Annotated in this window: 59 protein-coding genes, 1 tRNA gene and 1 pseudogene (1 of these 61 only partly in view); 36 read left to right on the forward strand and 25 right to left on the reverse strand. The window is 72.2% G+C overall.

The genetic code is table 11. The features are described 5' to 3' along the window. Nucleotides 1–25: 25 nt before the first annotated feature. Nucleotides 26–667 (reverse strand): dihydrofolate reductase family protein, encoded by a 642-nt coding sequence (locus J5Y04_RS16210; RefSeq protein ID WP_209412729.1) that lies wholly within the window; start codon nt 665–667, stop codon nt 26–28. A 199-nt stretch (nt 668–866) separates the two neighbouring features. Further along, complete coding sequence (locus J5Y04_RS16215; protein ID WP_209412880.1) at nt 867–1,394, reverse strand: MepB family protein; 528 nt, start codon at nt 1,392–1,394, stop codon at nt 867–869. 268 nt (nt 1,395–1,662) lie between these two features. Between J5Y04_RS16215 and J5Y04_RS16220 the strand changes: the two genes are divergently transcribed. Then, a complete protein-coding gene (locus tag J5Y04_RS16220; protein WP_209412730.1) occupies nt 1,663–2,145 on the forward strand; it encodes a DUF6882 domain-containing protein in 483 nt (160 codons plus the stop codon). A gap of 52 nt (nt 2,146–2,197) precedes the next feature. On the opposite strand, the gene fabG is transcribed toward J5Y04_RS16220, so the two are convergent. The 3 genes from fabG to J5Y04_RS16235 form a co-directional block, all read right to left on the reverse strand. Beyond that, nucleotides 2,198–2,980 carry a 3-oxoacyl-ACP reductase FabG gene (gene fabG / locus J5Y04_RS16225; protein ID WP_209412731.1) on the reverse strand — a complete coding sequence of 261 codons (783 nt, stop codon included), beginning with the start codon at nt 2,978–2,980 and terminating at the stop codon, nt 2,198–2,200. 221 nt (nt 2,981–3,201) lie between these two features. Next, entirely contained in the window at nt 3,202–4,170 is a 969-nt protein-coding gene (locus J5Y04_RS16230) for a hypothetical protein (RefSeq protein ID WP_209412732.1), read from the reverse strand. Beyond that, a complete protein-coding gene (locus J5Y04_RS16235) occupies nt 4,167–4,499 on the reverse strand; it encodes a PadR family transcriptional regulator (protein ID WP_209412733.1) in 333 nt (110 codons plus the stop codon). The genes J5Y04_RS16230 and J5Y04_RS16235 overlap by 4 nt, the downstream gene beginning before the upstream one ends. A 391-nt stretch (nt 4,500–4,890) precedes the next feature. Here J5Y04_RS16235 and J5Y04_RS16240 point away from each other — a divergent pair, with 391 nt between their 5' ends. Then, nucleotides 4,891–5,586: a hypothetical protein gene (locus J5Y04_RS16240; protein WP_209412734.1), complete on the forward strand. Its 696-nt coding sequence runs from the start codon at nt 4,891–4,893 to the stop codon at nt 5,584–5,586. Nucleotides 5,587–5,726: 140 nt separating this feature from the next. Here the strand turns inward: J5Y04_RS16240 and J5Y04_RS16245 are convergent, their stop codons facing one another. Next, entirely contained in the window at nt 5,727–6,371 is a 645-nt protein-coding gene (locus tag J5Y04_RS16245; RefSeq protein WP_209412735.1) for a hypothetical protein, read from the reverse strand. 223 nt (nt 6,372–6,594) lie between these two features. Next, complete coding sequence (locus tag J5Y04_RS16250; protein WP_209412736.1) at nt 6,595–7,998, reverse strand: DUF2079 domain-containing protein; 1,404 nt, start codon at nt 7,996–7,998, stop codon at nt 6,595–6,597. Nucleotides 7,999–8,158: 160 nt separating this feature from the next. On the opposite strand from J5Y04_RS16250, the gene J5Y04_RS16255 reads away from it, so the two are divergent. From J5Y04_RS16255 to J5Y04_RS16270, 4 genes are all read left to right on the forward strand, one after another. Then, entirely contained in the window at nt 8,159–8,836 is a 678-nt protein-coding gene (locus J5Y04_RS16255; protein ID WP_209412737.1) for a response regulator transcription factor, read from the forward strand. Then, nucleotides 8,826–10,379, forward strand: coding sequence for a HAMP domain-containing sensor histidine kinase (locus J5Y04_RS43215; protein ID WP_209412738.1), 1,554 nt, complete (start codon nt 8,826–8,828; stop codon nt 10,377–10,379). The genes J5Y04_RS16255 and J5Y04_RS43215 overlap by 11 nt, the downstream gene beginning before the upstream one ends. Nucleotides 10,380–10,653: 274 nt before the next feature. Further along, nucleotides 10,654–11,220, forward strand: a complete 567-nt coding sequence (locus tag J5Y04_RS16265; protein ID WP_209412739.1) for an EF-Tu/IF-2/RF-3 family GTPase — start codon at nt 10,654–10,656, stop codon at nt 11,218–11,220. Nucleotides 11,221–11,493: 273 nt separating this feature from the next. Then, nucleotides 11,494–12,165, forward strand: coding sequence for a hypothetical protein (locus J5Y04_RS16270; RefSeq protein ID WP_209412740.1), 672 nt, complete (start codon nt 11,494–11,496; stop codon nt 12,163–12,165). 25 nt (nt 12,166–12,190) lie between these two features. Here J5Y04_RS16270 and J5Y04_RS16275 read toward each other — a convergent pair whose 3' ends face one another. Continuing rightward, a complete protein-coding gene (locus tag J5Y04_RS16275) occupies nt 12,191–13,324 on the reverse strand; it encodes an NAD(P)/FAD-dependent oxidoreductase (RefSeq protein WP_209412741.1) in 1,134 nt (377 codons plus the stop codon). 123 nt (nt 13,325–13,447) lie between these two features. On the opposite strand from J5Y04_RS16275, the gene J5Y04_RS16280 reads away from it, so the two are divergent. After that, nucleotides 13,448–14,041, forward strand: coding sequence for a helix-turn-helix domain-containing protein (locus J5Y04_RS16280; protein WP_307853144.1), 594 nt, complete (start codon nt 13,448–13,450; stop codon nt 14,039–14,041). Between the two features lie 273 nt (nt 14,042–14,314). On the opposite strand, the gene J5Y04_RS16285 is transcribed toward J5Y04_RS16280, so the two are convergent. From J5Y04_RS16285 to J5Y04_RS16295, 3 genes and pseudogenes are all read right to left on the reverse strand, one after another. Next, a complete protein-coding gene (locus J5Y04_RS16285) occupies nt 14,315–14,857 on the reverse strand; it encodes a hypothetical protein (RefSeq protein ID WP_245204899.1) in 543 nt (180 codons plus the stop codon). Between the two features lie 369 nt (nt 14,858–15,226). Next, nucleotides 15,227–15,751, reverse strand: a complete 525-nt coding sequence (locus tag J5Y04_RS16290) for a hypothetical protein (protein ID WP_209412743.1) — start codon at nt 15,749–15,751, stop codon at nt 15,227–15,229. A 121-nt stretch (nt 15,752–15,872) separates the two neighbouring features. Then, a pseudogene (locus tag J5Y04_RS16295) lies at nt 15,873–16,010 on the reverse strand (VOC family protein); the annotation flags it as partial. Nucleotides 16,011–16,180: 170 nt separating this feature from the next. Between J5Y04_RS16295 and J5Y04_RS16300 the strand changes: the two are divergent. Both J5Y04_RS16300 and J5Y04_RS43530 read left to right on the forward strand, forming a co-directional pair. Then, entirely contained in the window at nt 16,181–16,450 is a 270-nt protein-coding gene (locus J5Y04_RS16300) for a hypothetical protein (protein WP_209412894.1), read from the forward strand. A gap of 243 nt (nt 16,451–16,693) precedes the next feature. Beyond that, nucleotides 16,694–17,896, forward strand: coding sequence for an Ig-like domain repeat protein (locus J5Y04_RS43530; RefSeq protein ID WP_307853145.1), 1,203 nt, complete (start codon nt 16,694–16,696; stop codon nt 17,894–17,896). 369 nt (nt 17,897–18,265) lie between these two features. On the opposite strand, the gene J5Y04_RS16310 is transcribed toward J5Y04_RS43530, so the two are convergent. Both J5Y04_RS16310 and J5Y04_RS16315 read right to left on the reverse strand, forming a co-directional pair. Beyond that, nucleotides 18,266–19,204 (reverse strand): hypothetical protein, encoded by a 939-nt coding sequence (locus tag J5Y04_RS16310; RefSeq protein WP_209412745.1) that lies wholly within the window; start codon nt 19,202–19,204, stop codon nt 18,266–18,268. Nucleotides 19,205–19,472: 268 nt separating this feature from the next. Continuing rightward, complete coding sequence (locus tag J5Y04_RS16315; protein ID WP_209412746.1) at nt 19,473–19,850, reverse strand: hypothetical protein; 378 nt, start codon at nt 19,848–19,850, stop codon at nt 19,473–19,475. 429 nt (nt 19,851–20,279) lie between these two features. Here J5Y04_RS16315 and J5Y04_RS16320 point away from each other — a divergent pair, with 429 nt between their 5' ends. From J5Y04_RS16320 to J5Y04_RS16330, 3 genes are all read left to right on the forward strand, one after another. Beyond that, a complete protein-coding gene (locus J5Y04_RS16320; protein WP_209412747.1) occupies nt 20,280–20,906 on the forward strand; it encodes a hypothetical protein in 627 nt (208 codons plus the stop codon). A 267-nt stretch (nt 20,907–21,173) separates the two neighbouring features. Beyond that, nucleotides 21,174–21,518: a hypothetical protein gene (locus tag J5Y04_RS16325; protein WP_209412748.1), complete on the forward strand. Its 345-nt coding sequence runs from the start codon at nt 21,174–21,176 to the stop codon at nt 21,516–21,518. Nucleotides 21,519–21,963: 445 nt separating this feature from the next. After that, nucleotides 21,964–22,245, forward strand: coding sequence for a hypothetical protein (locus J5Y04_RS16330; RefSeq protein WP_209412749.1), 282 nt, complete (start codon nt 21,964–21,966; stop codon nt 22,243–22,245). Nucleotides 22,246–22,513: 268 nt separating this feature from the next. On the opposite strand, the gene J5Y04_RS16335 is transcribed toward J5Y04_RS16330, so the two are convergent. After that, nucleotides 22,514–23,230, reverse strand: coding sequence for a DUF4232 domain-containing protein (locus tag J5Y04_RS16335; RefSeq protein WP_209412750.1), 717 nt, complete (start codon nt 23,228–23,230; stop codon nt 22,514–22,516). Nucleotides 23,231–23,936: 706 nt separating this feature from the next. Here J5Y04_RS16335 and J5Y04_RS16340 point away from each other — a divergent pair. The 6 genes from J5Y04_RS16340 to J5Y04_RS16365 all read left to right on the forward strand — a co-directional run bounded on the left by J5Y04_RS16340 (nt 23,937) and on the right by J5Y04_RS16365 (nt 28,271). Further along, complete coding sequence (locus tag J5Y04_RS16340) at nt 23,937–24,266, forward strand: hypothetical protein (protein ID WP_209412751.1); 330 nt, start codon at nt 23,937–23,939, stop codon at nt 24,264–24,266. Between the two features lie 423 nt (nt 24,267–24,689). Then, the gene (locus J5Y04_RS16345) at nt 24,690–25,439 is read left to right on the forward strand and encodes a hypothetical protein (RefSeq protein ID WP_209412752.1); all 750 of its coding nucleotides are present in this window, start codon (nt 24,690–24,692) and stop codon (nt 25,437–25,439) included. Between the two features lie 264 nt (nt 25,440–25,703). Next, nucleotides 25,704–26,114, forward strand: a complete 411-nt coding sequence (locus J5Y04_RS16350) for a VOC family protein (RefSeq protein WP_209412753.1) — start codon at nt 25,704–25,706, stop codon at nt 26,112–26,114. 358 nt (nt 26,115–26,472) lie between these two features. Then, nucleotides 26,473–27,024, forward strand: a complete 552-nt coding sequence (locus J5Y04_RS16355; RefSeq protein ID WP_209412882.1) for a helix-turn-helix transcriptional regulator — start codon at nt 26,473–26,475, stop codon at nt 27,022–27,024. Continuing rightward, nucleotides 27,024–27,689, forward strand: coding sequence for a glyoxalase (locus tag J5Y04_RS16360; RefSeq protein ID WP_209412754.1), 666 nt, complete (start codon nt 27,024–27,026; stop codon nt 27,687–27,689). The genes J5Y04_RS16355 and J5Y04_RS16360 overlap by 1 nt, the downstream gene beginning before the upstream one ends. Before the next feature lie 96 nt (nt 27,690–27,785). Continuing rightward, the gene (locus J5Y04_RS16365; protein ID WP_209412755.1) at nt 27,786–28,271 is read left to right on the forward strand and encodes an iron chaperone; all 486 of its coding nucleotides are present in this window, start codon (nt 27,786–27,788) and stop codon (nt 28,269–28,271) included. 426 nt (nt 28,272–28,697) lie between these two features. Here the strand turns inward: J5Y04_RS16365 and J5Y04_RS16370 are convergent, their stop codons facing one another. Next, nucleotides 28,698–29,057, reverse strand: a complete 360-nt coding sequence (locus tag J5Y04_RS16370; RefSeq protein ID WP_209412756.1) for a DoxX family protein — start codon at nt 29,055–29,057, stop codon at nt 28,698–28,700. Nucleotides 29,058–29,238: 181 nt separating this feature from the next. Next, entirely contained in the window at nt 29,239–29,754 is a 516-nt protein-coding gene (locus tag J5Y04_RS16375) for a cupin domain-containing protein (RefSeq protein ID WP_209412757.1), read from the reverse strand. An 81-nt stretch (nt 29,755–29,835) separates the two neighbouring features. Between J5Y04_RS16375 and J5Y04_RS16380 the strand changes: the two genes are divergently transcribed. Beyond that, nucleotides 29,836–30,687: a LysR substrate-binding domain-containing protein gene (locus tag J5Y04_RS16380; RefSeq protein WP_307853146.1), complete on the forward strand. Its 852-nt coding sequence runs from the start codon at nt 29,836–29,838 to the stop codon at nt 30,685–30,687. A gap of 94 nt (nt 30,688–30,781) precedes the next feature. Here the strand turns inward: J5Y04_RS16380 and J5Y04_RS16385 are convergent, their stop codons facing one another. Further along, on the reverse strand, nt 30,782–30,922 hold the full coding sequence (locus J5Y04_RS16385; RefSeq protein WP_209412758.1) for a hypothetical protein: 141 nt from the start codon (nt 30,920–30,922) through the stop codon (nt 30,782–30,784). 339 nt (nt 30,923–31,261) lie between these two features. On the opposite strand from J5Y04_RS16385, the gene J5Y04_RS16390 reads away from it, so the two are divergent. After that, the gene (locus J5Y04_RS16390) at nt 31,262–33,139 is read left to right on the forward strand and encodes a hypothetical protein (protein ID WP_209412759.1); all 1,878 of its coding nucleotides are present in this window, start codon (nt 31,262–31,264) and stop codon (nt 33,137–33,139) included. A 15-nt stretch (nt 33,140–33,154) separates the two neighbouring features. Here J5Y04_RS16390 and J5Y04_RS16395 read toward each other — a convergent pair whose 3' ends face one another. The 6 genes from J5Y04_RS16395 to J5Y04_RS16420 form a co-directional block, all read right to left on the reverse strand. Further along, nucleotides 33,155–33,466 carry a hypothetical protein gene (locus J5Y04_RS16395; RefSeq protein ID WP_209412760.1) on the reverse strand — a complete coding sequence of 104 codons (312 nt, stop codon included), beginning with the start codon at nt 33,464–33,466 and terminating at the stop codon, nt 33,155–33,157. After that, nucleotides 33,463–34,047 (reverse strand): type VII secretion system-associated protein, encoded by a 585-nt coding sequence (locus J5Y04_RS16400; protein ID WP_209412761.1) that lies wholly within the window; start codon nt 34,045–34,047, stop codon nt 33,463–33,465. The genes J5Y04_RS16395 and J5Y04_RS16400 overlap by 4 nt, the downstream gene beginning before the upstream one ends. Before the next feature lie 30 nt (nt 34,048–34,077). Further along, nucleotides 34,078–35,889, reverse strand: coding sequence for a putative T7SS-secreted protein (locus J5Y04_RS16405; RefSeq protein ID WP_209412762.1), 1,812 nt, complete (start codon nt 35,887–35,889; stop codon nt 34,078–34,080). 146 nt (nt 35,890–36,035) lie between these two features. Beyond that, nucleotides 36,036–36,449 carry a hypothetical protein gene (locus J5Y04_RS16410; protein ID WP_209412763.1) on the reverse strand — a complete coding sequence of 138 codons (414 nt, stop codon included), beginning with the start codon at nt 36,447–36,449 and terminating at the stop codon, nt 36,036–36,038. Between the two features lies 1 nt (nt 36,450). After that, the gene (locus tag J5Y04_RS16415; protein ID WP_307853147.1) at nt 36,451–36,720 is read right to left on the reverse strand and encodes an SseB family protein; all 270 of its coding nucleotides are present in this window, start codon (nt 36,718–36,720) and stop codon (nt 36,451–36,453) included. Between the two features lie 273 nt (nt 36,721–36,993). Continuing rightward, the gene (locus J5Y04_RS16420) at nt 36,994–38,130 is read right to left on the reverse strand and encodes an FUSC family protein (RefSeq protein ID WP_209412764.1); all 1,137 of its coding nucleotides are present in this window, start codon (nt 38,128–38,130) and stop codon (nt 36,994–36,996) included. A gap of 612 nt (nt 38,131–38,742) precedes the next feature. Between J5Y04_RS16420 and J5Y04_RS16425 the strand changes: the two genes are divergently transcribed. The 5 genes from J5Y04_RS16425 (at nt 38,743) to J5Y04_RS16445 (ending at nt 42,910) form a co-directional block, all read left to right on the forward strand. Next, nucleotides 38,743–40,107 (forward strand): glutamate decarboxylase, encoded by a 1,365-nt coding sequence (locus tag J5Y04_RS16425; RefSeq protein ID WP_209412765.1) that lies wholly within the window; start codon nt 38,743–38,745, stop codon nt 40,105–40,107. 199 nt (nt 40,108–40,306) lie between these two features. Then, on the forward strand, nt 40,307–40,684 hold the full coding sequence (locus tag J5Y04_RS16430) for a hypothetical protein (RefSeq protein ID WP_209412766.1): 378 nt from the start codon (nt 40,307–40,309) through the stop codon (nt 40,682–40,684). 165 nt (nt 40,685–40,849) lie between these two features. After that, a complete protein-coding gene (locus J5Y04_RS16435; protein ID WP_307853148.1) occupies nt 40,850–41,485 on the forward strand; it encodes an RNA polymerase sigma factor in 636 nt (211 codons plus the stop codon). Continuing rightward, nucleotides 41,482–42,537, forward strand: a complete 1,056-nt coding sequence (locus tag J5Y04_RS16440; RefSeq protein ID WP_209412768.1) for a CU044_5270 family protein — start codon at nt 41,482–41,484, stop codon at nt 42,535–42,537. Before J5Y04_RS16435 ends, J5Y04_RS16440 begins: the two co-directional genes overlap by 4 nt. A 299-nt stretch (nt 42,538–42,836) precedes the next feature. After that, nucleotides 42,837–42,910: transfer RNA gene (locus tag J5Y04_RS16445), tRNA-Met, on the forward strand. A gap of 152 nt (nt 42,911–43,062) precedes the next feature. Here the strand turns inward: J5Y04_RS16445 and J5Y04_RS16450 are convergent. Further along, nucleotides 43,063–43,488, reverse strand: a complete 426-nt coding sequence (locus J5Y04_RS16450; RefSeq protein ID WP_209412769.1) for a BrxA/BrxB family bacilliredoxin — start codon at nt 43,486–43,488, stop codon at nt 43,063–43,065. Nucleotides 43,489–43,898: 410 nt separating this feature from the next. Here J5Y04_RS16450 and J5Y04_RS16455 point away from each other — a divergent pair, with 410 nt between their 5' ends. Then, nucleotides 43,899–44,165 (forward strand): hypothetical protein, encoded by a 267-nt coding sequence (locus J5Y04_RS16455; protein ID WP_209412770.1) that lies wholly within the window; start codon nt 43,899–43,901, stop codon nt 44,163–44,165. A 794-nt stretch (nt 44,166–44,959) separates the two neighbouring features. Here the strand turns inward: J5Y04_RS16455 and J5Y04_RS16460 are convergent. Further along, the gene (locus tag J5Y04_RS16460; RefSeq protein ID WP_209412771.1) at nt 44,960–45,238 is read right to left on the reverse strand and encodes a hypothetical protein; all 279 of its coding nucleotides are present in this window, start codon (nt 45,236–45,238) and stop codon (nt 44,960–44,962) included. Between the two features lie 913 nt (nt 45,239–46,151). Here J5Y04_RS16460 and J5Y04_RS16465 point away from each other — a divergent pair. The 10 genes from J5Y04_RS16465 to J5Y04_RS16510 form a co-directional block, all read left to right on the forward strand. Further along, the gene (locus tag J5Y04_RS16465; protein ID WP_209412772.1) at nt 46,152–47,360 is read left to right on the forward strand and encodes a hypothetical protein; all 1,209 of its coding nucleotides are present in this window, start codon (nt 46,152–46,154) and stop codon (nt 47,358–47,360) included. Further along, nucleotides 47,357–48,322 carry an ABC transporter ATP-binding protein gene (locus J5Y04_RS16470; RefSeq protein ID WP_307853149.1) on the forward strand — a complete coding sequence of 322 codons (966 nt, stop codon included), beginning with the start codon at nt 47,357–47,359 and terminating at the stop codon, nt 48,320–48,322. The genes J5Y04_RS16465 and J5Y04_RS16470 overlap by 4 nt, the downstream gene beginning before the upstream one ends. After that, nucleotides 48,319–49,086, forward strand: a complete 768-nt coding sequence (locus J5Y04_RS16475; RefSeq protein WP_209412773.1) for an ABC transporter permease — start codon at nt 48,319–48,321, stop codon at nt 49,084–49,086. Before J5Y04_RS16470 ends, J5Y04_RS16475 begins: the two co-directional genes overlap by 4 nt. Then, entirely contained in the window at nt 49,083–49,886 is an 804-nt protein-coding gene (locus J5Y04_RS16480; protein WP_209412774.1) for an ABC transporter permease, read from the forward strand. The genes J5Y04_RS16475 and J5Y04_RS16480 overlap by 4 nt, the downstream gene beginning before the upstream one ends. Nucleotides 49,887–50,081: 195 nt before the next feature. Then, the gene (locus J5Y04_RS16485) at nt 50,082–50,234 is read left to right on the forward strand and encodes a hypothetical protein (RefSeq protein WP_209412775.1); all 153 of its coding nucleotides are present in this window, start codon (nt 50,082–50,084) and stop codon (nt 50,232–50,234) included. A gap of 136 nt (nt 50,235–50,370) precedes the next feature. Next, nucleotides 50,371–51,624, forward strand: a complete 1,254-nt coding sequence (locus tag J5Y04_RS43535) for a pitrilysin family protein (protein ID WP_209412776.1) — start codon at nt 50,371–50,373, stop codon at nt 51,622–51,624. Then, entirely contained in the window at nt 51,621–52,481 is an 861-nt protein-coding gene (locus tag J5Y04_RS16495) for a hypothetical protein (protein ID WP_209412777.1), read from the forward strand. The genes J5Y04_RS43535 and J5Y04_RS16495 overlap by 4 nt, the downstream gene beginning before the upstream one ends. Next, on the forward strand, nt 52,478–53,629 hold the full coding sequence (locus J5Y04_RS16500) for a hypothetical protein (protein ID WP_209412778.1): 1,152 nt from the start codon (nt 52,478–52,480) through the stop codon (nt 53,627–53,629). The genes J5Y04_RS16495 and J5Y04_RS16500 overlap by 4 nt, the downstream gene beginning before the upstream one ends. Next, nucleotides 53,623–54,492 (forward strand): hypothetical protein, encoded by an 870-nt coding sequence (locus tag J5Y04_RS16505; protein ID WP_209412779.1) that lies wholly within the window; start codon nt 53,623–53,625, stop codon nt 54,490–54,492. Before J5Y04_RS16500 ends, J5Y04_RS16505 begins: the two co-directional genes overlap by 7 nt. Then, on the forward strand, nt 54,489–54,985 hold the 5' portion of the coding sequence (locus J5Y04_RS16510; protein ID WP_209412780.1) for a hypothetical protein. The gene runs 430 nt beyond the window's last position; the window shows 497 of its 927 coding nt (coding positions 1–497); the start codon lies at nt 54,489–54,491; the stop codon falls past the right edge of the window. Before J5Y04_RS16505 ends, J5Y04_RS16510 begins: the two co-directional genes overlap by 4 nt.

The raw sequence follows: 54,985 nt of genomic DNA on the forward strand, positions 1-54,985 counted from the left end.
CACCGGCAGTCATCGGGTCACCGGGTCACCGGTGGTCGTCGTGTCCGAGGCCGCGGTCGGGTGCGCTCATGTCGCCCGTGCCGGGGATGCCGTCGGCGAGCCCGTAGCGCAGGTAGACGGTGCCGTTCGGGCCGGCCGCCGGTGGTTCGAGGAGTGTGAGGTTCGTGGGCACGGCGCCGCCGTCGAACACCTTCTTCCCGACGCCGAGCACGATCGGGTGGACCCAGAGGTCGAGACGGTCGAAGAGCTTCTCCCGCAGGAGGGTCTGCACCAGGTCCAGGCTCCCGACGACCTTCACGTTCTCGTGCCGGTCGCGGATCCCGCGCACCGCGGCGGCCAGGTCCGGGCCGAGCAGCGTGGACCCGGCCCACGGGAGGTCGGGCGTGCCGCGGGAGGCCACGTACTTGGGGACGCGGTTGAAGAGCTCGGCGATCTCGCCGTCCTTCTGGTGCGGCCAGTAGGCGGCGAAGATGTCGTACGTCCGCCGGCCGAGCAGGAGGGCGTCCGTGCCCTCGTACGCGGAGAGGATCTGTGCCCCGGTGACCTCGTTCAGCAGGGGCGCCTGCCAGCCGCCGAACGGGAACCCCGCCGGGTCCTCGTCGGGTCCGCCGGGCGCCTGCCCGACGAGGTCGAGGGTCGCGAACAGCTCGATGTGGATGAGGCCCATGTCTGTACTCCCGATGAGTTGGTCGTCCCGATCGAGATGTAGACCCGCCGGGGCCGGAAAACTCATCGCCACGCCGGTACCCGGTTTCCGTACCCGCCGACTGCCGCGTCCGGCACCCCGCCCGCCCCGGCGTCGCCCGCCGCCCGGGGCGTCGCCCTCCCGGGCGGGTCAGGGGGAGTCGTGGGACCGGAGGGGGCGCCTACGGGTGGTAGAGGGCGTGGGCGCGGGTCACATCGGTGGGCCCGTCCTGGCCGATGTGGAGGAAGTAGTCGACCTGCCATGCCTGTGTGCTGCGGGCCTGCCGGTTCGTCGTGGCCACCCACGGTGGGTAGACGCGGAAGCCTCGTTTCCCGCCGGAGCCGTTGCGGGAAACGATGTCGCGCTCGCAGAGCACCTCACGCGGGAACACGAACTGCCCGAAGCCGTTCTCGTCGCGGCTGCTGATGACGAGGAGGTCCACCTCGTCGGCGGCGTCGAAGGGCCGGATCGGCCCCTCCTCGGACCGCTGCCACGCGGTGACGAACTGGCCCACCTTCGTCGGGGTGGTTCTGGCCACGCGGAACCGGACCGAGCGGCCGTCGATCGTGAATCCGCAGGCCGCGTATTCGGCGCTCTCCGGTTCGGCCACCGGCAGCGAACATGTGAAACAGCCCGGGTCGTACACCAATGCCTTCGCCGCCAGCAGGTCGCCGTGCAGCCCCGCCGCCCATGGCTGATTCATCACCATCCCGTCATCCTGCCATCGCCACGTCCTGCCGTGTCCGCCCGCCCGTCCCGGCAGCACGCCTGCGGTCCGGGGCGACTACGAGATCGAGACCGGCGCACCCGTCGCCGACCGGGTCGTTCCGGCGGCGACGTCGTTCACCGTGGCCGGTACGAGCAGCCCGGGATTGTCTGACCTGGTCGGCTTCCACCACCTGGGCCACGAGCCCGCAGCCTCTTGCCACCTGCGCGAATGGGATGATCTTGCCGACAGTTCTGTGCGAGGAGGCAAAGTGGACGACCGCTCGAAGCATGACCACTCCGGGTGGGAGGACGTCGTGCTCGCGGCCCGCGAACGCGCCCGCACCCGGCAGGCCCTCATGGTCGAACGCTTCGGACTGTCGGGTGACGTGCAGTACCAATGGTCGATGGACGATGCGCACATCACGTGGTCGCGCGAGGGGAAGGTGTTCCTCACCGGCCGACTCACGATGATCGGCAGCGTCAGCCTCGCTCAGCAGTCCTGGCTGTGGTCATGGGCCAACGAGTCGCTTCCGCCCGCAGTCGTGGGCGACATCGAGCAGGTCCGGCAGTTCGGCGAGGAGAACGACTACCCCGTCCTGCCGTGGCCGGGCTTCGCCTACCATCCCGAACTCGTCGCCGAGGCGCGGATGGTCGCAGCATCCGTGCTCGACGCCGAGGGGCTGTGGGCGGAGTCCACAGACGACATGCAACTCCACTTCCTGGTCCATGACTTGGCGCTCGCCGCTGGATGACAGCGACCGGCGCCCGCGCCCCGACGGTGGGCGCAACGGCTGCCGCCGGCAGTCAGTAGACCGATCCGCCGGTGACGTAGATGATCTGGCCGGTGACGAATCCCGCGCCGGGGCTGGCCAGGTAGGACGCGGTGTGCGCGATGTCCTCCGGTCGGCCGACCCGGCCGACCGGGATGGTCTGCGCCACGATGCGCTGGTGCTCCTCGAAGCCGCGGCCTCGCCGCTGGGCCGCGACCCTGGTCATGTCGCTGACGATGAAGCCCGGGCCGATGGCGTTGGCGGTGATGCCGTGTCCGCCGAGCTGGAAGGCGAGCGACTTGGTGAAGCCGATGAGGCCGGCCTTGGCGCTGGCGTAGTCGACGCGGCCGGCGTCGCCGAGCGCGGAGATGCTCGACATGTTGACGATCCGTCCCCAGCCGGCGGCGATCATGTACGGGGTCACGGCCCGGGTGAGGAAGAACGCCCCGCGCAGGCTGACTCCCACGACCGCGTCCCACTGCCGGGTGCTGGTCTCCTCGACGCCGAGGTTGGGGCCGCCGATGCCGGCGTTGTTGACCAGTACGGTCGGTGGTCCCAGCTCGGCGGCGATCCGGGCGACGGCGGAGGCCACGGCCGTCTCGTCGTCGACGTCGGAGCCGAACGCCGCCGCCGCTCCGCCGCCGTCCTTGATGGCGTCAACGGTGTCGGCGCAGTCGGCCTCGTGGAGGTCGACCACCGCGACCGCCATGCCGTCGTGCGCGAGTCGCTCGGCGACGGCGGCGCCGATGCCGCGGGCCGCTCCGGTGACGATCGCCACGCGCTGTGGGTGGGCTGCGTGTTGGGCTGCATGTGTCATGGGGGAGAGTCGACCCCACACGCTTCCCGCCGCCAATCGATGTAGCCCGCGGCTTAATGATCACCCTTCAACGCCGCAGCGGTGTCCACCCGCGAGGAGGCCGCCTCCCGCAGGGCGGCGGCCTCCCCGCGCCCGGAAGGGGACTGGGAACACCGTTGTCCGGCTCACCGTCAGGCAGGGTGCAGGGTGCAGGGTGCCGGGTGCGGCGTGCCGGGTGGCGGTCAGGGGCGTGAAAGGCGGGCCCGGTGGGAGAGCCGGGCGGTGAGTCGTACGACGCCGAAGGCGATCACGTAGCCGAAGGCGTACAGGACGGTCACCCGCTGCAGCTGCGGCACCAACAGGTGGCTGCCCAGCAGCGCAGGGGTGAGCAGGAGAGGCGCTGCCAGGAGAGCGGTGGCCAGTGCCGCGTGGCCTGCGGTGCGAGCGGTGCAGGCGATGGCGGCGCCGGCGGCGGCCGGTGCGAGGAGGTCGAACCCGGTCAGGGCGTTGTTCTCCCCGAACGGGACCGTGAGGGCCAGGGTGACGTGAGCGGTCACGATGGCGATGGCGACCGCCCAGGGCGCGGTGGAGCGCGGGTGGGTGCGGTCCGGCGGTGCCGGCAGGAGCAGGGCGGCGTTGAGGACGAGCAGCGCGAGGTCGCTCTGCCTCAGGCCGAAGGAGAGCTCGACGTTGGCCGACATGCCGAGCAGGCCGGGGCGGGCAAGGAGGTGGATCAGCGGTGTTGCCACCACGGTGGCCACAGCGAGGGTCCTCGCGGCGGACCAGCGGCCGGCCAGCACCGCGCCGGCCATCAGCACCGGCCCGGCGACCAGCGCGGCCGTCGCCACCAGGGGGCCGTTCTTCTGGGCTCCGGTGACGGCTAAGGCGAAGAACTCGGGGTCGGAGGCGAGCTGGACGGCCTGCCAGGCAAGGAGCAGCGCATAGGTCCCGGCCAGCACTGCGGCGAACGGGGCGACGGTGGCGAACGCCCGGCCCAGGGGGCGGTGGGACGTCAGACCGAGCCGGACGCGGGCCCCGTGACCGGCGACGTCGGCCACCTCGCGCAGCCCGGAGAGCCGGCCCGCGTGGGCGATGTGGCGCTCGGCGTGGTCGGCGACCTCCGCCCGCGCGCCGGCGCCGTACGAGGCGGGGTAGAGGGTGACGGCCCACCGCAGCAGCCGGTTGTTCAGGGGGTGGTGGTCCATGGTCATGCCGTGCCTCCTGCAGGAAGGGTCCAGGCCGTGGCCAGGCGTCGGTCCGCCTCGCGCAGGGCGGCCCGCATGCGCTCGCTCTCGGCCTTGAGCGCATCGGCGCCGCCGGGAGTGAGGGCGAACACCCGACGGGGGCGGCCGTTCACCGTCTCCTCCCGCTCGACGCGGATCAGCCCCTCGGCCAGCAGGCGGTCGAGGGTGCCGTACAGGGTGCCGGCGCCGAGCCGGACGCGGCCGCCGGAGATCTCGGCGACCTCGTCACCGAGCGTGTAGCCGTGCCGGGGCTGATCGGCAAGTGCGGTGAGGAGAAGGAAGGTTGGCTCCTGCATGGAGCGTTTGTTCTTCACGTCCCCCACCATAGTACGGTCACCGTAGTGTTGGGCAAGGAGTTGCTGAACATCCGTCACTCCGCCCGAACCGCAGCCCGGTTGCCGCGAGAGGCGCACGGCACCGCCGCCACCCGGCACGCTGGGGCAGGCCCGACTCCCAGCGCCCTCCGGGCCCGCTGGTACCCGCCGTCCTCCCGGGCCGGGGTGCTTCTCCTCGGCCGGCTGCTCCTGACGCCGCCGCGGCGGGCCCCTCGTCCGGTCCGCACCGGCGCCAGGCCCGAGTTCCACAACTTCGCTACAAGACAACCGCGTTACCCATCGGTGGTCCACGTCCTTGGAATCATCCTGCTGGGCGCCGGGGAGGTGTCCGGACGCGAACGAGGGGGCTGCGATGAACGCACGGATCGAGGACGCGAGGCCGCCCGGCCGCACCCGGGCCTCCGGAGCCGCCGTCCGCGCACTGGCCCGGGGCCTGCTCCTGCTGGCGGGCCTGGCCACCGTCGTCCTCGGCTTCAGCCGGTTCGTGGACGCCTACGACTCGGTGGACGCCTACCGCTCGGCCCCGCGCTGCGGCACCGCGGCGGCCGCGCCCGGCGCGCCCTGCGTACGCCACGAGACCGGCAAGGTGACGGCGCGGACGATCGACCACACCGGCGACAGCGACAGCTACGACCTGACCGTGGCACGCGAGAGCGGGCCCGGCCACACCTTCAGCGTCGGCAAGGCCTTCTACGACGGGGCGAAGGTCGGCACCGACGTGGACCTGAAGATCTGGAACGGCCGACTCGTCGAGGTCTCCTGGCACGGGCACCGCGCCTCGCCGCCCGACATCCCCTGGCTGAGCTCCTTCAAGCTGGCTCTCCTGGTCGGGGCGGGGTCGGCCCTGGTCGTGTGCGGCTTGGCCTGGCCGCGCGGGAGCGCCCAGGCGGTGCCGGTGATCGCCGCCTTCTGGATCGCCCTCTTCTCCTTCCTCGGCAGCTTCTTCCTCTGCCTCGCCCAGTGGCCCTTCGCCGTCACCCTGGCCGTCCCCGTCCTCGGCTGGCTGTTCGTGACCACCATCAGCACGTCGGTCGCCCGTGAGATCTGACCCCTCCGCACCGGCCGGACCGCCGGTGCGGCGCCGGGGGAGGTCGCCGGCGGGCCCTGGCCGGGCAGGTGCGGGCCGGCCGGCGGGGTGTCGGGGCTGCTGGAGGCCGCCCGGGCGGGCGGTGCGGGGTACCGGCCCGGTCAGCGGACCAGCAGGGCGGCGACCTCGTTGCCGTCGGCGTCCATGCAGGGTCCCAGCGAGTAGCCGTCCGGGTCGACGAGGCAGCCCAGCGCCGCACCACCCGGGCCGTTGTCCAGCAGCAGCCAGCCGTCGGCGAAGTCACCGGGTGCCGCGTCGCAAGGGATGCCCGCGGGGTCGACGCCGGCCTCGGCGAAGCTGTCGGCGAGGTGGGCGGCGCGGTCCCAGTGGCCCTCCTCGGGCGTGCGCTGCCGCAGCGCGGCCAGCGCACGGGCGGCCACCGACACGGCGACGTCCGTTCCCGCGTGGACGTCGCGGCCGTGCAGTACCAGCAGGCCGGAGCCGGCGATCACCCCGTCGGTGTCCCAGCTCGCCTCCACCGGGCGGGTGTCGCCGTACTGCACCAGGATCGCCCGCACTTCGCGGTCCCCGGCCGGGCCGTCGAGCACCAGGTACACCGGACGCGGCCCCTTGCCGGCCGGGCAGCCCGCGGTCTCGCCCTCGAACGCGCCCTCGAACCAGGCGGTGCCGGTACCGAAGTTCATCTCGATCCGGCGGAACGGCGTGTCGTCGGGCAGCTCCCCGCCGGCGTCGAGCACGGGGAGCGCGGCGAACAGGGCGTCAAGGGTCTTGTCGAAGTCGTCCATGGCCGGTGAGGCTAACGCGCACCCCTGACACGACGCCTGCCGGGGGCGACGGTGCCGAGGCGCCCACCGTGCCGGGGTTGAACGATCAAGCGCCAACTGCACGGACGCGCCGGCTTCGGGTTACTGCGCAAGCGCGTTCTGCCGGCCCCGTGACCGCGCCTCGGCCGGTCACGGCGCCGACCGCCGGGGGTGTGTGCTTCGGCCGCCGCGTCACCCCGCCGCGTCACCCCGCCGGGCGCCCGGCCCACCGGTACACCGTGACCCCGCCGCCGGCCGCCGCCACCTCGTAACCGGCCGCCGGCAGGGCGGCCTGCGCCGCCAGCTGCTCGTGCTCGGACACCGGGAAGTCGCCCGGCCGGTCCGTCACCGCCACCCACCGGGCCTGCGGGCGCCGGACCGACGGCCCGGCCGACACATCGGCGTCCGGCGTGCTGAGGTAGGGGAACAGCGAGACCGTGCACCGGCCGGTGAGCTGGGCGGCGAGTCGGTTGGCGGCGGCCACCGTCGCGCCGTCCGGGATCACCGCGAGCACCTGCCGGGCGGTCCGCACGTCCGGCCCCGGCCCGGAGAGGGACGGAACCGGCGCGACGGCCAGGGCGAGGGCCAGCGCCGCCACAGGCACACCCCGGGCCGCGTACCACAGCACCCGCGCGGCTCCGGGCGGCCCGTCCTGCCCGCCCGCAACGCGGTTGCGCCCGCCCGCCAGCCGGTGCAGGCCGTCCGCCAGGGCCACGAAGAGCACCGGCATCAGCACCGCGTTGTAGTGGTACCCGGTGTCCCAGTACGTGGGGTTCGGCGTCCAGAACCGGCCCGCCAGCGGCAGCACCAGCAGCAGGCTCAGCGGCGAGCACAGCGCCACGAAGACCGTCGGCGCGAGCAGCGCGGCGACGGTGTGCCACTTGACCGCGGGCAGCAGCAGCCGGGTCACCGCATTGCCGTGCCAGGCACCGTTCGCGCCGTAGGCGTACACCCCGTCGGGGTTCATGGCCGGGACCACCACCAGCACCGCCAGCAGCGTCGCCGCGACGGCCGCCAGCACCGTCGCCGCGCCCAGCCGGCGCCGGCCGCGCCACCAGAGGTACAGGCCGATCCCGGCCACGACCAGCCCCTGGTCCTCCTTCACCAGCAGCAGCGGCAGCGCCCAGCCGGCCGCCGCCCGGTACCGGCCGCGGGCCAGCGCCGCCACCGCGCCCGCGACCAACGGAACGGCCAGCGCCACCTCGTGGAAGTCGAACGTGCTCGCCCGCCAGAGCCCCCAGGACAGTCCGTAGGCCGCCCCGACGGCCAACCCGCCCATCCGTCCGAGCAGTTCCACGGCCAGCCCGGTGACCGGAACGCAGGAGAGCGCGAACAGCACGGCCTGGACCACCAGCAGCGTGGTGGCGCCGGGGAACATCCGGTAGAACGGCGCCAGCACCACCAGCAGCGGACTGAAATGGTCGCCGAGCAGCGGAAATCCGCTCCCTTTCAGCGTGGCCACCGGGGCCGCCTGCAGCGCGGCGTAACCGCGCACCCCCTGCTCGAATATCCCCAGGTCGAAACCGGTCGACTCCATCCGCCAGTGCCGGGGCACCGACAGCAGCAGGGCGTACCCGCCGACCGGCAGCACGGGAATCCAGGAAAGCACGCGAGGGGAAAGTCGGAAGCGTTCACTCATCACCCGGTGGACGCTAGGAAAACCCCGCTGAAGGAATTCTGAACGAACCTGAGGATCCATTCAGGAAGGACGTTCCCGGCACATCGGTCAACTGATTTGTGGACAACGGTAATTGACTTATCATGAGCCGATGCGCCTTTTGATGGTCGAAGACGAGGAACGGCTCGCCCAGTCGCTGAGCCAGGGCCTGCGGGCGGAGGGCTACGCCGTCGACGTGGTCGGCGACGGCCTGCTCGGCCTCGAACAGGCCCGCACCGGCGACTACGCCGCCATCGTGCTCGACCTGATGCTCCCCGGTCTCAACGGCTTCCGGGTCTGCGAGGCACTGCGCCGCGACGCCAACCCCGTCCCGATCCTGATGCTCACCGCCAAGAACGGCGAGTACGACGAGGCCGAGGCACTCGACTGCGGAGCGGACGACTTCCTCAGCAAGCCCTTCTCCTACGTGGTCCTCACCGCCCGGCTGCGCGCCCTGCTGCGCCGCAGCGGCACGGCCCGCCCGCCCGTGCTGGCCCTCGCCGACCTGCGGATCGACCCGGCCGCCCGCCGCTGCACCGTCGGCGACGGTGAACTGCGGCTGACCGCCAAGGAGTTCGGCGTCCTCGAATGCCTGCTCCGGCGCCCCGACCAGGCGGTGCCCAAGACCGAGATCCTGGACGCCGTCTGGGATTCGGCCTTCCGCGGCGACGTCAACATCGTCGAGGTCTACATCGCGGCGCTGCGCCGCAAGCTGGACCGGGCCGGGGCGCACTGCCTCATCGAGACCGTCCGCGGCATCGGCTACCGGCTGGCGCCCGGTGCGCACTGACCCGCTCGCGCAGCCGTTCGGCGGATACCGCTCCTGGTGCTCGTGGCGCCCCGGTGTCCGGCTGCGGTCGGCTCTGGCGGCACTGCTCGCCTCGGCGGTGGCCTTCGGCATCGCCACGGTCTGGGCCGGCCGCACCGTACAGGAGGAGCTGGAGTACGCGGCCACAGCCCGCGCCGGGCTCATGGTGCAGAACTTCGCGCACAAGATCCCGGACGGCCCCGACGAGCCCTTCCAGGACGTCTCCTACGCCGTGATGGCCGAGGACGGCCACTGGCTGCGCTCCTCCCTTCTGTCCGCCCAACTCCAGCGCGAGGCCCCGCGCCTGGGCCTGCTGCCGATCGACCCGGGGGCCAGACGGAGCCGGATCGAGGGCGAGCCGACGTCGCCGCGCTGCTGCGAATCCGTCGACGAGGTCGCGGTCCGCCTCCCGTCCGACGTCCTCCCGAGCCTGGGAACCTGGCGGCTCAGGGGCCGGACGGTCCGCTTCTACCGCACCCTCGCCGGCCCGTTCACCAGTGACCAGCTGGCCAAGTACTCCGGCATCACCAACCTGCCACCGCAGTGGCTCACCGTCTACGTGCTGATCGACACGCAGGAGGCCGAGCAGGCCGCCGCCACCGTCACCCACCTCCTCGGCTCCCTCCTGGCCCCCGGCGCCTCGCTCTTCGTCGCACTCACCGCCTGGCTGGTCACCGGCTTCGCGCTGCGCCCGGTCGAGTCGGTCCGGCGCGGGATGGCCCGGATCGGCGCCGGTGCGTTCCACGAACGCGTCCCGGTGCCGCCCTCCCGGGACACCGTCGCCCGGCTCGCCATCACCACCAACACCACGCTCGACCGGCTGGAACGCGCGCTGGCCGAGCAACGCCGGCTGGTCGCCGACGCCTCGCACGAGCTGCGCAGCCCGCTGGCCGCGCTGCGCAGCACCCTGGAGGTCCCGCTCGCCCACCCGGCGCAGGCCGACTGGCCCGCGGTGGTGGCCGGGGCGCTGACCGACACCGAACGCCTGCAGGGCCTCGCCGACGACCTGCTGCTGCTCGCCCGCACCCAGGAGGCCGGGGCCGACGGCAGGGCGGAGGGCACCGTCGAGCTGTACGGCCTGATCACCGAACAGCTCGCCGAGCGCGGCCACACCGACCCCGGCCTCACCTTCCGCTTCGAACCCCTGGAGGGCCTGGGGGAGCAGGCCGAGGTGCTGGTGCCCGGCCGGGAGGTCCTGGTCGGCCGGATCCTGCGCAACCTGTTGGACAACGCCGCCCGCCACGCCGACGAAACCGTCACCGTCCGGCTCGGCGCCACCGGCGGCTGGGCCCGGCTGGAGGTGGACGATGACGGCCTCGGCATCCCCGTCGGCGACCGCGAGCGCGTCTTCGACCGCTTCGTCCGCCTCGACACCGCCCGCAACCGCGCCACCGGCGGCGCGGGTCTCGGCCTCGCCCTGGTCCGCACCATCGCCACGTCCCTCGGCGGCACCGCGACCGCCGGGCCCCCGCCGTGCGGGTTCGGCGGCCACCTGGTGGTCCGCCTGCCGCTGGCCGATGGCTGACGCCGGAGGCCGGGGCGGGCGAGGCGGCCGGCAGCAGCCGGCCAAAGCCCTGTGCGTCGCGGCGGGGTCGGTGGGCACGGATGTCGCCGTGCGGGCCGCCCGGCGACGGCGCGGTCTGCCGCGCCGCCTGGGCAACAGGGAGGCCCGGCGTCCTCGCAGCTCCTCGCGGCAGCTCTTCCCGGCAGCTCTTCCCGGCACCGGGCCGGGCCCGGCTGCTACAAAGGCGTTCGAACACTCCGACACCCCTTGCGAATCGACCGCCCGGGAGCGCGACATGCCCGAGACCGAACCGCCCTTCCTGATGACCGTCGAGGACGTCTTCGGTGCCCACCCTGCCGGAACGGCCCTCTGCGGCGAGGTCCGGCAGGGCGTGGTGCGCATCGGGGACGAACTGGAGGTCGTCGGCCTGCTGCCCACGCGGCGCTTCACGGTCAGCGCCCTCGAGGAGTTCCGCAAGCCGCTGGCCGAGGCCCGGGCCGGTGCGAACATCGCCGTCCTGGTCCCCGGCGTCAACCGCGAGCAGGTCTCGGCCGGCCAGGTCCTCGCCACCCCGGGCACCATCCGGCCGCACACCCGGCTGCGGGTCACGCTGCGCGCTGCAACGGAGCCCGGCGCAGCCCTCCAGCTGCTTTTCTCCCCGCGCTCGCCGGCGGTGGACGCGACGGTGGACCTGCCGCCGGGCGCCGGCGCGATCGCACCCGACGTCGCCGTCGACGTCACCCTGGGCCGGCCGGTCGTCTGCGAGGAGGGGGCGGAGTTCAGTGTGGTGATCGACACCGGCCACCCCGTCCGCTCCACCCGCCACATCGGCGGCGGCCGGATCACCGCGACGCTCGACTGACCCTGCCCGACGGCAACACCGCCGCCCGGCACCGGACGTGGCGACTCGAAGGAACGGCCGGCTCGGCCGGGAGCCGGGCAGGTGTCCGGGACGGTCCGCCCGGTGGCGGGGCGGGTTCGGCACCCCCCGGAGGGGCACCCCCGGGAGAGACCGGGAGTTGGAACCGGGCATGCGGGGGCGGGAACGGGCTCTGAGCGGTGGCCGGGCGCCGCGGATTGTCGGTCCCGGTCGGCAGGATGGGGGGCACTGCAGCAGCCCGCGCCGAGGAGTACCGTGACCGCCGCCACCGAGCCGACCTTCCGCCCCGTCTTCCAGGCCCTCTGGTGCGCCACCGACCTCGGCCCGCACCGCCGGTGCGGCGGCACGTACGAGTGGTACGACCCCGACGTGCTGCCGCCGCTGGACCCGGCGCGTTTCGACGGCGGGTTCGGGTGGCTCGGCGGCACGGGCCCGGTGGTGCCGGAGCTCGCCGGGCACCTCGATGCCGTCGCCGCCGAGCTGGCGTGCGCCGGGGTCGTGCTGCCCGCCGACTTCACCGCTTTCCAGACCGGCGCCGGCAGCCACCTGGCCCTGGACGCGGTGTCGGCCACGGCCTGCTGGACGGATGTCTCCTCACCGATACCGAGCCCGGTGGAGCCCGGTGCCTTCCTGGTCCGCTTCCTGCGCGACCAGCAGGACTGCGTGCACTGGTACCTCTACCTCCGTCCCACCGGTGAGGCCTTCGTGGTGGCCTCCCCGCTGGACCTCGCGCACGCGCCCGAGTGGGACGAACCGGGCGTGCCGGTGGACTGGTTCGGGGCGGTCGCCCGGTGCGCTTCCTCGTTCGAGGAGTTCGCGTACCGCTTCTGGGTGGAGAACCGCCTGTGGTTCGTGCTGCACGGCTACGGCGAGGAGGGCATGGACGACGAGCTCGCGGGATACCTCGCACACTACGCGCGGGTTTGACGCCGGGTAGGGCGGTGGAGCCGGCTCAGGAGGCCGCTGCGGGGACGAGGTGGTCGAGTCCCTGCGCGCTGCCCGTCGCGGCCTCGGCCGAGCGCGGCAGCATGATGCCTTCGTAGGCGCGGACGGCGTCGTCGACACCGGGTTCGGTGACGAGGGCGTGGGCGAGGTCGGAGCCGTCGAGCATGGCGAGATTGGCGCCCAGCCCGACCGGGGGCATCAGGTGCGCGGCGTCGCCGAGCAGTGTGACGCCGGGAACGTGCTCCCAGGTGTGCGGTGCGGGCAGGACGAACAGGGGCCGGTTGACGAACCCGCTGTCGTTGTTGCGCAGGACGTAGCGCAGGCTCTCGTCCCAGCCGTCGAACATCTCCAGCAGGTGCGTCCGCACGGCCCGCCGGTCGTCGAGGTCGATGCCGGCGGCCAGGTGCCAGTCCTGCGGCGCGCGGAACGCGATGTAGGCGCGGATGTGGCCGTTGCTGTTGCGCTGGGCGACCAGGGACCTGCCGGCGCCCTTCACCAGCATCGATCCGTTGCCGACCAGCCGCGCGAGGTCGGGATGGCGGGTGTCGCAGTGGTCGAATCCGGTCTCGACGAAGGTGACACCGGTGTAGCCGGGTCCGGCGTGCGACAGGGCCGGGCGGACGCGCGACCAGGCGCCGTCGGCGCCGACCACCAGGTCGAAGTCCTGGGTGGTGCCGTCGCCGAAGAGCAGCCGGCAGGTGCCGTCCGTCAGCGGGGTGACCCCGGTGACGGCGCGGTCCCACCGCACCGTGCCCTCGGTGAGCGAGTCCAGGAGCAGGCCGCGCAGTTGGCCCCGGTCGATCTCCGGCCGGCCGCCGTCGGCGGAAGGCCCCTGATGTGTCAGGAGGGCGGCGTCGGCGAAGTCGAGCACGCGCCACTCCTCGCCTTCGGGGCGGGCGAGGGCATGGAACCGGTCGAGGAGCCCCGCCGCGCGCAGGGCGGCCTGGCCGGTGTCGGCGTGCAGGTCGAGGGTGCCGCCCTGCGGGCGGGCGTCGGCGGAGGCCTCGCGTTCGAAGACGGTGACGGAGCGGCCGTGTTGCTGCAGGACCCGGGCGCAGGTGAGGCCGCCGAGGCCGGCACCGACGATCGCGACGCGGGGACCACGGGCAGGGTTCGGGGCAGGGTTCGGATCAGGGGTCATGGGGTGTCCCTCAGGGGGTGGGTGAGCCGCCGGGAGGTCCGGCCCCACCAAGAAAGCACACTCGTTAAATAAGTGCAACGACTCAACTTTTGCAGTGGATTCACCCTGAGGTACGGTATGCGGGTGACCGAACCGACCGGGCGCCGCGAGCGCAAGAAGGCCCAGACCCGCCAGTCCCTGGCCGACGCCGCACTCGAGCTCTTCCTCGACCGCGGCTACGACCAGGTCGGCGTCAAGGACATCGCCGACGCCGCCGACGTCTCGGTGACCACCCTGTTCAAGCACTTCTCCGGCAAGGAAGCCCTGGTCTTCGACCAGGACGACGACCTGGAGCGGGCGCTCGTCGCCGCCGTGCGCGACCGCACCCCCGGCACGTCGATCCCCCAGGCCCTGCGCGAGCACATCCTGCGGGGGCAGACCCAGTTCGCCGTGCACGCCACGGATCCGCGGTTCGCCGACTTCACGCGCATGGTGCAGGAGACCCCTGCACTGCGTGACTACGCCCACCGCATGTGGACGCGCCACGAAGCGGCCCTGGCACGGGCCATCGCCGAGGCCGCAGGCGCCCCCGAGGACGACGTCAGCTGCGCCGCCCTGGCTCATTTCGCCCTGGAGGCCCGCGGCCTCATCCTGCGGCACGCCGAGCCGCACCGCGCCGCCGACGAGGCCTTCGCCCTGCTCGAACACGGCTGGGCGGCCTCCCACCCGGGCAGCTGACCCGGGCAGTTGACCCGGTCTGCGCCGGCCGCGCCCGAGCCGGGCGAGGCCGGACGAGGCCGGGCGAGGCCGGGCGAGGCCGTGAGCGGCCGCCGCTGCCGGCCGCTCAACCTCCAGCCCGACCTCCACCCGGGCCCGGGTGCCCTGCGCCACCCCGCCGGGAGATGGAGCGGGCCCGGCAGTGGCGGGAGGCCCTCCTGCCCGAGTTCCCGCAGTCGGCGACCGGCGCGCGCCGCCCGCGGGTCTCGTGGCGTTCGGCGGCTGCTGACGGTCTCAGTCGTTGTCGATCTTGTTCCCGGCGGGGTTGAGCACGTACCAGCCCGCACCGAACGCCTGGGACCCCTGGCCGTTGGTGTCGCCGGGGTTGTGGTCACCCGAGAAGTAGTAGAGCGGGTGGCCGTGGTAGGTCACCTCGACGCTGTGGTCGGCGCGGGTGACGGTGCCGAGCTCGGACGCGGTGACACCGGTGCCCGGCTGCGGGGCGCCGCTGGTGGTCAGCGGCGGCCAGGCCGAGGCGCAGGTGCCGGCGCAGTTCGACATGGTGGGGGAGTCCTTCTCGAACAGGTACACCGTGCGGCCCTGGTTGTCGGTCAGGATCATCCCCAGGTTCGAGGTGTGCACTGCGACGACGGTCCCGCCCGAGCCGGCCGCGGCCGCCGGCGGGGACGAGGGCGGGGACGAGGGCGCGCCGGGTGACACCGCCGCCGGTGCGGACGAGGCGGGCGAGGAGGACGGGGTGCTGCTACCGCTGCTGCACGCAGCGACCCCCAGGGCGATTGCGGGCAGCGCCATGGTTGCCCAGACGAGACGGCGCATGATCGATGCTCCTTCCGCGGACCGCCGGCCCCGGAGCGGGGCCCGTGCGAGCGTGCCACCCTCCGGTACGTGGCCCGACCCGCCGGCGTTCACCCGTCTGTCACTGTTCCCGCCCGTCGGTCCTCGCCTCGATGACCGGCGCCACCGTCCGCGGCCGGGGCCTCTCCCGGCAGGGGCGTCGCCCGGCCGGGCCTTGCTCGGCCGCGGACGGCCGGGGGCACGTGCCTCTGCCGCCCCGGGGGGAACTCCTTCCACCTGCACGAGAGTTCGCTCCGCCGGCCGGTGAGGGCGAGCAGCCGGCGCCGGCCCCTGTCCCGCAAGGAGTCCGGGACGTGCTGCGGCGGCGGCCCGCCCCGCTCGCGCCGACCGTCACGGCCGGACTGCGGCTGGCGGGATGCGGGCGAGGAGTTCGTGGGCGGCCCGGGTCAGGTAGGTGACGGCTTCGTCCGGGGGCGTCTGCGGCCCGCGGTCCCAGAGCACTCCCAGCACGTCGACCAGGGGCGCCAACTCCTCGGACGGCCCGTAAGCCTCCGCGACGTTCTCGATGATGAGTTCGGCGCCCTCGAAGGGGTCGAGCCATCCGCCGACGATCTCGGCGGCCCACCAGCGGGCGAGCGCCAGCCGGCCCTCCCAGTAGTCCTCGGGCGGGTGGAAGCCGAACCCGAGCTCGTCCATCACCCGGTCGAACAGCTCCGAGGCCTGGTCCTCCTCACCGCCCAACAGCCAGGCGAGGAGCCACAGCGACGGTGTGTCGACCCCGGCGACCAGGGCGCGGAGTGCGGCCTGGATCAGAACGCCCGGGTCCGCGCGCCGGCCGTCGACCCACTCGTGGGCGAGCCCCCGGAGCTCACGCACTGCCTCGTCCACCGTTGCGGGGGCTTCGCTCGTCGCCATGGCGGCATGCTGCCACGCGCCGCCGGCGTTCGCGAAGCCGATATCGCGTCGCCGGACGCCGCCTGCGCCGCCGCCTGCGCCGTCGCCGGGCCCGGCCTCGCGGGCCGGCCGTGAAGGGCCGTCAGCCGATCTGTTCGGCCAGGGCGAGGATGATGCCTGAGGGGCCGCGGAGGTAGCAGAGGCGGTAGACGTCCTTGTACTGCGCTACCTCGCCGAGGAGTTCGGCGCCGTGGGGGCGCAGGCGGGCGATGGTGTCGTCGCCCCGGGTCGCCGCGGAGTCCACCGGACGCGACTTGCCCGCAGGCCGCCATTCGAGCGGCCCGCCCGCACCCCCGCCCGGGTGAGCCCTGGCCTCCTGGGGCGGCCGGTCTCCCGCCCGCCCGGGGCCGGGCTGCGCGGTGGCCGGCGTGGTCGGGCGGGGGAGCGTACGTGACGGAGATCGTGGCGGAGGGTCTACGGCGGCGCCCGGGTGTGCCCGGCCGGTTTGTGACCCGTCGTCGCCGCGCCACCGGAGACAGCGAGTCCACCGACATCGACGCACACCAGGCCGCGGCTCAGCGAGTTCGTGTGCCGCCCGGTGTGATGGTGTGTGGCATGCCGCTGTTGGAGCAATCGGGGCACAAGGGCCGTCCGGTCGTCACGCTGTGCCTGTTGATCGCGCTCCGGACCAGGGACACCACCGCTGCACCGGTCGCGTGATCCAGCACCCCGAAGCACCTCAAGCCATCACATCGGGAGACACCAGTGATCAGACACCACGCCCCAGGACATCCCGTCGCCGAAGGAGAGGCAGGCGTCCGCGCTCGTGCGCGGTGGCGGCAGGCCGGGGTCGTGGCGGGGGTGTGCGTGGCGCTGGCCGGTACCGGGCCGATCCCCGCGACCGCCGCGGCAGCGGGGTCGGCGTCGGCCACCACCCCGGTGCGGACCCGAGGAAGTGACCCGGTGTTCACCTTCGGCTTCACCGGCGCCCCGCAGAGCCTCACCATCCCGGCCCAGGCGGTGGTCACGATCACCGCCGACGGCGCGGGCGGCGCCGACAGCACCGGCACCTCCTGTTCCGTCACGGGGACGGGCGGAACGGGGGCGCGGGTCGTCACCACTCTCCCGCAGACCACCGCCCCGACGACGGTCACCGTCAACGTCGGCGGCACGGGCGGCAAGGGCTGCAACGGCACGGGTACGGGGGGTGCCGGCGGGTTCAACGGCGGCGCTTCGGGTGGGGGCATCTCGGCCACCGGTTTCCGGGCGGAAGGGCCGGGTGGGGGCGGGGCTTCCAGCGTCAGCGTGGGCTCCTTCCTGGTGGTCGCCGGGGGCGGCGGTGCCGCCGGGGGTACCGGAGGCGGCCTGGCGGGTGGCAACGGGGGCAACGGCGGGACAACGCCCGATGCCACCGCCGGTACTGCGGGAAGCGCCACCGGCCCTGGGGCCGCGGCAGGGCACGGTGGGGGCGGCGGCAGCACCAGCACGACCACGGGTGGTGCGGGCGGGACGGCCGGCACCGTCCCGTTCTGTATCGCCACGCCGGGTGGGCCGGGAGGCGGGTTCGCCGGTACCACGATCGGCACCGGCGGCACCGGCGGAGCGATCGACGGCGGCTGTGCCGCCACTGCCACCGGTGCGGGCGGGGGCGGGGGCGGCGGGTACTTCGCCGGCGGGGGCGGCGGCAGCGGTGCCGTCAACAACACCGGCACCGCGGCAAGCGGCGGCGGTGGCGGTGGCGGGAGCAGCTTCGCGACCCCGTCGGGCACCGGGACGTCCTATGCGCTGTCCACGATCGGGACGGCGAACCACAACGGCCAGGTGATCATCAGCTACACCGTGGGCGAGCCCATCACCACGACCATGACCGCGATGCCCCAGCGCACCCGGATCGGCTCGCCGGTCGTGCTCAACGACATCGTCTGCCCCAGCGGGAGCTCCACGACCAGGCCCACCGGAACCGTCACGTTCACCGACACCACCACCGGGACGACCCTCGGCACGGGACGCCTGTTCCTCTCCCTCGGCAGGTGCGCCGCCGGCGGGACGGTCACCGCCTTCCGCACGGCCGGCATCCACACCATCACCGCCGTCTACAGCGGCGACTCGGTGTACCAGGACAACAGTGCCAACCCCGAGACCATCACCGTGGCGGTGAACCCCTGATCAGAGCGCCGCAGCAGCACCGAGGGGCACACCCTCATCAACTGTGACAAGCACTGCTGCCGGCGCAGGTAACAGCGTGATGCCAGGCGGGGCCCGCGAGGACGCATCGCGGGCTCCGCCTCCATTGCGCCCGAGGCCGGCCCCGGGCTCACCGACACGGAGCGCACCCGTCCTCCTCCCCAGGGCGGGGTCATCCGCACCCTGCGCCATGGCGGCACCCCCCTGCACCACGGCGCCGGTGTCCGCTGTTCGCGTACTCGTTGCGGTGCGCTGCCCGGTACGGACGGACGTGCCCGGTTCATGCCCGTCCGGCCGCTCGGCGTGGGACTCGCCGGGCTCGCCGGACGGCGGGGCGGCTTCCCGGCTCGCTCAGGAGGCGCTGCCCACTGCCGCGCGCACGGCCGTGTGCAGCCGGGCATAGGTGGGGGCGAGGTCCCGCAGGTGCGCTGCCGCGGTCTGGTCGTCGCCGTGCACCAGCGGATACTGCAGGCCGCCCAGGATCCGGGCCTGGCGTTGCGCGATGGAGGCCGCGTGCGACAGTCCCAGCTCTCCGAGGCAGGTCGCCGCGTCGTTCAGACGGCGTGCTCCCACGCGGAGGCCGAACGCGGTGAGCAGCGTGCGGATGCCGGGGGGCGTGCCCTGGGCGACCAGGTCGGCGAGCGCCTCGACGGCGGCGGCTCCGCCCAGCGAGCCGGGCGGCATGGGCAGGTCGGCACGGCCGGCCAGCCACCGTTCGGCTTCCGGCAGCGACTGCCTGAGCGCGTCGGCAGGAGCGACCCGGCGTTGGCGCACGAAGCCGGTCCGCAGCACGAACGGCGCGTCGATGTAGCTGATCTCCTTGGCCTCCCAGGCGGCGAGGAAGGCCTGCGTGGGCATGGTCGCGTACGGGTGGCCGTGGGGGTCGTGGAGTTCGACGGTGTCCTGGTCGGCGGCGAGCACCACGACGTAGTGGTCACCGCCGTCGGCGGTCGGCGTGCCGGGCTGGTACAGCAGCAGCCCCATGTCCACCGGCCCGACCAGGACCGGGCCCTGCGAGCAGGCGGTCCGCAACCGCTCCAGGGCCTGCGCCGGTGTTCCGCCGTCGCTGCGCTCGCAACTCCAGCCCAACAGTGCGACCGCGGCGTCGAGGCCGGTCTCGGGATGCCAGCCGTAGGGGTCGAACAACGGCAGGGAACCGGCGATGAGCTGGGCGCCGAACGGTGAGCCGGTCAGCGTCTCGATGACTGCGGTGGAGGGGGACTCCGCTCCCAGCATCATGGCCAGCGAGTTGGTGAAGCAGTAAGGACCGGAGCCGACGTAGCCGAACACGGCGAACCTCTCGTAGGAGATGGAGGTGATCTCCGCCGGCGAGCGCCGGGCGGGTGGAAGCAGTCAACTCCCTCACACCGTGTCAGGGTCAACTGCTCGTCGAACCCGCCGCCGGCCTCTACAGCCCGACCCGCCCGGCCCGAAGGCACCGGGCGCCCATGCCGACCGGTGTCTTCATGCTGTCGGTCTCCTCCAGGAGAAGTTCTGCCCGTCGTGGAGGCGCTGAGGGCCGGCCCCACAGGGCCGGCCCTCAGGTGTTCGCCAGTTGTCAGTCCTGGTTGCGCAGCGAGCCGATGATGACGCCGTCCCGGCTCCGGCGCCACGCGGTCCAGCCGTCGGCGGCGGTGTGGGCGGCGGCTACGGCCGCGCCGGAGGGGGTCCGGTACGCCTTTCCGTCGAACTGCAGCCAGCCGTTGGGCAGGACGGTGGCCAGGTGCTTCACGCCCAGGCGCGGGCGTGACCAGTAGAGCTCCTCGCCGGCGACGAGGTCGCCGCTCTGCAGCATCGGCGCCAGCCCGCCGGGTGTGGTGCTGGTGGCGCTGTCGGAGCCGGTTTCGGCAGCCCGGATGTCGATGTGGATGTCGTCGCCCACGGTTCGGGTTTCGACGGTGGCGTTCGGCAGCGAGACGCGGATGACTACGGCCATTAGGCCCCCCTAATCTAGGTCTTTCACTTCTCAGAAGAGTACCACCTTCGGGCTGGCGCCCTCGTATGTGCTCTCTCCGGGGCCTGTGGCTGGCGGGTTGCGCTGGTGAGTTGGGGGTGATGCCCGGGCGTTGCCGAATCAGGCCGTAGCCGCCGTACGGGAGATGGGCGAGCTGGGTCCGGCTCGTGCCCGGCCGGGTGCGTGGAGGCCCGTGCAGCGGGGGCTCGGGTCCGTTGGTGTTGCCCGGCCCGGGGTGCCGTCACGCCGAGGTGACCCGGCGGGCCGGGGCCGGGGTGTGCGACACCTGGCGGACCGGGCCGCCGGCCAGGTCCCGCACAGCCCCGCGAGGCCCCGCCGCGTCCGATCGAAGTTCCATCACGTCCTGCCCGGGCCGCGGGCGGTGGTCCCGGGAGTGGCATGCTGCCGTGCATGACCGACACTCCCGACACCGGGGCCCCGGGAGGGGCCTGGTCGTTCGCGACTGCGCGCGAGCCGGCCGGGTTCCCCGCGGCCGAGGTCGAGGGCGTGCCCGGTGTCGAGCATGCCGGGGACAGGAACCGTACCCTCTGCGGGATCCGCGGGCGGTACCTGAAGCTCTTCCTTCACCACTTCCAGCCCCGGGGCCTGGCCTCCTGCCGCACGTGCCGCGTGCTGGCCGAGGCGGCGCCGTCCCGCCTGTGCGGGCAGGAACGCCTGCACGACCTGCTCCTTCAGGAAGCCGACGACGGGCCGCTGCGCACGGACCTGCTCGCCGCGCTGCGCCGGGGCGGACGGATCGCGCTCTGGATCACCGGCCCGGCGAAGGACCTCACCCGCTTCCACTCGCGGATCGACCGGATGACGCAGGGAGCCGGCCCGGCCGCCGAGGCGCTCACGGCGGCCGCGGTGGCCGGCGCCTCCGTCACGCTGGCCCGCGTCGAGGACACCGGCCGGCAGTACCTCGTCGTCCTGTCGCACGACGGCCGCGCCCGTATCGCGCGCGGGGCTGCCGATGCCGCTCCCGCGGCTTCGCCCGGTCCTTCTCCCACTGCGCCGGACCGCGAAGCCCGCCCCTGACCCGGGCCGGGCAATTCGCTGCCCCTGACCCGGGCCGGGCGGTTGGCCGCCGCAGGCCTGCCCGCGGTCCGGACGGAGTAAGGACATCGGCGGCCTGGACGGCTGGGGCCCCGGCCTCCTGCGGCCGCCAGGCCGCCCACCTGCCCTGCCCCCGCACTCCAGCGGATTCCGCCGCGTGGGACGGACGGGCCCGTGGTCGACGAGGGGATCTCACAGCGGACCTGAGGATCAGCGTCAATGTCAGTGGTGATCGCCATCATGGGGGACATGACCAACGCGAACCTGGCCACCGGCAGTGTCTGGCGGCTCCACCACCGCGACCAGGAGGTTGCCCGGCTGACCGTGACCGGCGCCGACATGCCCTGGACTCACGCCGACGTCGAGACACTTCCCGGCTTCGAAGAGTTCCGTCCGCTGTTCGCGGAGCAGGAGCGGGCCGTCGACGAAGAGGACTGGGAGCAGATCGACGCGTGCGACTTCCGGATCCGCAGTGCGCTCACCATGACTTTTCCCGACGGAAGTCCCGTCGCCGAGTTCATGCTGCACATCCACGACGACGGCACCGCCGGCTGGCGCTGGCACGACGAGCCCTTCGACACGGCGAACCAGTGACGCGCCGGCTTCGCCGCATCGGGGGCGCGGAAGCCGTCCGCTCCTACGGCGAGCCGGACACCGCCGGGCCCGTGATCCGGCACGTCGAGTTGCAGGAGCCCCGGAAGCAAGGCAGTGGCCGCCGCGGCGCCGGCCGAGTGGCAAGAAGCCCAAGGTGCCGGTCAGTTGGCTGAATGCGTGAGCGCCTACGGTCCGACTGCGGGACCGCCCGTCTCCGAGGGGGAGGGGCGCGGCCCGCAGTGGTTGTCGGCCGATGAGTGAGTTCGAGGCCGTTCGGCCGACCCCCCGCCGGCGGCTCTGCCCCGAGTAGGGCGGTCCCGGAGGCCCTTGCGTCTAGCCAGGTACGCCACCTCCACGTAGCGTGGTGGACCGGTGACTGAGGGGAGTCCGCGGTGCAGCAATGGGGATGGTTGTGGGGCGACACTCTGTCGAACATGCGGCCCCGGTGACGAACACCCTCCACTACTCCGGTGTCAGCGCCCGGGACGAGCTCGCCTCGGTGATCCGCGCCGAGGTCGATGAGCCCGAATACAGAAGAGTCGCCGACATGATCGAGGCGGCGACCCCTCCTCTGGCGGCCGTGGCCGGAGCCGACGTGTTCTTCGTCGTCCAGCTCGATGCGAACTTCAAGCCCGTCATGGACCGCTCCTTCACCCGCAAGTACGACGCGGCGTTCGAGTACGCCGTGAAGAAGCGGGGGCGCGGACGCCCGAAGCTCTGGGGCTGAAGCGAGCCGTCGACAGCGGGCGGACACGCTCGCGAGGACACGGTGGTACCACGCCCGCGGGCCCGTGCCCATGAGCGCCTGGCTTCTGCGGACCGGCTGCTGCGCCCGGTCGCCGGGCCGCGCACCTGCTGCGCCCCGCCCCCTCGGGACAGGGGCTGTAGCAGCGGCAACGGCAGTGGCGGGGTGTCCAGGTGACGTGCCGGCAGCCGGTCCGCCGGGCGCGTGGCCGTAGCGGGAGACCGCTGGTTATCAGCGCCGGGGCGCCGGGTCACTCGCCCTGGCCGGCGCTTCCCATCGGGCCGATCTTCACCGAGGATCCGCTGCCGTCCGTGACGGGCAGCGAGCCGGTGCCCGGCCAGGGCAGGGTGACCGACTGGGTCTCGTCCGGCGGGGTCACCACCAGGCCGGTGATCTTGACGCCGGATCCGCCCGAGGTGTTGGCCGGGTAACTGATGCCGAAGTACGTCGACTTGCCGTTCTTCACGACGCCCGCGACGACCGGCTCACCGGAGCGCTTCGCGGGCAGCGTGCCCGCGGAGGTCTTCAGGTCGACGCCCGCGTACCCGGAGAGCGTGCAGTCCTTGCCGCTGTGGTTCTTCAGCTCGACCACGACGGTGTTCTCGGCGTCGCCGGTGATGGTGCGGTCCGCGGCGGTGATGGTCAGATCTGCGGTCCGGCACTTGGCGGTCTTCCCGGCCCCGGTGGAGCCGGCCGGTGCGGCGGTAGCGGGCGTGCTGCCCTTCCCCGAACCACCCGAAGCCGAACCACCCGAGGCCGAACCACCCGAGGCCGGAGCACCCGAAGCCGGAGCACCCGAAGCCGAGCCGCCGGAGGCCGGACCGCCGCTGGGGGAGGCACCGGTGGACGTGGTCGGGGCGGCGGTCGGGGCGCCCTGCGCGGTGCCCGTCTCGTCGTCCTGGCAGGCGGTGAGCGAGAGGGCGGCGGTGACGGCCAGGGCGGCGAAGGCGAGCTTGCGGACGCGCACGGTGTTTCCTCCGGGTGGGGCGGCAGTGCCTGGTGCTCGGTGCGAGCGGGTTTCCGAAGACCAGGACCGCCCTCCCGGACGAACCGTTCCGCCCGGGCCGCCCTCAGGACAGTGCTGTGACATGTACGGCCGGAAGCCACCCGCGCTGTCGCCCGCCGTACCGCGCCGCACCCCGCCCCCGACCTGCCCGGATGCCCGCTTCACACCGCCGCCGCGCACCACCGACGCCGTCGCCGGCCACCGGGACAGACCCGTGACCCGGACGACCTTGACCACAGACCGCGACACACCGCGACCACGACAGCACGACGCGCTCAGTCCCAGTCCCAGCCCAAGTCCTGGCGCAGGCAGAGCAGGCAGAGCAGGCAGAGCGGCAGGCCGCCGGCCACCAGGCGCGTGCAGGGGCGGCCACCTGCGGGTGATGGTCCGTCACGATCCCACCGTGGCAGTACCGGGGGCTCGCGGGGGCCGTGACGGGGCTCGGGGTGGACGCGCCGCAATCACCGACCGCTCCTGCTGCTCCTGGTTGCCGTACGCTCGGCCGCTCCCGCATCACGCGCCCCCCTTGCGCGGACCGAGGCCCGACCGTCCTGGCAGCGATTCCGAGCGGGGACTGGACTTTGGCCGACTCTGTCCCTCTCAAGCGTCGAATGGACCGATAGGTTGACGAGGTCATGGCATGTAATTGCGACGACAGGAGGCTTGAATGTCTGTTCGAAAGCGCGTGGCGCTGACGGCAGCCGCCATTGCCGGTGTGGCTGCTGGGCTGTTGGGCGCGCCTGCCGCTTCGGCCGCCCCGACGTCCCTCTACAACTGCACCACCAACTACGTCGAAGGCAGTCTGGGGCACAAGGGTGCAGCGATAACCTGCCGGGGCGGAACGAACGACTACTTCTTCGGGTCCATCGACTGCAAGAGGTTCGACAACGGATACGTCTACCACCACGAAGGCCCGATCGTCCGAGCCGGGCAGACGTCCACGGTGTGGTGCGACTACAACGCCAAGGTGATAGCGACCTTCTACACGGCGGTCTGAACCGACGCGCCCTGGGAGGACGTTCGGTGGGGGAGCCCCCCGACCGTCCGGCTCTGATCGACGCGGCACGGACTCGGTCCAGGACCTCGTGGCGGCCGGGTCCGTGTCCGCGGTACTGATCAACCCTGAGGAACGACGCCGGTACGAATACCTCGTACAGCAGCCGGCAGCCGGGGATCGTCCTGCACGCCCACGCGCGTGCGGCCGACGGTGTGTGGCCGCGGTGCCGGGGGTCGTCGCGGCGCGTGCACGGTCGCTATGTCCGTCGTCTGGCAGATGCGGCGGCTTGCGCTGCGGTCACGGTCGTCGAGCAGCCGAATTGGCTGACGCCGGACCCCGCGGAGCCGGGAAAATGCGTGATCGCTGACATGCTCCTCGGGCCTCCGCGGACGTGCTGTCAGACGTAGGCCATAGGATCCACCGGTGGTAGAGATATCGAAGCTTCCCGGCCACTTCGCTCCCGATACGCACGGTGTCAGCGATCCTCTTCTGCTCCGACGCCGGGGTGAACGGGCACACTGGCAGAACGTGCAGGCATACAGGCGGGAGCCCCTCGGCGAGCGCGTGAACGCCCGTGAGGTGTTCAAGCACGAGAACGAGTTGAGCCGCTGGGTCTCCACCCACCTGGCTGAGGTCGCTCGACCCGCGGGCATCACGGGAGGTCTGCACCTCGTAGGCACGGAGCACCAGGCCGGCCGGGGACGGATCGACGTCCTGGCAGCCGTGGGCTCGGCAGCGGCAGTCAAGACGCGCACTCCCGCCTACGTGGTGATCGAAAACCAGCTCACGGCGTCGGATGACGACCACCTGGCCAGGCTCATCAAGTATGCCGCGGTCATCGGGGCCAAGCACGCCATCTGGATCACTCCCTCCTTCTCCGACGACCACGTCGACACCATCTGCCGGCTGACCAGCGATACCAGATGTTCGTTCACGGCTTTGCGCCTGGTCGCGGAACGTGTCTGCCGCGGGGAGGCCGAGGTCTTCTTCGAGCCGGTCGCGGACTTCGCCACCCTGCGTGCCGAACGCCATGGCCTCGACGACCTCCCCCACGACGATTCCTGGGCACATCGCCCGGGGTCCAAGCGTCTGCGGCAGGACACCCCGGCTCGGACGCGGGCCGGCAACAGCCCATGGTTCAAGGCTCCGCGCCAGCCACAACAGACGACTTAACCGTCCCCCGGGTGCCATCGTTTCCGACACTCGAACGATGCTGCCCGTGGCGCAAACCGGGGTGGGGGAGGGGGATGCATCGGAACGAAAAGACCGGCGTCAAGCCCCAGTTGCCCCTGGAGGTCTCGGCTGACTGAGCATCACATACGCCGGTCGCGGGAAGCGAGTGCGCTCCGCGTGACACGCCCGTGAACGTTCGGGCGTGTCCGGATCGATCAGGAATAAAGAAGCGCGGTTCACGGAGTCGCCTCTAGCCTGCTCACCATGGAGCTCACCATTCACACGACGTCTCTTCCGCACGACGACCCGGACGCGTCGCTCGCCTTCTACCGCGACGTCCTCGGCTTCGAGGTCCGCAGCGATGTCGGGCAGGGCAGGATGCGCTGGATCACGGTCGGCCCGGCCGGTCAGCCGGGCACGTCGATCCTTCTGGCGCCGCCTGCCGCCGATCCCGGCATCACCGAGGACGAGCGCCGCACGATCACCGAGATGATGGCCAAGGGCACCTACGGCTGGATCCTGCTGGCCACCCCGGACCTCGACGCCACGTTCGAGAAGGTGCAGGCCGGTGACACCGAGGTCGTCCAGGAGCCGACCGAGCAGCCGTACGGCGTCCGCGACTGCGCCTTCCGCGACCCCGCGGGCAACCTGATCCGCATCCAGGAGCTGCGCTGAGCCGTGCGGGTACCGGTGCGGCCGTGCGGGCCGACATCGCAACCCGCGTGACCCCGCCGAGGAACGCGGCGGCGCACCGGAGCGGAAGCACCTGCCCTGCCGGTCGCCGGCCCGGTCCGCGTCCGGGTCCGGGGCCTGGTCCTCGTTGAACCGGTCATGAGCCCGGGCTCCGCCCCGATGCGGTCCGGCAGTTGCCCGACCGGCGGCCGGCCGACCGGCAGTTGCCCGACCGGCAGCCGGTCGGGTCCGGCAGGCCGGTCCACACCACCGAGCGTCCGGGGTGCCCGTCGAGGCGGGCACCCCGGACGCTCGAAGACGTCGATGGAAATGGAAGATGAAAGACGAAGGGGAAGCCCTCATGTGTAAGCCCGAATGGCGGCGTGCACGCGTCCAGGCGCAGCGCCTGGCTGATCTCGCGCGGCTGCGCCGCGTCCGCGACCGGATCGACAGGGAATACGCGCAGCCGCTGAACGTGGAGGCGCTCGCCCACGATGTGAACATGTCCGCCGGGCACCTGAGTCGGCAGTTCCGGGCCGCCTACGGCGAGTCGCCGTACGCGTACCTGATGACGCGTCGTATCGAGCGGGCGGCGGCGCTGCTGCGGCGGGGCGATCTCAGCGTCACCGAGGTCTGCTTCGAGGTCGGCTGTGCGTCGCTGGGCACGTTCACCACCCGTTTCACCGAGCTGGTCGGCATGTCGCCCGGGGTCTTCCGGCGTCAGGCGGCGGATGCGTCGGCCGACCGTGCCGATGCGGCGGATGCGCCGGCCGACCGTGCCGATGCGGTGGGTACGGCCCGCGACGCGGGGACGGCGATCAGGGTGGAGGGGATGCCGGCGTGCGTGGCGAAGCAGGTCTCAAGACCGGTCAGGAATCGAGAAGCCCCGGGCGCCCCGCAGCCCCTAGCGTGATGGTCATGGCAACCACCACTTCCACCGCAGCCCACACGTCCCTCGCGTCCGTCACCCTTGAGGTGGCCGACCTTGAGGCTGCCCGCCGTTTCTACAGCGCCTTCGGCGTGGACGCGCACATCCGTCTGCGGGCGTCCGAGGCGCACTCCACCGGATTCCTCGGTTTCACGCTGGCGCTCACGGTGTCCGGGCCGGCCACCGTCGACGGCTTCGTCGGCGCCGCGGTGGACGCCGGTGCCACGGTGCTGAAGCCCGCAGCGAAGTCGCTGTGGGGCTACGGCGGCGTCGTCCAGGCCCCGGACGGGACGATCTGGAAGATCGCGACCTCGGCGAAGAAGGACACCGGCCCCGCCACCCGTGAGATCGACGAGGTCGTCCTGCTGATCGGGGTCGAGGACGTGAAGGCCACCCGGCAGTTCTACGTCGGCCGGGGCCTGAGCGTGGCCAAGAGCTTCGGTGGCAAGTACACCGAGTTCGCCCCGGGCCGGGCCGGTGAGGTCAAGCTGGCGCTGTACAAGCGTCGTGCCCTGGCCAAGGACCTCGGCGTGCCCGTCGACGGCACCGGCTCGCACCGCATCGTCCTCGGCGGCACCGCCGACGCCTTCACCGACGCGGACGGGTTCGCCTGGGAGGCCGCCGCATCGCCCGCCCCCATGCCGTCCTGACTCCCCAGCCCCGCACTCCCGGCGCTGCACTACCGGCCCCCACTCCTGCCCCGCACTCCCGCCCCGTCTGACCCCCCGTCCGAGAGGAAACCTGCCATGCCGTCCACGAAGTCGCCCACCGAGGTCTCCGGCACGACCACCGAGCAGTACAACGGGTTCACCGCCGAGGAGCGGGCCGCGATGAAGGAGCACGCGCACGAGGAGAAGAAGACGGCGGCGCGGCGCGGTCTGTCCCGGGCGGAGAAGGAGGCGGCGCTGGAGCGGGACGTGCTCGCGAAGATCGCCGAGATGCCGGAGGCGGACCGCGTCCTCGCCGAGCGGATCCACGAGATCGTCAAGACCGCCGCTCCGGACCTCACGCCCAAGCTCTGGTACGGGATGCCCGCGTACGCCAGGGACGGCAAGGTCGTCTGCCACTTCCAGAGCGCGGAGAAGTTCAAGTCGAGGTACGCCACGCTCGGCTTCAGCGACCAGGCGGCACTCGACGACGGCGCCATGTGGCCGACCTCCTACGCCGTGAGGGAGCTGACCGCGGCCGACGAAGAGCGCATCAGCGCGCTCGTCAAGAAGGCGGTGGGCTGAGTCCGGCCGGGGCGGACCGCGACGGCCGGGTCCGGACCGCGACGGCCGGGTTCGGGCCGAGCCGCGTGGACCCGGCCCATGGGGAGACCGGGTGTGCCGCAGGAGGCCGCGTACGTCGGGACGCCGTTGAGGAGCACGGCGATCCGGTTGCCCTGGCCGCCCTCCTGATGCGGCCAGTGGGCGGCGAAGAGGCCGTCCGGCCGCCGGCCGGGCAGGAGGGCGTCCGTGTCCTCGTACGCGGCACCGATCTGCGGGCCGGCCCCGGCGACCTCGTCCACCAGGAGCGCCTGCCGGCGGATTGCCTGCGGTCGGGCGCCGGCCTCGACGGCCCCTGCACCAACGAAAGTTGAGCCGGAACCCGCAATGACAGCGGCGGGAGGGAGGCCGGCCCCGTCGTCGCATCCGCCGGTCGAGGACTGTGCCCGATCACGGCCTGACGGCCAGCCAGATGGTCACGGCCGCGGTGGCGGTAAGTCCGGCGTTGAGCGCGATCCGGCGGTCTTCGCCCGTCAGGTGGACGGCGATCGCGCCGGCCTGCAGGAGTACGAAGCCGATGGCCGCGGCCGGCGCCAGGGAGGGCGCGATGCCGGTCAGCGGCGGCAGGACCAGGCCGGCCGCGCCGAGTATTTCGACCGCCCCCAGGGCCCTGAGGGCGGGCAGGGGGATGCGGTCGACCCAGGCCATCATCGGTCGGAGCTGGTCGCGGCTGCGGATCACCTTCAGCGTGCCTGCGTAGAGGTAGAAGAGCGCGAGCAGTCCCGCGGTGATCCAATAGGCGATGTTCATGGTTCCCGTTCATGGGCCACCGGTTCACGGGGACCCGTCGGTTGCGTCGGTTGCGTCGATTGCCGGAAGAGCTCCGGTGAAGGCCCGGCCCGTCGTCCGGGGGACCGGACGCCCGAAGGCGGCAGCGCCACCGCCCCGCCGGTCGAAAGGCAGGCGGCCGAGCCGTGCCGTGCCGCCGGCTTCAGGTGAGGTCGGTAGCGGGGTCGGCGGGCTCGGTGGCGGGCCCGGTCGCGTAGCGGCTCATGGTGTCGATGTTGGCCTGTGGCGTCAGCAGTCGGCCGCCGGCGAGCAGCTTCTGGAGGTCCCGGAAGTACTGCACGTACAGGTCGGGGGTGAAGGTGCTGAGCATGACGGCGGGCTGGTCGCTCACGTTGGCGAAGGTGTGCGGGGTACCGGGCGGAACCATCACGAGCGTGCCCGCGGTGGCGTCGTGGTCCTCGTCCCCGACGGTGAACCGCACGGTGCCGGAGAGGATGTAGAAGCCCTCGTCGTGTCGGGCATGGCGGTGCTGAGGCGGTCCCTGGGTGTGCGGGGCGAGGACGGACTCGGCGATCGCGAGGCGGTGCCCGGTGTGGCTGCCGTCCTCCAGCACGCGCATGCGCGTGGTGCCCAGAACGATCGTCTCGCCGTCGCCGGGACCCACCACCGATACGGCGGGGTCGATCTGCGGCTGCCCGGTCTTCGATTCTTCGGTCATGCTCACGAGTGCACCGCCGGGGGCCCGCCGGTGTCCAAGACCCATCCCGCGCCGCCGATACCTCGTGGGTATCTTTGCAGCGTGGAGCTACGCACCTTGCGCTACTTCGTGGCGGTCGCCGAGGAACTCCACTTCGGCCGGGCCGCCACCCGCCTGCACATGAGTCAGCCGCCGCTGAGCCGGGCGATCAAGCAGTTGGAGGCCGATGTCGGGGCCCTGCTGTTCGTCCGCTCGCCCGCCGGCATCACGCTCACCCCGGCGGGCGCGGTGCTGCTCGACGAGGCGCGGGCCCTGCTCGACCACGCCGACCGCGTCCGTGTACGCGTGAGCGCGGCAGCCGGCATCGCGACCATTACCATCGGCATCCTGGGCGACGGCACCGACCCGGGAGTGTCCAGGCTGGCCGCCGCCTACCGCCGGACCCACCCCGGCATCGACATCCGCATCCGCAACACCGATCTGACCGACCCGACCTGCGGGCTGCGCGCCGGACTGGTCGACATCGCCCTGACCCGGGCGCCGTTCGACGAGACCGCCTTGACGGTGCGTGCGCTGCGGGCCGATCCGGTCGGCGTGGTCCTGCGGGCCGACGACCCGCTGGCCCGCCGCGACCGGCTGCGGCTGGCCGAGCTGGGCGACCGTCGCTGGTTCCAGTTCCCGCCGGGTACCGACCCCCTCTGGCAGTCCTACTGGAACGGCGGAAGGCCGCGCGAGGGCCCAGTGGTGCGCGCCGTCCAGGAATGCCTCCAGGCCGTACTGTGGAACGCCACGGTCGGCCTGGCCCCGCTCGGACACGACCTGCCCGCGGAGCTGACCCTGGTGCCGCTGATCGACATGCCGCCGAGCCGAGTGGTGGCGGTGTGGAACGAAGGGGACACCAACCCGCTGATCCGGTCCTTCGTCGAGATCGCGACAGCCGCCTACCGTCACTGAGCACCGGCGACCGGTGCTGCCGCAACTCGTGGACTGTGCCGCCGTCGCTGCGACCGTGCCGTCGTGCGCCCGGGGTGGGTGGGCCGTGGACGGGTCAGTGCCAGTAGCTGGGGGTGTCCGCGCCGGGCTGGTTCCAGGCCCAGACGAAGAAGGCGATGACGCCGGCGATGACGAGGACGGCAAGGACGAAGCAGCCGAGGTCGCCGCGCCGCCTCCGGTGGTTGACGTCGTCCACTGGGCCCCCGGGTGTCGAGTCTGACGTGAATCCGAGCGTGGCTGCCGCAAGGGCGGAAGGCAAGAGCGCAGACGGTGCGGGGGCCGTCCCGCCCTTCCCCGGACCCCATTGGGCGCCGGCCGCCCGCGCCCGCCGGCCTCGCCCCGTCGCACGGTTCGTAGAATCGGGTCCACAGGGCAGGGGAGGGCAGGGGGCTTTGTGATGGGGACCGAACGTTGGATGCCTCCCCTGCGAGCCGGGCGCCGTCCGGCCGGGCAGGCCCTGCTGGCATGGCTGGAGGATCCCCGAGCACCCCGCGTGTGTGCGGTGTCCGGCCCCGCGGCGATCGGAAAGACGCACTTGCTGACCTGGCTGGCGACCGCCTGCACCAACCCGGCGGCGCCGTCCCGGCAGCGCCCCGACGCTGCTTTGTCGCTGGCCGGCCTGACCGTCGACAGCGCGACGTGGACGCTCGCGGCCAGGCTGGGTGTCCATGCCCGCACGCCGGCTGAGCTGGTGATGACCTTGCAGGCCCCGGACCGTCCTCGTCTGCTCTTCCTGTGGGACCTGAACCGGTCGGTGGAGGCGAAGGCCATGACCGACCAGCTGATCGCCCCGCTGCTGGCGCTGCCCGGGATCCGCGCCGTCATCGAGTCGGACGGTGATCTGCCCGGGGTGGACCAGCCGGCAGTCCTGGCGTTGGACGATCCGTGCTGGACGGACGCGGAGCGCTTCGCCGCCTGGTACGACCGGCAACGCGGACCGTCTCCCTTCGGCGCCGCACAGGTCTATCCGAACCCCGGGCTGGCACTGCTGGCGGCCAAGGTCCCCGCCACGGCCACCGCCTCGACGGAAGCTGCGGATGTGACCGCTGCCTGGTGGAGCTCGGTACCGACCGGGACGCGCCCGGCCGTGAGCGTGCTGGCAGCCGCAGTCCGGCCACTCACCCTGCAGGAGTGGTCCGCCCTGGGCGATCCCGACGCTGTCGCGCACGCCTCGGGCCTGCTGCCGGCCGACTCGCCCGCGGGCGGCACGTGGTCGCTCCCGCCGGGGCCCTTGCGGCAGACCGTGACAGCGAGCGGCGAACCGGTGGACCCCTTGCTCCTCGCCCGCGCCGTCGCCGCGACGGTTCCCCGCACAGCGGACCGTACCCCGGATCTCGTCCGGTCCGATCCCGACCGGCTGGGGCTTGTGCTGGGACAGGCCGTCCGGGCCGGAGCCGCCGGACAGCTCCTGGAGGACCCGGTCTTCGTGGCCCGCGCCGATCAGCGGGCCGTCGCTGCAGCCTTCGCCGCGCAGCCCCGGGGCAGCCTCTTCCTTGCTTGGCGCGCGGCCGGCCCCGCGCTGTTTCACGAGACGTCGCCGGCCGCGCGGGAGCAACTCCTGCGGGCCCGCCTGCTGGGGACGGCGCCTGGCGTCGTCCCACCGCCCGCAGCCGCCGCGGCCTGGCACGCCACCTGGGCGCAGTGGCGGACGGACGGCCAGGCGCCCCTGGCCTGCGCGGCGCTCGGTCGCGGACCGTTCGACGGGGCGATCCTCATCGCCGACACCACGGGCAAAGTACAACTGCTCGACCTCGTCTCGGGGCGCTTCCTCGAAGGCCCTGGGCCGGCGGGCTGTCCCCGTGATCCCCGCCTGCTCACGTGCTACCCCGACGGCACGGTCACAGCGCTTGACGGCAGAGGAGGCATCCACCTGCTCGCCGGTGAAGGCCTTCCGCTGCCGGCGACCGCCGGGCCAACTGCGTTGGCTCACCTTCCTGCCGTGGGCGACCGGAACGGTACGGTGCACTGGTTCGGTCCGACGCGCGCTGGTTCGGAACAGCTGCATTCAGGGCCGGCTACGGCGCTCAGCGCCACCCTGCTGCCCGGCGAGGGGGGCGCCATAGGCGGAGTGCTGCTCGTCAGCGGCGGTTTCGACGGGCGCGTGCGGGCATGGCGTCCCGGAGTGCCGCCCCTTCCGCGGCCGGTCGCCGAGCGCGGGCATCCCGTCACTTCGGTGGCGGTGTCGATGACCGCCGCCGGCCTGTTCCTTGCCGTGGGCTGGGCCGACGGCGTCTTGCGTGTGGGCCCGGTCGACCACGCCGCCGCCGCGGTCGCCCTCTCGCTCGGGTTGCCTGTGCGCACGGTTCTGCCGGCCGGCCCCGGTGGATTTGCCTGTGTCCTGCCGGACGGGATCGTCCGGATCGACCTGCCCGCGGGCGGAGGATCCATGGCAACCGACGCGCGAGAGCCGTAGCAACCGACGGGCCGGTCAGTCCCAGCGGCTGGCAGCGACACCGGCCTCCCGTAGCACCTCGGGAAAGTCGGGGGTGAACGCCCACCACGAGATCCCCTCAAGAACCACGGCCCAGGAACGAGCCGCCCCGGCAAGGTCGCCGCTGTCCATGGCCAGCCTGGTCCGGACGAGGCTCTTCGTCATCAGGCTCGACCAGGAGCCGAAGACGGAGACGACCTCGTGCTCGCCGTCCCGGAGCAGTTGCCCTGCCGTGCGCTCCCTGGTCAGGACGAAGAACCGGGCGGCGTCGTACTGTTCGGGGGTCGGCACCTCGCCGTGGAAGGTCACTGCGAAACCTGCCCGCGCGTTCCCGGCGCGACGGCTCGCTGGACGTCCTCGATCGGAACGGCCACGGAGACCCTGCTTCCCGGATTGATCCGAATGTCCAATCCGGGTTTTGCATCGGCGAGTTGACGCCCAGGCAGAGAAATGGCACCGGGCCATTCGGGAGGCAGGTAGCCGGCCGAAGTGCACACCTCCAGCACTCTGCGGCCGTTGTCCGCGGGGATGCTCACCGGCGTCTGCTGCCCCGGAACGGCGCGGACGAGCACCTCCCCCTGCAGCAGGGCAGCGAGCAGGTGTTCGTCGCCGCGGTAGCCGGTCGCTGCCAACTGCAGGGTGTTCTCAAGCTCGTTGACCGGCTTGGGCAGCCCCAGCGCCATGGGGGAGGGGCGGTAGTTCGGGTTGTGCAGGAACCGGACCACATTGCCCGCGTGATCGATCTGCCAGCCACCCACGATGCCGTGCGGCGGGACCTCGCCGTCGGGGTCGAACCCTGGATCGATCGAGTAGAGCCACTGGCCGGGGCGCGTCCTCGCCTCAGCACGCATGCTGTCGGTGAGCACCGGATCAGGACGTCCTTTGGTCATCGGTTTCTCCTTCGATCACTGAGGGCCGGCTCACGGATTCGTCCGGCCCTCCGGCAGATGGCTTGCAGGTCCTGGCTTGTAGTAAGGATTCGGGACGAACTCCACAGGCGTTCCGTTTTCGAGTCTCCACGCACCCTTGATGTTCTCGACGCGGACTCCGCCGGGGAAGGCCACCTCGGCCTCGTCGGCATAGGGCGTGATGCCGCCCGACTCTTTCCGCCCGAGCGTCGCGTTGACGTCTATGCCTCCCTCCGCCTCGATGTCGTACCGCCATTGCCTGCCCATACTGATTCTCGACCCCGGATCGCGCGTCGTGCCCACGAAGATCGACGATTTGCTCTCACCGCTCGCGTAGGCGTGCAGGTCGTTGAAGTCGGACTCCCACGGCTGTAGCCCACCGTCCGGCTTGAAGATCTTCTCGGGGTTCCTCGCGTCAAACCGGTAGAGATCCTCGTTCGTGGTCCGCCATTTGGGCTCGTACGCCATGTTCGTGAGGTTGACGTCCTTGGTCGCGGCCACCTTCAGCGGATCGCTGGGCCATGCGCTGGTGCTCCTGGCTTCCAGGTCCATGAGATCGCGCAGCTTGGTTGCTACCGCGGAGTCCTTGGCAGCGAGTTCCGTGGCCTCCTTGGCCGTCTTCTCGGCTGCTTCCTGGGCGGCCTTCTTGGCGGCGTTCTCGGCGACGGCGGCGGCCTCGCGTTCGGCGAGGGTGGCGGCGGTGCCGCCGCCTCCGGTGCCCGCGCCGATGAGGAAGTTGCCGACGAGTTTGCCGCTCGCCTCGGAGGGGTCGTTGCCCCAGCCGCTGCCGACCAGGCCCTTGAGGAGGTCGACGGGGTGGTCGCCGGCCTTGATCAGGCCGGCGGTGGTGGTGGAGAGGCCGTCGAGGTACTGGGCCGGGTGGGACAGGTTGTACGGGTCCATCGGGTTCAGGGAGCGGCCGAGCTTGGCCAGGTCGGTGCCGCTCTTGATGAGCCCGCCGTAGAAATGCTCGTACGCCACGGGCGCGGCCATCAGGCCGTCCTTGACCTCGGCCTTGAGGATCTGCATCTTGCTCGGCATGGCCGGCGCCGACGCCACCGCCGCGCCGATCGCGCCGGCGGCGGTGCGCGCGGCGGAGTCCCGCTGGGTGCGGGCCGCGTCCAGCTTCTCCTCGGCGTGCCGGAAGTCCGCCTCGGCCGGGTTCTTGAACTCCCCCGGATCGGTCGGCGGGGCGGCCGGGCGCTGGTCGGCGGGCGTGGAGTTGTAGGCCTTGACCCTCAGGTTGTAGGTCATGGCGTCCTCGCGCCACGCCTTCGCGGCCGCGTCGGCCTTCTTCTTCGCCGCCTTCCACAGCCTGGCCGCCTCCGCGGCCTCGCCCTGTGCCCAGGTGACGGTGTGCGCGTACGCCTCCAGCGCGGCGGCGGCCTTGCCGCAGGCGTCCGCGGCGGTCAGCCACTGCTTGGGCTGCGGGTCGAACGCCTTCTGGAACGCCTCCGCCGCCGCCCCGGTCCAGTGCTCGTGGTCCAGCCTCGCCAGGCCGGTGCCGGTCTTCTCGAACGCGTCGTGGAACTTCTTCAGGTGCCCGGCGACCTCACCCAGCTTCTTCGCGTCCCCGTGGACCAGCTCCTTCGGATCATCGCTCTGGTCGAGCCCGCGCTCGCCGACCTTCAGCCCGGCCCCGTCGGCGACGTCGTCGCCCCACCCGTTGACCTTCTGGGCCACACCGTGCAGCCCGGCCTCGTCCAGGGCGCCGCCCACCAGGTGGGAGCCCTTCTGAATAACCTTCCCGCCGGCCTTCTGGGCCGAGTCGACGACGGCATCGGTCGCGTCGACCAGGTCGGTGATGCTGAAGTGCAGGCCCATCAGTGGTCACCCGCCGCGGCCTCGGCGATCGACTTGTAGATCCCGAACGGCCCCTCCAGCTTCTCCTTCCCGACGTCCTTCCACGTCTTCCCGATGTTGTCGAAGGCCTTGTCCGCGGACTCCTGCGAGAAGTCGGGGTTGGTCAGCTAGGTGTACGGGTTGTCGCCCAGGACCGCGTCCCAGGACTTGCCCTCGACCTGCTCCTCGCTCTGGTGCGGGTTCCCGATGCCCGCCGCGACCACGTCCTTCAGCAGGCCGCTGCCGTACTTCTCCTGCTCGTGGTAGAAACCCGCCGACAGGCCGAGCTTCCCGGCGATGTCGGTGCCCTCCTGCACCAGCGACCGCACCCCCCACGACCAGCGCTCGCAGAAGTCCGTGAACACCGCCTGCAGGTCCGGGTGGCCGGCCTCCATGCCGGTCAGCTCCAGCTCCGAGAACCCCCGCCCCGACTCCGCCAGACCCGCGATCCCCAGCCCCTGCAACTCGGCGATCGCCCCGTTGATGCCCTCCTCCGCCAGCTTCAACGCCTGCGGATCAACCCCGAACCCCGAACCCGCCATGTCACAACCCCCCCGTCGTCGTCATCGGACCGTCCAGAGCCACCTCGTCCGGCACGATCCCCCGCATCGGCGGGAACAGCATCGGCTCCGCCCCCGCCACGTCCAACGCCACCCCGCCCGCAACCCCCAGCCCCGCAACCGCCACATCCAGCACCGTCAGATACGGCAACCCGTCCACCGGCACGCCCTTCACCCGCGCGAACGCCGCCAGCTCCTCCTCCGACGTGAACGCGAAGATCCACCGCAGACCGCCCTCACCGGCCGTCCACACCCCCTCGTCCCCCCACCGCGGACAGCCGGAACTGCGCCACCATCAGAGCCGGGTCCCCCAGCCCCGCCCGCAGCATCCGAACCTGATGCACCAGACCCGAGTTACGCACCGTCACCCCCCGACCAGACCGCGCACGGCTGCCTCAGCGCACACGTATGCGGACGGAATGTTACCCAGCAAGTGTGTTGCGCTGACTGGTCGGGTCTGCGGGCACCGCCCTCCAGGCGATGCCGTCCCGGATGGAGCCCAGATGAAACGCGCAGGACAACGCGTTCAGGCCGATCGTGGCGGCCGGTTGGCGGTGCGTTTGGCGAGCAGGCCCGCCAGCAGCATGACGATCAGGCTGATACCGGCGCCGCACACCGTCCACAGCACCCGGTAGCCCTCGGCGGCGTAGTGGGAGGGCTGCGGCAAGTCGGTCAGGATGAGCGCGCCGGCGGCGATGGCGGCGGAGTAGAGGGCGTAGTTCAGGAAGCGGATCCCGACGGCGTGCACGAAGAGGACGAGCGCGACGATTTCCAGTCCGCGCGTCATCGCGAAAAATCGAAGGCCGGTCTCACTGGCAGGCAGCAGGAGCAGCAGCGCTGCCGCGATGGCGCCGATGAACGCACCGGAAAGGCGCTGGGCGGAAACGAGGGTGCTCTGCTCCAGGCTCGGCTTCATCGCGATGATGGCCGCGATCGGGATCCAATAGCCGTACGACAGGTCCAGCCCGAACGCGAGGGCGACGGTGCCGCCGATGACCAGGGCGCGGAGCGCCACGAACACGATGATCGGTGGGGTCAGCTTCTTGTGCGAGGTGTCTCCGGGGATCTCGGCGAACGGCTGGGGCAGGTCCTGGCGGCCGCGGATCAGCCACTCGACGAACGTCATCAGAATCCACAGTGCTGCCCCGCCCGCCCAGGCGAGCACCTGGGCCCATGTGTAGTTGGTGATGCGGGCATGTTGCTGGAGGTTGAACGCGAGCCCGACGGCGACGATGAACCAGACGTTGAGCAGCATGGCATTGACGAACCTGTGCACCCCGAACGTGAGGGTCAGGCCGGCCACCAGCGTGACCACGAAGGCCGCGAGCGCCAGCCATCCCCAGGCCTCGCCCCCGATCCCGAACGCCAGCGCAGTGATCCCCGCGCCGATCAGCGCGAAGACGGCGTTGTGCGACGCGCGGTACCCGAACCCGCCACCCGGGTCGGCCAGCGACGTGAACAGCATGCCGAACAAGGCGCTGAACAGATACTCCTCATGCCCGATCGCCCAGAAGACGATCAGCGGCACCAGCCCGACGTCCAGGAACACCACCGCCCGCTGCCAGTTCACGCCCGCGTGGTTGAGCTCGAACACCTTCGACAGCCAGCTCATCGTCTTCCCTCGGTGAGCGGGCTGGCCGTCTCGTTCGGTTGCGCTGGTCATGGCCGCCCTTGCTCGCCTGCCGCCGGGTTATATCGCTCTGATCCCGTATTGTCCGGCTCCGCAGAGACGGCCGTGAAGCGACTCGCCGCGCCTTCCCCGATGCGGAGCGCAGCCGACGCCGCGGGTTCCGAGTCACCGGCAGGGACACGGAAGACTGCGGCGCCAGGGGCCTCCTGGTGCTCGACTGGATTCGACACCCACGAGCTGTGCCGGAGGCCCACTCTCGTACTTGGCCGGCCAGAAGATCACCCGACCGAGTTGACGACCTCGAACTCACGCCCACGGAGATCGATGGAGCAACGGCCGATCAGGTGCTCGCCTGGTGCTGGGGGGCGGCGCTGTGGATCGTGCATCAGCCTGTTCGTCATGATGCTTGCAGGCCCGCTCGCCAGGCGTACCGCCCAAACGCCGCCACAACCGGCCTGAACGAGTCGGGCCTGAACGAGTCCGGCTTGACGGAGCGGCAGGCGGCCGGGAAGCAGGGAAGCCGGGGTGGCGGACCGGCTGCGGTTCCTGCTGCCCGCTCGCGGATTTACGCCGTCTGCGTGCAGTTCGAGCCCGGTCCTCAGGTCCTGCCGTGGCACCCGTCCGGGGCGTGGTTGAGTCGTCGGCATGAGCAAGAGTGAGGCCGAGGCCCTGTTCGGAAACCGATTCCTGACGGCACCTGCTCCCTCGGAGACCTTTCCCGAGGAAGGCATGACCGCAACGGACGCCATGAGGCTGGTGGACGAGGACCTCGTGATGGAGGGCGACCCGCAGCGCAACCTCGCGACCTTTGTCACCACCTGGATGGAGCCGGAGGCGCAGCGGATCATCGCGGAGAACCTCCACCGCAACTTCATCGATCACGCGGAGTACCCCATCTCCGCCGAGATCGAGCAGCGTTGCGTGCGGATGCTCGCTGACCTCTTCCACGCGCCGGGGAAGACTGCCGGGTGCCGCACTCAGGGTTCGTCCGAGGCGATCATGCTCGGTGCGCTGTCACTGAAGTGGAAGTGGCGGGAGCGCCGCCAGGCGGCCGGCCTGTCGGTCGACCGGCCCAATCTGGTCTTCGGTGGTGACGTCCACGTCGTGTGGGAGAAGTTCTGCCGCTACTTCGACGTCGAGCCGCGGATCGTGCCGCTCGCCGAGGACAAGTACACGATCGGCCCGGAGGATGTGGAGCCCCACCTCGACGAGGACACGATCGGCGTCGTGGCTGTCGTCGGCACCACGTTCACCGGTCACATGGACGACGTCGTCGGGATCGACAAGCTCCTGCGCGACATCCGCAAGAAGCGGGACCTCGATATTCCGATCCATGTCGACGGTGCCAGCGGCGGCTTCGTGTGGCCGTTCCTCTACCCCGATTCGAAGTGGGACTTCCGGCTCGAGCAGGTTCGTTCGATCAACGTCTCGGGCCACAAGTACGGCCTGGTCTATCCCGGCATCGGCTGGCTGGTCTTCCGCGAGGAGTCCGACCTGGCCAAGGACCTCGTGTTCTACGAGAACTACTTGGGCAAGACCGACGCGACGTTCACGCTGAACTTCTCGACCGGCGCGTCGATGGTGCTCGCGCAGTACTACAACTTCGTGCGGCTGGGTCGCCAGGGCTACACCTATGTCATGGAGACGATGCAGGCGAACGCCCGCGCGCTGGCGGACAACCTGCGGGACAGCGGCCGCTTCGAGGTGATCGGCAGCGATCTCGAGCAGCTGCCGCTGGTCGCTTTCCGTCTCGCGGGCAAGCACTCGTACGACGAGTCGGACATCGCCTGGCAGCTCTCGGCCGAGCGCGGCTGGATGGTGCCGGCGTACACGCTCCCGCCCAACGCGCAGCGGGTGAAGATCCTTCGCGCCCTGGCGAAGGAGACCCTGAGCCGCGAGCAGGTCGAGCGCCTGACCAGCGACATCGCCGACGCGTGTGCCACCTTGGACCAGAAGGGTGCGACCCACGACGTCGAGCGGGCCCAGATCAAGCGCGGCACCGGCTACTGACGCGCAACCGGGCCCCCGGGGCCCCGAATCGCCGTCGGCCGGATCAAAATGATCAGGTGCCACAGGTACGGACGCGCCGGCTCCGGGGTGTTGCGGAAGCGCGTTCTGCCGGCCCCGTGACCGTGCCTCGGCCGGTCACGGGGCCGACCGCAGCGCATGGACGTGGACCATCCGGGCAAGCGCGTGGTCCACTGCGCGCATGAGCTTGTTGGCAGACGTGTTCACCGCTGACGGGGACGGTGAGCCCCGGTTCCTTGACGTCCCCGAAGGGCCGTCCGATCTTGCCGGCTTCGAGAGCCGGCGCACCACGGTCCGGGGATCGGGAACCGTCCGCCCACGCGGCGCACGGTTCCTCCCCCGGACGGCTGGAGACGAGCTCCGCGTTCCCCCGCAAGACGTTTCGGCGTTCATCGGGGAAGTCCTCCTGCTCCAGGGCGACATCGAGTCCATCGCCGCTCCCATGGACCCGCCCAAGCCCGTCGCCCAGCACGCCGGCGAGATCTCCGACCGGCTGGACAGCATCCTCGACGCCGCCCACCGGGCCTCGCAGATCCGCGGCGGAGTCCGGAACCGGTAGGCAACACGCACGGATCCTGCGACGCGGCCGACCACTCACCGTGACCGACCAAAAGTTGGACCAGAACCCGTCCCCCGCCTGCGGTCCGGCCCCACACCTCCTCGCCGGCCGCGAATGGTGACCCACGTCACGGGAACCGGCCTTCCTGCTCGGACAAGGCATGACGTGAACCATCCACACTCCCGGCTCCGGGCCGGGAACCCCGAAGCGTTCCGCGACCTCTTCCGGGACCACGCCTCCTTGGTGTACCGCCACGCCGTGCGCGTGACCGGAGACTGGGCACTCGCCGAGGACGTGGTCTCGCTGACCTTCCTCGAGGCCTGGCGCCTGCGCGGGAAACTCCGCGACGAGGGCGACAGCCCACGCCCCTGGCTCATGGGCATCGCCGTCAACGTGCTGCGCAACACGACGCGCGCCGCCCGCCGCCACACCGTGGCCATGGCCCGCATGCCCGCGACCGACCCGGTCCCCGACTTCGCCGACGAACTCGTCGGCCGCATGGCCGACTCCGAGCAACTCACGGCCGCTCGGAAGGCCTTGGGACGCCTGCGGCGCTCGGAACGCGAGGTCTTCGCCCTCTGCGTCTGGTCCGGGCTCGGCTACGCGGAAGCGGCGGCCGCCCTCGGCGTACCCGTCGGCACCGTGCGCTCGCGCCTCTCCCGCGCCCGCACCCGACTGCGCAAACTCGCGGACGAGGAACTGCGCGCCACGAAGAAGAACACGGAACCGCTCCCGATCCCCGGACAACTACAGGGCAGCCGCAGCACTGCGGCCCGGCCGCACAAGGAGACGCACCGATGATCCGCAACTCGCGGCGGCGCACCGAACCGCTCGACCACGCGGAACTGGCCCGTCTGCTGCCGGCGCCGGCCGATCCCCGCCTGGCGGCCGACCGCCAGGACCTGCTCGAGGAGCACCTGATGAGCGAGATCCACCAGCCCGACCCGATCCCCGCGGCCTCCCCGGTGCGGCGCCCGCTGCGCCGCGCCGCCCTCCTCGCGGCGCCCGTCGCCGCCGCCGCGGCCCTTGCCGTGGCGGTCTCCCTGGGCAGCTCGGCCGGCACCGGCACCGTTGCCTCCCCGCGGCTGGTCAAGGCACCCGTGGTGCAGATCGAGGAGGGGAGCACCGTCCAGCTCGCCTCGACGGTCCACGCGATCGCCGCCGCCGCGACGGCGCACACCACGCCCCAGCCCGGACCGGGCCAGTACATCTACATCAAGAGCCAGGTCTCCTTCATGGCCACCAGCCACAACGCGGACACGGGGGAGTTCGCCACCTGGGTCCAGCCGCTGCACGACCGCGAGGTGTGGAAGTCGCCCGACGGCACGAAGGGCTGGCTGGACGAGCCGGGCTACCAGGTGAAGGGCGGCGTCACGCTGGACAACGACGAGCCCCGCAAGCAGCTGTCCTACCAGTGGCTCGCGGCCCAGCCCGCCGACCCCGACGCGTTGCTGAAGTCCGTCTACTCGACGGTGAGCGGCAGCCGGGACCACGACCAGCAGGCGTTCAACGAGATCGGCTCCATCATCCGCGAGCAGCTCGTCCCCTCCGGCCTCGCCGCCTCGCTCTACGAGGCCGTCGGCAAGATCCCGGGCGTCGTCGTGGTCGAGCACGCGCAGGACGCCTCCGGCCGCGACGGAATCGCGTTGGCGCGACTCGACCCTCAAACCGGCGAACGATCGGAGTGGATCTTCGACCGGGAGAGCCACCAGTACCTCGGCAGCCGTGGCGTGCAGGTCCGGGAATTCAACGGCATCAAGCCCGGCACCGTCGTGGAGCGCACGACCATCCTCACCCGGGCCGTCGTCGACGCGAAGAACCAGCGCCCCGGCGCCGGGCAGGCCCCGGCCTGACGGTCCCACGCAGGGCGGGGGAGGCCGGCCCGGTTCGCCGGCCGACGGGGGCGGACGGTCTCCGGCGATGCCGAGGCACGGCGGCGGGACAGCGCAGTACTGCGGCTGGTGTCGGGCACCGGTGAATCGGACAAGACCGACCACACCTCCGGTGGAACGACAGGGAGTTCGGGCCCCTGACGCTGATGCACGTCCGTCGAACCACCGCGGGTTCGGTACGCACGCGATCCGCCCCCGCCGTCCGGCCGGGGAAACCGATTTCGTCTTGGAACGGTTACCGCATAGGGTGGTGTCACCGACGCGGGGTGGAGCAGCTCGGTAGCTCGCTGGGCTCATAACCCAGAGGTCGCAGGTTCAAATCCTGTCCCCGCTACTACCAAGGCCGTGGCCGGCGCACTCGTGCGCCGGCCACGGCCTTGTTCGTTGGTCGGCTGCCGGAGCGTGAAGCCGCCGTTGCCGGGGCAGGCCGGGCCAGGGTGCCTGCGGGGTTCCTGGGCCGGGCGCGGTGGTGGGGCCGGGGCCGGGTTACTGGCCGAATTCGTCGAAGGCGGCCTGGAGGTCGCTCGCCAGGGACTGGGCGTCGCGGCCCTCGATCCGGTGGCGGGGGACGAAGTGGACGAGTTCGCCGTCCTTGAAGAGTGCGATGGAGGGCTGGGAGGGCGGGATGTCGGCGAAGTGCGAGCGCATCCGGGCGGTGGCTTCGAGGTCCTGCTCGGCGAAGACGGTGAGCAGCCGGTCGGGGCGCTTGGACCCGTTGTCCAGCGCGATGCGGACGCCGGGGCGGGCCATTCCGGCGGAGCAGCCGTCCACGTAGTTGATGACGACCAGGGTCATGCCCGTCGTGGCCTCTTCCATGGCGCGGTCGACATCGTCGGCGCTCAGCAGCTCGGTGAAGCCGATCTCGGTCAGCTCTTCCTTCATTGGCTTGACCAGCAGCGGTGAGTACGGCATCGAACACTCCTTACGTAGAGGTGAAGACCTGGAACTCACAGTAGCGGAATGGCCGAGGACTCCCTGGGTTCGACCGACTGCCGTCTCGCGGCCCCGCCGCCCTGCCCCTCAAGCGCCTGCAGAAGGCCCGCGCGGTCCCGCCCGCCCGTCCGAGGGCGCCGTGGCGGGGGACAGTGGGTGATGCTGAAATCGCCGCCCACGGGGCGGCGATCTTGTCAGCGTGGGTCAGGTCGGCCGGCCCGGGCCGGCCGGAGCGCCCGGGGTGTGTGCAGGCCCTTGCGGTAAGGGACTTGGGCCCGTTGGTGCCGCCCGCCCCGACGAGCCGAAGCCGGCATGTGGAACCACAGGCCTGGGCAACCGTGTCGTTTCCGGGGGCGGGGAGTTCGAGTTCGACGTCGATGGGGGACGGGATGCGGCACAGGCGGCCGACCGACCAGGAGCTGCGGCAGATCTTCCACGGGGAACTGGAGCGTGTGCTCGCAGGCGGGGGACCGCGTTCCTGCACCGGTCTGGACAACGACACCGCCGAGGCGCTCTGGGCGATCGCCTCGGCGGAGCCCGCCGACCGCGAGGCTCTGGTGCCGGCCGTCTACCGGGCCTTTGCCGGTCAGCTGGACGGCAGCAACGCGGCTCGCTGGCACGAGGAACTGGAGCGCCGGTTCGAGAAGCGCGGGTAACGGCGGCAGGGCGGGGCGGGGTGAGAGATCGGGTTCGTTCTCGTGAGTATCCGGTTCAGGTGCCTTCCGAATCGCTGTCGAAACGCTGCTCTGCGATCGCCTGCTCCACTTAATCAGGGGGCTGGCACCTGGGGCACAGCTCGAGGCGGCCCTCGGGTGTGATCACGGTGCCCCAGCTGCGGCATTCTTCGCAGCCGCGGGCCCGGTCGATGTTTGCGCGGATGGTAGGAGCGTGGGGGTGGGCTCCATGAGTCATGGGTGATTTTCCTCTGTAGAGCACTATCACTTGCGCCCAGTTTGCCATGGTTCGTATAGATATGCGGCATGGGTTGCCGGTGCTCGTGATCTGCCGGGGCGGCAAGGCGCAGGTCCACGGTCGCGCAGGGTGCGCCCGGGCGCGGTGCTCCGGGCGCCGGAGACCGGGGTGCCGGTGCTGATGGCGGAGGTCGACCGCTCGACCTTGGCCCCGCCCCGGGCGGCGGCGAAGTTCACCGCCTGCCCGTGAGCCGTTTCGCGTGAAGGTCCGGGCCGACGATCCGGCCCGGGCGGACGAGGAACCGGCCGGCCGGACGGTGCTCCGGTGGCGCCGGGCTTACCCCGGGCACAAGCCCCGCAAGAGCGACGAGGAACGCCGCAGGCTCCACGGCCGAGTCGACGCGGCGGCCACCGCGAGTTCGTGGTCGCGCTGTCGTCCGGGGAGGGCGACGGGGAGGGCGACGGGGCCGGCTGCGGCCCGGGATGTCCCGTTCGGCGAGGGCGGCGGTGTCCGGAGACCTTCGGGCGGGCCGGTCGCCTCACTCCGTCCTGAAGCCGGGGCACGAGCAGGAATGCTCGTTCCAGGTGCCGATCCAGTTGCCACCGCCGTCGTAGCGGTCCGAGCCGTCGTACTCGGTCTCGCTGCAACTGCCGCGGGAGCCATGGCTGTACGCGCTGTGCCCGCACGCGACACAGCCCGGCGGACCCGGCCGCTCCGGCGGGAACGGCGTCCCGGTCCGCCATACGGCCACGATGGCGGCCACGCAGAGGACCAGGACCACGATCCCGACCGTGCCGATGATGCTGGACGTGCTCATCCAAGGCCCCCCTTGCGCTGCTGCGTGGTCCACGCGCGGGCGGGGGGGTCATGGTTCCGTCCGGGTCGTGAGCGGTCCCACGCTGTACGCCGTCCTCGCCCGGCACCCGGTGACCCGCTGGAAGGTCGGCGAAGTCGACTGCCGGGCGCCTGATGCTGCACGGCCATCGTCGGATGAGGGTCGAAAGCTGACGCGGGTGGTGCAGGCCTGTTCTGCCTGCCCATCGCAGTGGGATGCCTGGACGGCGGACGGCCAGTACCAAGATCTGCGGCTGTAGTACGTGCTGGTGGGGCTGCGGGGCTCGGACGGGCAACGGGTCGGTGAGTACGGGCTGCACCAGCAGGGCCGCTTTGCTCATTATGTCGGCCACGAGAGGCTCCTTCCGGGCGAGCGGTCGGTTTCCGTCCGCTCGTCCATCCCGATTCGCCGGGCGCATGCTCGTCCGCTCCCGACGACACGGGCCGGGCGGCCGCAGGGCGTGCCGCGGGGGCGAGCGGCTCGGGAGGGGTGTGCCGGCTTCGGGCTCAGCCCGGCGGGACGGTGCGGTCGGGGTCGGGGTCGGGCGACCCGCGCCGGCCGGCCGCGCTCTCGGGATTCCGGCGGCCGCCGTTCGGCGGGGATTCCGACCCGCCGTTCGGCGGGGATTCCGGATGGGCGTAACGGTTCCCGGGTGCGACGAGGTTCAATTCTCGCAGAATTCCGGGACCGCTCCGTCCGACCGGGGCCGCGGATCGGGCCCAACGGTTCTCGGTGCGGCGGTGGTTCAATCCTTGGGCATCGACATCGGGTCGATCACGGCATTATTTCGGCCACGCCCTGTAGTGCGCCGAAGAATGCCCTGGTAGCCCCTGGTCATCCGTCCATTCATCGTGTACCTCTTGGAAGCTCATATTCCTCCTGCAGAAGTGGCACCATGCACACCAAAGACCAGGCCGGAATACCCGGCGCGGAGGGCACCGGTTCCCCGGCCCGGCTTGGGGGTGGCCGGCTCTTCGGCCTGAGCGTGGCCGGCGCCGCCATCAGGGTGGAGTCCGAGGTGCCCGGACTGGACGTCTGGGCCGCCCGGTTGCTCAGCCCCACCTTCGCCGTCACCCCGGACCCCGACCCGGACCTCTTCACGGTCCGCGTGGTGGCGGCGGCGCCCGACGCCCTGCCGACCGCCGACCCGCGGGCGCCGCGGCTCCAACTGGACGAGACGCAGGTGGCGGTCCTGGAGCACGGCACCGAACGGGTGACGGTCGTCCAGGACGACGGACTGCACCCGCCGATGCTGATCAGCGCGGTCCCCGGCGACGCCGCCGTCGAGCTCGCGGTGTGCTGCGACGACGCCGACTCGCTCAGGCCCGCGGTGCGCTTCCTCAAGTTCGTCCTGGCGGCCGGGGTGCGCGCCGGCGGCGCCGTCTTCCTGCACGGTGCTGCCGTGTCCCGGGCCGACCGGGCGCTGCTCTTCCTGGCGCCGAGCGGCGGCGGCAAGTCCTCGCTCAGCTTCCTCGCCGGCAGCCGCGCCGAGTGGGACGTCGTCTCGGACGACTTGCTCCTTCTCGCCGGGGCACCGCAGCGGCCCGCCCTGCCCGTGCGCGTGCACGGGTGGCCGCACCGGCTCGGGGTCAGCACCGCCGCACTGATCGGCCATCCGGCCCGGGCCCGCTTCGAGCAGGCCTCGCTACGGCGGCACGGCACGCCGACCGGATCGTTCGAGGGGGCGCAGTCGCTACCGTGGGGGCGGGCCACCCGGAAGCGGGTCTACCTCGATCTCGACGAGTTCCAGCAGTTGACCGGGGCGCGGATGGTCGGACAGGCGGTCCCCGCCGCGGTGGTGCTGCCGCAGCCGGAGCAGGAGCGGCGCGGCTGGACCATCGAGCGGGTCCTCGACCGGCCGGCCGGGTGGAGCCGGCAGTTCCTGGCCGATGCGGGCGAACTCAAGTTCATGACCGACTTCCTCGGGCTGATCGACCGGTCCCGGTTTCCGGCCCCGGTCCAGGGCGGGGGCCCGGCGCTGTGCCGGGAGTTGGAGGGCCTTCCCGCGGTCCGGGTGCGCTACGGGCGCGACGTGAACGACCGGATGCCGCAGTTCCTGGCCGAGGTGTGCGACGCCCTGGGGCTCGCGGAGGTGGCACGGTGACCGCCGTGGAAGCCGTGGCGCTGCGGCGCAGCTACGCGCTCGGGCGCGGTCGACGTGCCGAGCGGCGCGAGGTGGTCGCCCTGCACGAGCTCGACTTCCTGGTGGCCGAGGGCACCGTGCACGGGCTGCTCGGTCCCAACGGGGCGGGCAAGACGACCCTGTGCAAGATCCTCGCCACCGTGCTGCTGCCCAGCTCGGGCAGTGTCCGGGTGTTCGGCGAGGACGTGGTGTCCAGGACGAGGCAGGTGCGCCGGAGTGTCGGTGTGGTCTTCGGCGGCGAGCGCGGCCTGTACTCGCGGCTGACGGCCCGGCAGAACCTGCACTACTGGTGCGCCCTGTACGGCCTGCCGCGCCGGGCCGTGCTGTCCCGGACCGAGCAGCTGCTCGCCCGGGTGGGCCTGGCCGAGCGCGCCGACGAGAAGGTCGACGGCTTCTCCCGGGGCATGAAGCAGCGGCTGCACCTGGCCAGGGGGCTGGTCGGGGATCCGCGGCTGCTGTTGCTGGACGAGCCGACCACCGGCATGGACCCGGTCGCCGCGCGCGACTTCCGGCTGCTGGTCGCCGAGTTGAAGGCCGAGGGCCGGACGATCCTGCTGACCACCCACGACATGGCCGAGGCCGAGGCGGTGTGCGACCGGGTGACCCTGATCGACGGCGGGCGCGTGCTGGCCACCGAACACCCGCAGGCGCTCAGCACCCTGGTGTCGAGCAACGAGCGGATCGAGTTCGAGAGCGACGCCGCCGAGGCGCCGCAGGGGCTGGACGCCGTGCCGGGGGTGGTCGGCGTCACCACCCTCTCCCCGGGCAGGTACCGGGTGGAGGTCGCCGGCACGGACGCGACCAAGGCGGTGATCGGCCTGCTCGTCGACCGGGGGGTGACCTCGCTGGCCACGACCAGGCCCCGCCTGGAGGAGGTCTACTTCAAACTCATCGGGGACCGTGGTATGGCGGTGGGCCGATGAGGACGTTCACCGCCTCCTTCCGCGTCCAACTGCTGCTGATGCGCCGCTCGCCCGGCGACCTGGCCGTGCTGGTGACGGCCCCGTTCTTCAGCCTGATGTTCCTCTCCATGACGCAGCAGGCGGCCCGCTCCGCCCTCACGCCGTACGCGGTGGCGGCCCCGGTGCTCATCGCGGTGTGGACGATGTCGCTGTTCGTGGCCGGCGACCTGATCAGCAGCGAGCGCAGCGGCGGGCGGCTGGAGGCCCTGGTGGCGACGCCGGCCCCGCTGTCGGTCGTGATCATGGGCCGGATCTGCGCAGCCGTCGCGCTGAGCATGCTGGCCTTCGTCGAGACCTGGCTGGTCGGGTGGCTCTGCTTCGGCATCGTGGTGCCCGTCCCCCATCCGGCCGTGCTGGTGGCGGCGCTGGCGGCCACCGTGCTCGCCATGGCGGGGACGGCCACCATGATGGCGGCGGTGTTCGTGCTGGCCCGCTCCGCCCGGATCTTCCAGAACACCCTGAGCTACCCGGTCTACCTGCTCGCCGGGGTGCTGGTGCCGGTGAGCCTCCTGCCGGGGTGGCTGCAGCCGTTCAGCCGGGCGGTCTTCCTCTACTGGGGAGCCGGGCTGCTGCGGGACTCCCTCGCCCCGCCCGACGTACCCCAACTGGCCGGCCGGCTGGCCATGGTGCTGGTGCTGGGCGCGACCGGGTTCGTGGCCGGCCAGCTGCTGATGCGGCAGGTGCTGCGGCGGGTGCGGGTCCTGGGCACACTGGGGCAGGCATGACATCACTGGTACAGCCGCTGCGCGTGGTGGCCTACAGCGCGCGGAACGCGGCGGCCGACTTCGCGGCCACCTACACCTGGAAGTCATGGACCTTCGGCTGGGTCGGCCGAATGCTCTCCCAGGTCGTCTTCTTCACCCTCGCCGGGCAGGTGCTCGGTTCGCCGGGGCACTCCCAGGCCCGGTTCATCGGCAATTCGGTGATGACCTGCGTGATCGAGTCGATGATGGTCGTCGCCTCCAGCGTCTGGGAGCGAAGAGCGGGCACCCTTCCGCTGCTGGTCGCCTCGCCGGCTGAACTCGCCCCGGTGTTCTTCGGCCGGAGTCTGCAGTGGATCGCGAGCGGGGTCGCGACGTCGTCGGTCGCGCTGCTGGCCCTCGGGCCGTTGTTCGGCCTGCACTGGAGTGCGGCGCAGATCCCCGCGGTGATCATTCTGCAACTGCTGACGGCCGTCGCGAGCTACTGCTTCGGACTGGTGCTCAGCGTGCTGGTGCTCAACGCCGCCCAGTTGCGGAACATCGCGTCCAACGTGGCCTATCTGGCCATGATGACCTTCTGTGGAATTCAGGTGCCGGTGGACTACTGGCCCGGCCCGATCCGCCTGCTGGCGGAGGCGATGCCGGTCACCTACGGGAACCGGGCGATGACCGCGCTGGCCGCCGGGAGTCCGGCCGGGCAGGTGTGGCGGCCGGCGGCGGCCGTCGTCCTGGTGGGGGCGGTCTGGCTGGGCATCGCCGTCCTGGCATTCCATTTCTTTGCCGAGCGCGGACGGCGCGACGGCTCCCTGGAATTCGGTCAGTAACTCCCTGGGATTCGGTCAGTAGAACGACGCCCCGACGGGACGGGGTGACCTTTTTTCGCGCACGGCGGTGTCGGCCTTCCGGAGAATTCATCCGGCCCGGCCGACGGCTTTGGCATGCCAATTTTTCGGCCGGTCCGGCAAGGGTCGACAATTGTCGAGAATTCCGGGAGAAGGCTTGCACGGAAAGCGGTCGGCATGGTTGATTCGAAGCACCCGGTGAACATGCGCCGCATTCCGGTCGCGATTCACCACCGATTGCATCCGGGAGGAGGGGAAGAAATGGAGCGTCAGCACGCTGTGAGCCTGCGTCCGCGTCTGGACAAGATCAAGATCAAGTCCGCCATGTGACGGACCGCTCCGCCGGGGAGGGCACTGCCCTTCCCGGCGGGGCCCCTTCCGATCCGACGTCGACCGGACGTCGCAGAAGTCTCAACCAGCCCTACGGGCCCCCACAGGCCCAGCAGTCGTCCGAAAGAGGTGCCCCGTGCCCCAGGCCGTCGAAAGCATCCGGCTCCACGGTCACCCGGTCTCCGACCGGCTCACCGTGCTCAGCCGCCCCGACGAACGTCTGCGGACCACCTCCTTCTGCCTGGCCGTCGGCTTCGGCGCCCGCCACGACCCCGAGGGCGCGAACGGGGCCGCCCACCTGCTGGAGCACCTGCTGATGACCGCGCCGGCGTCCGGCGCCGTCTCCGTGAGCGAGTACATCGAACGCCGAGGCGGCGAGTCCAATGCCATCACCGGCCTGGAGGCGATGGTCTTCGAGGCCCGGGTGCTCACCGAGGACGCCCCGGCGGTGCTCGAACGCCTGCTGGGCGCGATCGCCGAGCCGGCGCTCACCCCGTCCCTGCTGGAGAGCGAACGCCGGGTGGTGCTACAGGAGTTGGCCTCCGCCGCGGCCGACCCGAGCGACGTCGTGCAGGACGCCTTCCTGGCCCGGATCTTCGCCGGCCATCCGCTCGGCCGACCGGTCGGCGGCACGGTCGAGGAGCTCGACCGGATCGACCCCGAGGGCCTGGCGGCGATTCACCACGACAACTTCCTGCGCCGCGGCATGGCGCTGGTCAGCGTCGGCGGCCTGTCTGCGGCGACCGTGGAGTCCGTGGTCCGCAGCTCACCGTTGGTCGCGAGCACCGCCGGACCGCTGCCTGAGCGCGGCGCCGACCGCCCACTGCCGGCCCTGCGCCGCGACCTGGACGTCAGCTGGCCGGAGGACGACTTCTGCTGGCTCGCTCTGGGAGGACGGTCCGCCGCCGGCACGGCCCCGCAGCGCCACGCCTTCAGCGTCCTCGCCCAGTTGCTCGGCTCCAGCCCGTCCTCCCGGCTCTACCGGGCACTGCGCGGCGACGCAGCCCTGGCCTACGCCTTCGCCTCCTGGTCCCGCAGCTACCAGGAGGCCGGTGCCTGGCGCGTCCTGGTGGGCACCGAACCGCGCAACGGCCCGCAGGTGGTGGCCGTCGTCGTCGGGCTCCTCGAACAGCTCGCCGCCGACGGACCGGTCGAAGCCGATCTGGACGCGGCACGCAAGCAGGCGGTCATGCGGCTGACCCTGCAGACCGAGGACCCGTTGGAGAACGCCCGTCTGCTGGCCCAGCGCGGACTCGACCGGAGCGCCCCCCTGTCGACCGACGAGGAGACCGCGGCGCTGCGCTCGGTCACCGCCGACGACATCCGCCGCAGCGCGGCCGATCTGCTGGCGGAGCTGAACCTGGTGGTCCGCCCGGAGGCCGCACGATGACGCCGCGGGGAATCTCCGAGGAGTACTGGCGGGCCGCCGGGGAGGCGGGTCTGGTCGTCGACCTGGACGGGCACCCCTGCGTGGCAGGGGAGTACCAGGAGCCGCTCAGCGGCGAGCAGCAGTGCCTGGTCGAGTACGCGGACCCGGCCCTGCTCACCGACCGGGCCGCCGCCCGCCGTCTGGCACGGCTCCTGGCCGAGCACTTCCCCGACAGCCGCCTGGCGGTCGTCCGCACCCCCGCCGAGCTGCGGATGCCCGAGCCGTGGGAACGCCACCTCAGCTACGTCCAGCACATCGGCGCCGCCACCTCGCCGGCGGACGGCATCGCCATCACCCCGGCCGACGGCATCGCCATCACCCCGGCCGACCGGCGGGACGACGAGCAGGTGGCCCGCTGGCTGGTACAGGCGTTCCACAACGCCGGCCAGCACGGGAGCGTCGACGACGCCGCGGCCCGCCGGCACGCGCAGCAGATCATCGCGGCCCCCGACCGGCGCTCGCTGATCGCACGGTCCTCGGGGACGGCGATCGGCCACGCCACGCTGCTGTGCGAGGCCGGCGACGACGTCGACGGAGGGCGCTTCGTCGAGCTGCTGGACATCCTGATCGACCCCCCGCAGCTGCGTCGGGCCACCACCGCCGCGCTCGTCGACGCCTCCCGCGCGGTGGCCGACGACCTGGGCCTGCCGCTGGTCGGCAACGTGGTGCACCCCCGGAACGTGGTGCACGCCCGCCCGGCCGGGCCGGACACCGGGCGCTCGCGGGTCCTCGACTCGCTCCTGACCACCGGTTGGCGGCTGCGGCACACCTACTGGCGCATGCCGCTGCCGCAGGACGGCACCGGAGGTGCCCGATGATGACCGAAGGACCGCTCGCCCGGTTCACGCTCGACCTGGACAACCTGCGCGCCATGCTCGGCCTCGACGAGGACGCCACGCCACGCGCGGTGGTCCGGGCCGCCCGCCCGGTCTCTCCCGGATTCGCCGCGGTCGCGCTCTCGGTGGCCGAGGCCGACGGGCACACCCTCGGCAGCGGTTCCCGGGACGAGGTCAGCCGGGCCCGCGGGCGGATCGCCCGCTACGAGCAGGTCGCGGCGGCCGCCGCCCGGACCGGCGCCGCACGGGTCGTCAAGGGGCCCTCACTGGCCCGCTGGTACCCCCGTCCGCTGGTCCGGTCGATGTGCGACCTGGACCTGCTGGTACCGGACGAGGCGGCGCTGTGGCGGGTGGTGCGCGGCATCGCCGCGGAGTACAGCCCCGACCTGCTCTACGTCTCGGTGCTGGCCCGGGGGCCGGTCCGCGACCTGGTCGCGACCCTGTGCTGGCCCGCACCGGACCCGCTGCTCGACGCCGACCTCAAGATCGAGGTGGCGACGCTCGTCCACGCCGGTGACCTGCGGCACGTCCCGGTCCGCGCCGGGGCGCCGACCGATCCGGGGGTCGCCAACCTGCTCGCGCTCGCCGAGGAGAGGTTCCAACACCCGTTCGGCGTGAAGGACGCCATCGACGTGGCGGTCCTGCTCGGCTCCCCCGACGCGCCGGACCCGGCCGAGGTCGTGGCGGCGGCGCGGGAGTACCTGCTGGCACCGGAGCTGCTGGAACTCGTCGAGTACGCCTGCGCCCGGCCCCGGCTGCTCACCGAGCCCGCCCCCGCGCTGATGGAGCCGCTCCGGGACGCGGCCCGGGCCGAGACCGAGCGCAGGGCCGGCAGCACGCCGGTCACCCCCGCCGACGGCGACGGCGACGGCGACGGCGACGTCCGTCGACGGATGGCGCTCGGGCTGCCGGTGCACGGCCTGCACCTGCGCGACGCGGACCACCCCGGTCGGCAGGTGGCCCGGATCGAGGACTTCGATTCGGGAGTCCTGCTGCGCGCGCCGGTCGCGGACTTCCTGCTGGTCGGCCAGGAACTGGTGGACGAGCAGCTGTACCGGGCCGCCCTCGCCTTCCTGGAAAAGGGTCGTGACGCTCAGTCGACCGACCGGGAGGAGGACCGGCCGTGGTGACCCTCTGCCTGCGGCTGGACGACGTGCACGGCCGAACCCCGCTCACCGCCCTGCGGGCACTCGACGACCGGGTGTGGGCAGGCCGCCCGGTCGTGCTGGGCACCATCCCGTTCCCCGCCCTCGGCTGCCTGGGCCCGGTCGCCTCACCGCGCGAGGTCGCCGCGGCCCGCTCCACCGCGACCCACCCGGGCCTGCTGGACTACCTGGACGGCCGCCGGGCCGAAGGGCTGGCCGAGGTCGCCCTGCACGGCCTCACCCACGCCGACCACCGGTCTCCGGCCGGTCCCGCCGTCGCCGAGCTGGTGGCCCCCTCCGCCGGGCGGGTCACCCGGCTGACCGACTGCCTGCACGGCTGGCGGTCCCGGTTCGGCACCCGCACGCTGATCCCGCCGCACAACTACATCGATCCCGGGCTGCGCGAGCAGTGCCTCGCCGAGGGCTTCCACGTGTCCCGCGCCGTCACCGACGCCGAGGTCTCCGCACTCGGCCTGGACCCCGACCGGCCGGACCACCGGGCCGAGGCCAAGCGGCGCCGCCCGTACCGCCTGGTGGGCACGGCGCTGGACGTCTACCAGACGACCGGAGTCTCCTACGAGCGCGTGCGACGTGCCGGTCCGCCGGCCGAGGAGCTGGCCGAGTCCGTGATGGCGATCGCGGCGCCCACCGGAATCGGCGTGATCACCTTCCACTGGTGGGACTTCGTGCGGGCCGACGCCTCCTGGTGCGAGGAGTTCGCCCAGTACACCACCCGGCTGCTGCGGCGGTGCGAGGCGCTCGCCCCGGTGGAGTTCAGCACCGTCGCCGACCTCGCCGACGACCTGGTGGCCGCCGCGCAGCGCCGACCGAAGGACCGTACGGCATGACCACGCCGCCCACCGCACCCGCCGAGGGCAGCTGGGACGTCTCCACGGCGGCCGGCCCGCTGCACGTGCAACTGCCCCGTTCCCTGCGGACCGCGTGGCCCCGGATCGTCCCGCACCTGCCCGGCGCCACCGTGGCCGGCTGCGGCTGCGGCTCACGCCCGGCGACCGGACCGCGAGCAGCGGGGTTCCGGACCGACCCGGACTTCGACACGGCGCAGCTGCCGGACACCGCCGCCCCGGACGACGTGCGCCGGTTCCTCAACGCCGTGCTGCACTGCCGCCACCTCGGCCGGGGCGTGCTCACCCTGCACGCGGTCGCCGCCGCCCGCGACGACCAGGTGCTGCTGCTGCTCGGCGGCCACGGGGCGGGCAAGACCCTCACCGCCCTCGCCCTGCACGAGCGCGGCTGGCAGCCGCTCTCCGGCGACGTGTCCCTGCTGCGGGTCCTGCCGGACGGCTCCCCGGAGTACCTCGGCGGCACCACGGCCTTCGT

This window comes from Kitasatospora sp. RG8, from assembly GCF_017813315.1.
Lineage (GTDB): Bacteria > Actinomycetota > Actinomycetes > Streptomycetales > Streptomycetaceae > Kitasatospora.

Coding starts and splice junctions, on each gene's coding strand:
- J5Y04_RS16315 (WP_209412746.1), bottom strand. CDS start 19,850: ATGGCCGTAGTCATCCGCGTCTCGCTGCCGAACGCCACCGTCGAAACC.
- J5Y04_RS16320 (WP_209412747.1), top strand. CDS start 20,280: ATGACCGACACTCCCGACACCGGGGCCCCGGGAGGGGCCTGGTCGTTC.
- J5Y04_RS16275 (WP_209412741.1), bottom strand. CDS start 13,324: ATGACCCCTGATCCGAACCCTGCCCCGAACCCTGCCCGTGGTCCCCGC.
- J5Y04_RS16355 (WP_209412882.1), top strand. CDS start 26,473: ATGTGTAAGCCCGAATGGCGGCGTGCACGCGTCCAGGCGCAGCGCCTG.
- J5Y04_RS16450 (WP_209412769.1), bottom strand. CDS start 43,488: ATGCCGTACTCACCGCTGCTGGTCAAGCCAATGAAGGAAGAGCTGACC.
- J5Y04_RS16420 (WP_209412764.1), bottom strand. CDS start 38,130: ATGACCAGCGCAACCGAACGAGACGGCCAGCCCGCTCACCGAGGGAAG.
- J5Y04_RS16240 (WP_209412734.1), top strand. CDS start 4,891: ATGAACGCACGGATCGAGGACGCGAGGCCGCCCGGCCGCACCCGGGCC.
- J5Y04_RS16475 (WP_209412773.1), top strand. CDS start 48,319: ATGAGGACGTTCACCGCCTCCTTCCGCGTCCAACTGCTGCTGATGCGC.
- J5Y04_RS16460 (WP_209412771.1), bottom strand. CDS start 45,238: ATGAGCACGTCCAGCATCATCGGCACGGTCGGGATCGTGGTCCTGGTC.
- fabG (WP_209412731.1), bottom strand. CDS start 2,980: ATGACACATGCAGCCCAACACGCAGCCCACCCACAGCGCGTGGCGATC.
- J5Y04_RS16405 (WP_209412762.1), bottom strand. CDS start 35,889: ATGGGCCTGCACTTCAGCATCACCGACCTGGTCGACGCGACCGATGCC.
- J5Y04_RS16365 (WP_209412755.1), top strand. CDS start 27,786: ATGCCGTCCACGAAGTCGCCCACCGAGGTCTCCGGCACGACCACCGAG.
- J5Y04_RS16370 (WP_209412756.1), bottom strand. CDS start 29,057: ATGAACATCGCCTATTGGATCACCGCGGGACTGCTCGCGCTCTTCTAC.
- J5Y04_RS16245 (WP_209412735.1), bottom strand. CDS start 6,371: ATGGACGACTTCGACAAGACCCTTGACGCCCTGTTCGCCGCGCTCCCC.
- J5Y04_RS16255 (WP_209412737.1), top strand. CDS start 8,159: ATGCGCCTTTTGATGGTCGAAGACGAGGAACGGCTCGCCCAGTCGCTG.
- J5Y04_RS16500 (WP_209412778.1), top strand. CDS start 52,478: ATGATGACCGAAGGACCGCTCGCCCGGTTCACGCTCGACCTGGACAAC.
- J5Y04_RS16495 (WP_209412777.1), top strand. CDS start 51,621: ATGACGCCGCGGGGAATCTCCGAGGAGTACTGGCGGGCCGCCGGGGAG.
- J5Y04_RS16410 (WP_209412763.1), bottom strand. CDS start 36,449: ATGGCGGGTTCGGGGTTCGGGGTTGATCCGCAGGCGTTGAAGCTGGCG.
- J5Y04_RS16340 (WP_209412751.1), top strand. CDS start 23,937: ATGTCTGTTCGAAAGCGCGTGGCGCTGACGGCAGCCGCCATTGCCGGT.
- J5Y04_RS16215 (WP_209412880.1), bottom strand. CDS start 1,394: ATGGTGATGAATCAGCCATGGGCGGCGGGGCTGCACGGCGACCTGCTG.
- J5Y04_RS16465 (WP_209412772.1), top strand. CDS start 46,152: ATGCACACCAAAGACCAGGCCGGAATACCCGGCGCGGAGGGCACCGGT.
- J5Y04_RS16235 (WP_209412733.1), bottom strand. CDS start 4,499: ATGCAGGAGCCAACCTTCCTTCTCCTCACCGCACTTGCCGATCAGCCC.
- J5Y04_RS16290 (WP_209412743.1), bottom strand. CDS start 15,751: ATGGCGACGAGCGAAGCCCCCGCAACGGTGGACGAGGCAGTGCGTGAG.
- J5Y04_RS16375 (WP_209412757.1), bottom strand. CDS start 29,754: ATGACCGAAGAATCGAAGACCGGGCAGCCGCAGATCGACCCCGCCGTA.
- J5Y04_RS16455 (WP_209412770.1), top strand. CDS start 43,899: ATGCGGCACAGGCGGCCGACCGACCAGGAGCTGCGGCAGATCTTCCAC.
- J5Y04_RS16425 (WP_209412765.1), top strand. CDS start 38,743: ATGAGCAAGAGTGAGGCCGAGGCCCTGTTCGGAAACCGATTCCTGACG.
- J5Y04_RS16210 (WP_209412729.1), bottom strand. CDS start 667: ATGGGCCTCATCCACATCGAGCTGTTCGCGACCCTCGACCTCGTCGGG.
- J5Y04_RS16400 (WP_209412761.1), bottom strand. CDS start 34,047: ATGACCAAAGGACGTCCTGATCCGGTGCTCACCGACAGCATGCGTGCT.
- J5Y04_RS16285 (WP_245204899.1), bottom strand. CDS start 14,857: ATGCGCCGTCTCGTCTGGGCAACCATGGCGCTGCCCGCAATCGCCCTG.
- J5Y04_RS16430 (WP_209412766.1), top strand. CDS start 40,307: ATGAGCTTGTTGGCAGACGTGTTCACCGCTGACGGGGACGGTGAGCCC.
- J5Y04_RS16360 (WP_209412754.1), top strand. CDS start 27,024: ATGGTCATGGCAACCACCACTTCCACCGCAGCCCACACGTCCCTCGCG.
- J5Y04_RS16230 (WP_209412732.1), bottom strand. CDS start 4,170: ATGACCATGGACCACCACCCCCTGAACAACCGGCTGCTGCGGTGGGCC.
- J5Y04_RS16440 (WP_209412768.1), top strand. CDS start 41,482: ATGATCCGCAACTCGCGGCGGCGCACCGAACCGCTCGACCACGCGGAA.
- J5Y04_RS16325 (WP_209412748.1), top strand. CDS start 21,174: ATGACCAACGCGAACCTGGCCACCGGCAGTGTCTGGCGGCTCCACCAC.
- J5Y04_RS16480 (WP_209412774.1), top strand. CDS start 49,083: ATGACATCACTGGTACAGCCGCTGCGCGTGGTGGCCTACAGCGCGCGG.
- J5Y04_RS16265 (WP_209412739.1), top strand. CDS start 10,654: ATGCCCGAGACCGAACCGCCCTTCCTGATGACCGTCGAGGACGTCTTC.
- J5Y04_RS16485 (WP_209412775.1), top strand. CDS start 50,082: ATGGTTGATTCGAAGCACCCGGTGAACATGCGCCGCATTCCGGTCGCG.
- J5Y04_RS16350 (WP_209412753.1), top strand. CDS start 25,704: ATGGAGCTCACCATTCACACGACGTCTCTTCCGCACGACGACCCGGAC.